This is a genomic window from Wolbachia endosymbiont of Anurida maritima (assembly GCF_042182995.1).
Lineage (GTDB): Bacteria > Pseudomonadota > Alphaproteobacteria > Rickettsiales > Anaplasmataceae > Wolbachia.
The window spans coordinates 461371-519041 of record NZ_CP102058.1 but is presented as its reverse complement, the minus strand read 5'-3'; the positions used below and the strand labels follow the sequence as shown (position 1 = coordinate 519041).

Below are 57671 nucleotides of genomic sequence, written 5' to 3'. Positions count from 1 at the left end.
TTGATAGGTATTGCACTTTTTATGGTTGTACAGGTATTAACTATACATTCCTACAGCAAGACGCTGAAAGATCCAAAAGTGGAAGGACGAGGTGAATCAAGAAATGCAGGTAGTTCTGACCGTAGTTATAAAGAAGAAGGGCCGGCTATTGCCTAAGAGCATGTCTTCAAACTAAGTAGAAAGGAGTTAAGAAGTGTGTTATAAGATATATTTTAAATGTACCCAAGCGATATAAGTGACAAAGAATGGAAGATGATAGAGCAATATTTTGAACCTAAAAAGACCGGCAGACCAAGAAAACACAGTATCAGAACGATTATCGATGCAATAAGGTATGTGATGAGAACAGGCTGTCAATGGAGACAACTACCTAAGAATTTTCCACCATGGAAAACCGTGTATAGTTGTAATTCGCGTTTAAAAAAAAGTGGAATATGGCAAGAAATTCATGATTTTCTAGTTAAAAAACTAAGAAAGATAATTGGTAAGAATGAAACTCCATCAGTAGGAATAATTGACAGTCAATCAGTAAAAACCACTCAAAAAGGGGATNCCAGAGGATATGATGCTGGCAAGAAAGTAAAGGGTAGAAAACGCCACATCGTTGTAGATACTCTAGGTCTTGTAATTGCTGCTGAAGTACACAGTGCAAGCATTCAAGATCGTGATGGTGCACTAAATCTTTTTGTTCAAGCCAAATGCAAAGCTCCAACATTACGTAAGTTTTTTGCTGATCAAGGATATACAGGTAAATTGCAAAACCGCTGTTTATTGGAAACTGGATGTTTGTTGACGATTACCAAGAAAGTAGTTGATACAGGATTTCAGGTTATTCCTAAACGTTGGATTGTTGAGAGAACCTTTGCTTGGCTCTCCAATTTTAGACGTATGAGTAAGGATTATGAGCATTCTCCTCTCACTTCAAAAAATAACATCTTTTTTAATATGATCACTATTATGCTTCACAAATTAGCTCATTCTTGAGTTTGAAGACATGCTCTAAGAAATTTGTTTATTTAGATAATATTTAGTCTATACTTTATTTTGATCGAAAAAAATCTTATGTATAAGACTTTAATCACGTGCTTTATTTTCCTAATTTGCTCCTTTACGCAATCGTATGCGAATGATCTTGAAAAAACTGAAACTGAACTATATGAAGAAGCAGTTGAACTTTTTGACCAGAAAAAATATAAACAAGCTATTAGGGCATTTCATAAGATAGAGGATTTGTATCCTTTGTCTTATTGTGCAATGAAAGCGAAATTATTATCTGGAGTTTCTCACTATAATATGGGTAACTATAGCAGTGCTGCAAGTGATATGGATGATTATATATATGTTTATTCAAATGGTGAAGATTTACCACATGTATACTACTTAAGAGTATTATCTTATTACATGCAAGTTAACAAAGTGCGGCTTGGGCAACAAGTTGCATATAAAACTTTAGAGCTAGCTACTGAATACATTAATCTTTTCCCAGATAGCGAATATGTAGACGAGATAAAGGAAAAAGCAAAGCTAATCACAGAGCATATATCAACAAAAGAGTATTCTATCGGTAAATTTTACCTGAGGCGTGGTGAATATTTGGCAGCAATTAAGCGTTTCCAGAATATGGCAAGCTATAAGGATTCTAAATATTTTTCTAAAGCTATTAACTATTTAATAGCAGCCCATTCAGCTATTGGCCTTGACTTAGAAGCTAAGCAGTATGAAAGTATGTTATTGGCAGAAAACCTGCAAGATGCCAAGCCGGAGGCTTGAAAATTTGCTTTAGTTTTTTCTATGCTTTGATATATAATTAGGTTTTTAACTATTTGAATATGGCTGGTCATTCACAATTTTCAAATATAAAACATCGGAAAGGCGCTCAAGATGCAAAGCGCTCTCAAAAATTTACGAAGCTGATTAGAGAAATAACAGTTGCTGCAAAGCAAGGGCTGCCCGATCCCGAACTCAACCCGCGCCTTCGCTCTGCTATATTTGCTGCACGCAAGGAAAATCTACCAAAAGATAAAATAGAAACAGCAATAAAAAATGCAACTGGTAACGTTGCTGGAGAAAATTACGAAGAAATCCAATATGAAGGTCATGGGCCTTCTGGCACTGCACTCATTGTCTATGCTTTGACTAATAATCGCAACCGCACTGCTTCTGAGGTGCGTTATATTTTTTCTCGCAAAGGTGGAAATTTAGGAGAAACAGGAAGCGTTAGTTACCTTTTTGATGATGTAGGTTTAATTGTCTATAAAGCAGAGGGTGCGAATTTTGACGATTTATTCAGTCATGGAATCGAATTAGAAGTATTGAACGTTGAGGAAAATGACAAAGAAGGATTACACGTTATAACTTGTGAAATAAAAGATTTTGGTAAAGTACGCGATGCCTTTTATGCAAAATTCGGAGAACCAGAACTTGCTCGTCTTTCATGGCAGCCAAAAGATCTGATTGAAATTAGCGATAAAGAGTTGATTGATAAATTATCTACATTGGTTGAAGAACTAGAAGATAATGACGATGTACAGTACGTGGAAGGTAATTTTACTTTTGTTGATGCTGTTTAAATGATGAAGCTGATTGTATTTATGCTGCTCTTTATCTTACCGTTATATACCGCTGAAACATCAACAGATCTTGCGCAGTATGGAGCCAGTGCCTCTTTTTCTTGTCATCCCAGTGCCCAGACACTAGGATCCAGCAAAATTGATTGTAAACAGCACACTATACAACATTTTCGATTAAAAAACTGGATTCCAGTGTCAGCTACTTGCATGACAGAAAGCAACCTGACCCACTCTCCAGTGTCACTTCAGNNCAAGGAATCAGGAAAAAAAAAGATATTACTTTGATGGAGGGAAGCAACGTAGGAAACTTAGTACATGATAGAAGATTATTATTCATATCCAGCACCACAAAATCTTCCTTTTTTGCCACGGAAGGGTTGGCGCCAGATACAGTGGTAAAATTGATCAACATATATAAAGATTTTGGTGTTGATTTTAAAAAAGACATTGTGCCAGAGAGTAAATTAGAGGTTCTTTTTGAGAGATTGCCTAATAATCAGAAGACTGAAGAAAAGATTTTATATGCTTCACTGACAATAAACAAGAAAGCTATTAGTTTATATCATTATAAATCGCAAGACGGCAAAGAAAGGTATTTTAATAAAGAAGGAATAAGCTTAAAAGATGGCGAAATTTTTGCAAATCCTTTAAATGGAGATTATCGTATATCTTCAAAATTTGGCAATAGAAAGCACCCTATTCGCGGTAAAATTGTTTTTCACAAAGGAGTGGATTATGCAGCTAAACTTGGCACTCCCATATACGCTGCTGCAGAGGGTGTAGTAGAATATATAGGAAAGAACGGTGGCTATGGAAATTATATCAAAATAAAACACAAAAATGAATATTCAACCTGTTACGCGCATATAAGTAGATTTAGTGGCGATATAAAGTTAGGCTTTAAAGTAAAGCAGGGGCAGGTCATTGCTTATGTTGGTAGCACTGGTGTTGCAACAGGACCCCATTTACATTACGAAGTTATATATAACGGCAAACACATCGATCCGCTTACGATAGCGCATAAAAACGAAGTGAAGTTACTTGACTATGAACTGAAAGAATTTAAGCTACTTATGGGTGAAGTGGATAAAATAGTTCACGACAAAACTTTTAATTAAGGGAAAAATTTAAGACTATTAACTAATTTGCTGGATTAGATAAAAATAACTTGATTGTTGCATGGTCAGATAAATGCTATACAATAGTATCTTATAAAAAGCATTAGAGGTAAAATAGTTATGGTACAAGATAAAAGATTAAGTCAATTAAGTTTGTTTCCTTTCTTGATATTGGGATTAATTATATTTTCATCTTCAATAATTTTAGATTTTTCCATAATTTTAGATTCTTTAATATTTCCCAAGTTTACAGTTCCGGCAGTTATTTTTATTGCTTTAATATTTATAATGTCTATATGTTGCTTTATCAACGAGCCAAATGAAGCAAGAGTGATAGAATTTCTTGGTCATTATATTGGAACTTATTTTAAATCCGGAATGTTTATCACAATCCCATTTGCAAACAAACACGTCATTTCTCTAAAATTTCAAAATATCAACACAGAAAAAATAAAAGTGAATGATGCAAACGGAAGTCCAATAGAGATTTCTGCAGTAATTGTTTGGAGAGTGAGCAGCCCGGCAAAGGCACATTATAGTGTTAATAACTATCATGAATTTGTTTTTGTGCAAAGTGATTCAGTAATAAGAGAATTAGCAAGCAATTATCCGTATGACAGCGAGAGCGATGAGGAATCTTTACGTAAAAATTCTGATAAAATTTCAGATGAATTGCGGTCAATGTTACAACAAAGATTAGATATTGCGGGAATTGAGATTACAGAAGCGAGAATATCGCATCTGGCATATTCATCTGAAATTGCACAAGCAATGTTAAGGCGTCAACAAGCACATGCTATCACTTCGGCAAGAAAGCATATAGTGCAAAATGCAATAGGAATTGTCGAGGAAGTAATAGCTCATTTTGAAAAAAATAAAAGTTTACAATTAGATGGCAAGCAAAAGGTTCAATTGATAAATAATTTGTTGGTTGCTCTAATCTCTGAGCAAGATGCACAACCGACGATTAGTTTGGATAATAATTAGTATATAGGTAAAAATCCGCCATTTTAATGCTTTTCAGCGAAATAACGGATTTTTGCCATGTTTTATTTAACAACGCGGTTATTGTTATGAACAGGAGATGGTTCCACATTTTCCAGGTGACCATGATTGTCTACTTTCAATTGACTTCCTAAGCTATGCTCTATTTTTGTTTCAGACTTGAACCCTAATTTTTCGCAGAATTTTTGAAAATATTCTTTTATAATGTCAAATAAGTTTTTACCCCCTTCTTTATAGTTTTTCAGCTCCTTAGGAACAGTGAGTGATAATGTGCCATCTTTATATACTATACCATCTGTGCTATCTTGAGACTCAAGCGTGAATTTTAGTGAACTCGATATATCACATATTTTTTTTGCGGAATAAGTTACTTCCACTGTTGGAGTTTCACACTCAACTTTCACAGAATTTGAATCGCTGCAGTTGATTTGTATTACTTTGTCAATGTCAAGATCATTATCCAAAAACAATTTTCCTTCATCAAAAGAACTAGATATAAATGGTGAGTACATATTATCATACCACCTGTTATTACAATTAATGGCTAATTCTTCTAAAATAGAATCATTTGGGGTTTCCGCCCATAAGTGTTGAAAGTAACACAAAAAAGACATAAAGAACTATTATTGCAAGAAAATGGAGGCAATAATGGATCAAATAGAAAGAGTACTAAATTTAATAAAAGATGAGGATTTAGAAAGGCTAGGAAAATTAAGTGAAGTAGATAAATGTAATACTAAATTGTTGGGCAAGATTATATTTAAAGGTCTAATGAAGTTAATATTAATGGGGCAAAAAACAAGCCTAAGAGCGCTAGAAATGGTAATAAACAGGTGTATAATGGATAAGAATAGCGATAAAAGTACAGTAACATACAGTGGTTTGTCAAAAAGGTTAAAAGTTATAAATCCAGAATATTTTAAGGGAGTATATATTGATTTGATGAGCAAGATTAAAAAGCTATTACCCCAAAAAACATCAAATAACTTACATAAGTTTGATTCGACGATCATAAATTTATCGGGATATCTCATAAAAGATGGGCTAAAAATAGGCGGTAAAAGTAACGACAGTCAAGTTAAAGTGAGTGTAGGATTAAAGGATCAATTGCCGACAAGTATAAGATTTTGTAAAGGACAAGAAGAAAGTAGTGAAGATATAGCATTAGTGAGAGCAATTAATGAAGCTAAAGTTGAAAAAGAGGATATTTTATTATTTGATAGAGGAATCAGAAAAGTTGGAACTTTTGCCGAATTTGATGAAAAGGAGTACAAATTTATCACAAGAGTTAAAGTGGGAAGAAAACATGATGTTATAAGCAGGAACAAAGTTATAAGAGAACAAAAATCGGATGGATCAGAGATTTTAGAAGATATAATAGTTAATCTTTATCGTGCACGAGGTAAAGTGGCAGAAAAGCATGATCTACGGCTAATAAAAATCAGAAATAAAATTGGAGATGAAATATGGTTTTTGACAAACTTGTTTGAAATGCCAGCTTATGAAGTAACAGAGCTATATAGGCGCAGATGGGATATAGAAGTGTTCTTTAAATTTATAAAGCAAAATCTTGGATATAAGCACTTTTTAAGCCATACTATGAATGGCATGAAGGTGTATATTTACATGATTATTATTACGGCTTTGTTATTTCTTGTTTATAAAATCAAAAATAATCTACATGGGTTCAAAATAGCATTACTGCAATTCACATTGGATCTAAATGACTCTTTTATACGTTCGATTGTTTTACTGTCGGGAGGTAATTTACATGCCGTTGATCATCTCATATCACGTTATTTTTGATACTTTCAACACTTATGGGTTTCCGCCCCAGCATATCTAAACATTTCCTTAAGAGCTCCTTTTACGAATGGACGGTACTCCTTATCCACATCTCCTTTTTCTGGTAATGAGAAACCACATTTTTGGCCTGCATCATAGAGCTTTCTAAGAGTTTCTTTATATGCATCAGTTCTCTGATCATCAGTAACACTGTAGATGTCATCAAAGTGGTCTTGCCAAATCTTGTCAAATTCATCCGAACAGTAACTCTCCCAAGTCTTGTTAAATTCGTCCGATCTTGGTGAATCAAACCAAGCATTCCACAACGACATGTCAAATGGCTGATCTGTTTCTTTTTCTTCTTTTGCTTTTGTTATATAATCGCCCAAAGGTTTGTCAATATCATTCTGAAGAATCATATTAATAGCACGTTCATGTAACGCACCATCAGCTGTTCCCTTTTCAAATGCAGTAAGAAAAGCTTGATCTATTTTTTTCCATTAATGACAAAATTTATTCTCTTAAGGTCTGTATATGTTTCCTGACCAGAATTAACAAAAATAGAGTTTTTGTCACCTCTTAATTTACTAAAATCAAACTCTTTAGCTCTAGCCTTCAATGCAACTACTGGACTTGTTTTTGTCATAGCATTACCTCCATTGATATTTTAATCAAAAACCAAATCAATTATACTATGAATTATTAATAATTCAGTAATATCGCTTGCTATAAACACTTCAGTAATAAATAGATCACTTTTGTTCATTATCTTGGATTGGATATGGTGTTTGTCAGGGCTCAATTTTTGTGATGCTTAGCAATATTGCCGGGTTAGTAATTAGTATAATATCAATTATTCAAAAATGTTACTACGATGCAAAACCTGCACCATGATCATGTGCTGCACTGCAGTACACAACAACAATATCGTTCTATTGTACTTGCCCGCCATGTCATTTCAGCGCGTGACGCACAACTGTACAAACATTTGTTTGCGAAGAAATGTTATAGCCGGTTTTGCCTCAAACATAGAGATATCATCCCAGTGCCTTGACCACTTAGATCCAGCATTTCCATAATTATCAAAACGTTGTATTTTAGCATAAAACGGCTACTTTTATGCTTACCAACTTAGCTGGATCCCAGACTGGGATGACACCATTTGCTGTGCAGTTTACCTTCAAAAATGAATGTTCGTACAGTTATGTAGCTAACACTGGGATGACAAGAAAGGAAGGACTAAACTATATATCGGAAAACCTTAATCGGGTTAACTATAATTCTTAACTACCATGAACATGCCCATTACTATGAACAGGAAGTTCTACATTTTCCAAATGGCTATTTACTTTCAGTGGGTTCCTTAAATTATATTCTATTTGTGTGTTCGCTTCGAACTTAAATCCTAACTTTTCGCAGAATTTTTGGAAATATTCTTTAATAATGTCAAACAAACTCTTTTCACCCTCTTGATAGTTTTTTAGCTCTTCAGGAGCAGTAAGTGATAATTTACCATCTTTATATGTTACACCATCTTTACCATCTTGAGACTCAAGTGTGAATTCTAGTGAGCTGGATAAATCACATATTTTTTCTTCTGGATTGTCAAATGTGGTTATAGGTATTGCCATATCAGACTTAATTTTTATGTGATTGTGGTCAATGTAGTAGATATTTAGTGCTTTTTCAGGATCATGTGGAGTTAAGCTGTAACTGCTGAGCGCAGCGTGATACTCATTAAATATACCAGCTCCATACCCTGCTTGATTACAATTAGTCACTAGCTCTTCTAAAATAGAGTCACTTGGAACTTCTGCTCCAGCATATCCAAACATTTCCTTGAAAATTTCTTTTGCAATTGGGCGGTGATTTTTATCTCCCTTTTTTGGTAGTAGGTGATTATGCTCCTTTCCTATATTGTAAAATCTTTCAAACTCTTTTCTATATGAATCAGTTTTCTGATGATCAGTAATTTCAGGATTATTGAAGTGGTTCTCCCAAATTTTAGGTAATCTATTCTGATTAAGCTCTTTTAACACTGAATCAACAAAAACTCTGCCCTGATCTGTATCTATTTCTCTTTCACCAACCAGAGAATCACTATAAATATCATTCTCACTAAGAAGCTTACTCTCATAGTCTTTCGCTCCTTCTTTCAGCGCAATGATAAAATTTTTATCTATTGCTTTTCCATTAATAACAAAATTCATCCTGTGGAAATCTAAGTACATTGTTTTGCCAGAGTTTGCTTCTTTATTATCCTCTGCAGCTCTTAATTTACTGAAGTCAAATTCTTTAGCTTGAGCGTTTAATGTAACGATTGGATTTTTCTTTGCTTCTGCCATAATCTTGCTCCCCATTAACATTCTGAAATTAATTGTATTACTGAATTATTAATAATCTAGTAATAGTGCCTGCTATGTAGCTAAAATTTTCCTTTAACTTAAGCTATATGTAGCTAAAATAACTTGGGTTTACCGACAACCGTCATCCTGCCGCTTGTTAGCGGGATCTAGAGATACCGCGGCGGTATGACCCTGACTTGCATTAGCCATGTATAATAAAGGGAATCTATGACGAAAGAATCATTGATAAAAACTGATGTAGTGAAAGTTGAAGACAAAAAAGCGGTAAGAAGCTTTTTTAAAATACTAGGTGGAGTGGCAGATGCTGTAAGATCGTGGATTGGTAACATCAGTCCTGATTTAAGCAACAGTCGCGATATCGATAGTTTAGTCTTGAAGATGAATGAGTGCTTAAACCCAAAGGGAGGGGAAGTTTCAGCACGTAAAAACGCTGTATCTCTTGGTAATTTGTACTTAAGCTTATCAGAGAAAGGTAAAATAAAATTTCTACAAACCCTGGCAGAAAAATTCAATCCTAACAAGGCGGAAATAGATGAGAAAATTAAAGAGTATAAGAAAAAAAGATCCCGAGTTAAACTATAAATTTGAGCAGGATTTAATAAAAATTCTTGAATCATCACGTTCTAAAATATTAAAGCAATTTATTTCTTTACCAGAAGGCCTCAAGTTTATTGTTGATATGCGTTCTGATGTGCTTAAGCTAAAGAACCAATATAGAAGCTTGAATCCACTAGAGAACGAATTGAAAAATATACTCTATACTTGGGTTGATGTTGATCTACTCGATCTTCGTCAAATTACCTGGGATTCACCTGCATCATTGTTAGAAAAACTTATAAAATATGAAGCTGTGCATAAAATTTCCTCTTGGGGCGACCTAAAAAACAGACTAGACTCTGATCGTCTCTGTTTTGCTTTTTTTCATTACAAGATACCAAACGAACCTCTAATTTTTGTAGAGGTTGCATTGGTGGATAAGATTGCAGATAGCATTCAACACCTTTTAGATGAGTCGGTACCTTCAAATGATCCAAGTAGTGCGAGCACTGCTATATTCTATTCAATATCAAATACTCAAGCAGGGTTATCTGGAATCAGCCTTGGTAATTTTTTGATCAAAAGGGTTGTAGAAAAGCTATCACAGGAGTTTAAAAGTATAAAAACATACGCAACTCTTTCTCCAATACCTGGCTTTACGAAATGGCTGAAAAACCAAGATGTCACTTTATTGGGCAAACTAAATATAAAACAATCTAGTGCAGAAATTTTAGAAAGTGCAGAGCAATTAAAAACTAACATTGAATGTACAAATGAAACTAAACAATGCATGCTTAAACTATGTGCATATTATTTACTAAAAGTGAATAATAGTAATGGAAATGCTTATGACCCGGTGGCGCATTTCCATTTAAGCAATGGTGCATCGATAAAACAATTAAACTGGATGGCGGATACTTCTGAAAAAGGTATTAGTCAGTCGGCTGGAATGATGGTAAATTATCTGTATGAGTTGCCTAAAATAGATAATAATCATGAAAACTATATGGTTAATAAAGTGATTTCCTGCTCGAAAAAAGTGTCGTCTATGTTGAAGGAGTAATAGAAGATGCATAAATATGTTGAAAATTTCCTAATGTTTATGTATATAATATTAGATAATTTTGTGAGGGAAAGTGTATGATTTTGACAAAACTTCAAGATATTGAGAAAAAAATAGGGCAATCAATACAGAACAAGTCGATAATAAAATTGCCTATGTATGGTAATCTAGTTGAAGATATTAAAGAAAGTCTGGAGCTAATTAGAAAGGGTGACGATCAAAAAGAAGAAATAATAAAAGAGCTTAAGGATATCTACAAAAGGCTTAAAGGAGTATATGAAATTATTCAAAGTGATTGTTGGGATAGCTTTAGACATTCTTTAAGCAATAGTGAGTCTTTGAGTGACAAGTATAATATTAAAACAGCTTATGAAAACTTAAGCGCAGTGGTAGAGGTTTTGGGGCTACTTTATAATGACGATTTGTGTAAACCAATTATTGATAGTGATAAAAATATATCACTTAATGACATTACATCACTTCAGAAGAAAATGAAAGAAGCGCTAGAAAAAATGCAACAGCAACAAAGTGCAACGAACCAAGGTCAAGGTGATGATGTAAACGAATATCACGACAATGCTAATGAAAACGAATACTGTGAATTAGAGAAAAAAGCCAATGCAGAATTCGGTAAATATATAGAAAATGGTGCTATTGATTCAACATCAATAACAAAAACTCAAAGCGGTAATCTTTATGCAGCAATTACACTACAAGATAATAATAATAAAAACACGAGTATTAAAATAAGTGAGTTTTTAAATAGTAAATTCTGTACAGAAAACAACATTGCTGGTTTCTCAATAAATAGTAGTCAGAAAGAAGTTATAAAAGGCTACAGAGATGATAAAGGAGTAAGGTACTATGATTTAGGTACCACAGCTCAATATGGAATAAAGGTTGATTGGTATGTAGGTGAAAGAGAATGTAGCATTACATTAAGTGCTAATAGCGATGGCAGTATTAAAATAGTGGGTGATAAACCAGCTGATGGAGATTTGGAAAAAAATAAAGATGTAAGGATTAAAGTTAATGACGAGTACTTGAGTCTTGCTGATGCAGTAAAGAGATGCAAACAGAATAATGATCTGCAGGAGCATGAAGATTCGAGTAAAGTGAGTAGCAAATTTGACCAATCATTAGTTAGTCAGGTTATGGAACGCATCAGTAGTCGTAAAGCCTAATGCATTATTTTCTTATAGAAGAAAGAAGTTCCTATATACATAAATAATTGCCCTCACAACACTTAAAATGTAAAATAGTTTTACTAATTAAGTATAGTAGGCCATAAATGAACAACATAAGGAATTTCGCAATAATAGCGCATATAGACCACGGTAAGTCAACGCTTGCTGACCGTTTAATAGAGGAATGTAACGGCCTTGAAGCAAGAGAAATGATCAATCAAATACTCGATTCAATGGATATAGAGCGTGAACGTGGCATTACAATTAAAGCACAGACGGTAAAACTCAATTATACGGCAAATGACGGTAATCAATATTGCCTAAATCTCATGGACACCCCAGGTCACGTTGACTTTTCTTACGAGGTAAGTCGAAGCTTAGCAGCGTGCGAAGGTTCACTTTTAGTAGTAGATAGTAGCCAGGGCGTTGAAGCACAAACCCTTGCAAATGTATATAAAGCTATTGACAACAACCATGAAATAATAGTTGTGCTCAATAAAGTTGATCTTCCTGCTGCAGATCCAGAAGGGGTAAAACTCCAGGTTGAGGAAATAATTGGTATTGACGCAAGTGAGTCAGTTTTAATATCAGCAAAAACTGGACTTGGAATAAAAGATGTACTTGAAGCAATAGTGGCAAAACTTCCAGCTCCTCAAGGTGATGTAAATGCTCCATTGCAAGCAATTTTAGTTGATAGTTGGTATGACACTTATTTGGGAGTAGTAATTTTAGTACGAATTAAAAATGGAGTGCTAAAAAAAGGCATGAGAATTGTTATGATGTCTAATAATGCTACATATCAGATAGACAATATCGGTATTTTCACCCCTAAAAAAGTTATGAAGAGTGAGCTTTCAGCGGGTGAAGTTGGTTTTATAACTGCTTCAATGAAGGAAGTAGCAGACTGCAAGGTAGGGGACACTATCACTGAGGAAAAGAGACCTTGTAGTGAAGCACTTCCTGGATTTAAAGAAGTGCATCCTGTGGTATTTTGTAGCATTTTCCCTCACAAAACGGATGATTTTAAATATTTAAGGGAAGCTCTAGAAAAGTTACATTTAAATGATGCAAGTTTTACCTTCGAGGCTGAAACTTCAAATGCACTAGGCTATGGATTTCGTTGTGGATTTTTGGGAATGTTGCATCTTGAAGTTATTCAAGAAAGGCTCGAGAGAGAATTTGATTTAGACTTAACAGCAACTGCACCGAGTGTTATATATAGGGTTACAACACGAAGTGGTGAAGTTTTGAATATTCATAACCCAAGTGATATGCCAGATCCAACGAAAATTGAAATTGTGGAAGAACCATGGATTACCGCAACCATAATGGTCCCTGACCAATACTTGGGAGAGATTCTATCTCTATGTGAAGAAAGAAGGGGAGAACAGGAGGATTTATCTTACATTGGTAACACAACAACAGCATTATTAAGATATAAATTACCACTGTCTGAAGTTGTTTTTGACTTTTATGATCGATTAAAATCAATTTCCAAAGGATATGCAAGTTTGGATTGGGAAATTTCCAGTTATCAGGAAAGCCAAATAGATAAATTAAGCTTTTTAATTAATGGAGAGCCCGTAGATGCACTGGCTTGTATTGTTCATAAAAGTAGGGCAGAAAAAAGGGGGCGTGAAATATGTGCACGCTTGAAGGATCTAATACCACGTCAGCAATACAAAATCGCGATTCAAGCGGCAGTGGGCGGAAAAATTATTGCCAGAGAAACGATTAACCCATACAGAAAAGATGTAACAGCTAAACTCTATGGTGGGGATGTAACGCGAAGAATGAAACTACTTGAAAAGCAAAAGAAAGGTAAAAAAAGGTTACATTCTATAGGGAACGTAAATATTCCACAGAATGCTTTTATTCAAGCTTTGAAGATAAGTGATTGATCTTAAAAGACTTCTTGCATAGTTTTTGGCAACAACCGTTAGAAACGAAAAAACTTGCTTGACAAACTCCGCCAGCTCCCTTATCATGAAACTGAAGCTATTGTATTTGCTTTCGCCAATCTGCAGATTAAAAGGTAAGGATTACTTAATGTATCGGCGTCTTATGTTCAATTTTTTGCAGTATATAGATACTGTATGTCTTTACAAAACTTCATCTACATCTAGGTTTTTATCTAAATAAGCTGAACGCGCTTATAAAGCGTTACAAGACATCAAAAAATGCCAATACTCGACAGAGATAGTAAAAGACTAGCTAACTCGGGGATTCTTTGTCTTTTTTTCTGCTTAGTAAATTTCTTAAACATTTGCAGCGTAAGTTAGTTGCAATTAAAAGCGGCTGAATCTCGCTTGTCAAGCGTTTAAAACATAAAAAACGCCAATATTTTAAAGCAGATAATAACCCCAGGGCTTCTTTTGCCTTTTTTTTCGTTTGGTAAATTTTTTAATATTTATACGGAAGGTAGTGCGTGACACTTCTGGGCACTGGGATGACACCGAAGGGGCTACTTGCATGACACCCTTTCCCGGTCTATCAAATCACATAAGAGAAAACTAAGAGCATGTCTTCAAACTAAGTAGAAAGGAGTTAAGAAGTGTGTTATAAGATATATTTTAAATGTACCCAAGCGATATAAGTGACAAAGAATGGAAGATGATAGAGCAATATTTTGAACCTAAAAAGACCGGCAGACCAAGAAAACACAGTATCAGAACGATTATCGATGCAATAAGGTATGTGATGAGAACAGGCTGTCAATGGAGACAACTACCTAAGAATTTTCCACCATGGAAAACCGTGTATAGTTGTAATTCGCGTTTAAAAAAAAGTGGAATATGGCAAGAAATTCATGATTTTCTAGTTAAAAAACTAAGAAAGATAATTGGTAAGAATGAAACTCCATCAGTAGGAATAATTGACAGTCAATCAGTAAAAACCACTCAAAAAGGGGATCCAGAGGATATGATGCTGGCAAGAAAGTAAAGGGTAGAAAACGCCACATCGTTGTAGATACTCTAGGTCTTGTAATTGCTGCTGAAGTACACAGTGCAAGCATTCAAGATCGTGATGGTGCACTAAATCTTTTTGTTCAAGCCAAATGCAAAGCTCCAACATTACGTAAGTTTTTTGCTGATCAAGGATATACAGGTAAATTGCAAAACCGCTGTTTATTGGAAACTGGATGTTTGTTGACGATTACCAAGAAAGTAGTTGATACAGGATTTCAGGTTATTCCTAAACGTTGGATTGTTGAGAGAACCTTTGCTTGGCTCTCCAATTTTAGACGTATGAGTAAGGATTATGAGCATTCTCCTCTCACTTCAAAAAATAACATCTTTTTTAATATGATCACTATTATGCTTCACAAATTAGCTCATTCTTGAGTTTGAAGACATGCTCTAAGACCAATCAAATTTTTTATCTTGCGGCTTTATTTGCAATATTGCTACCACACTGATCAATAAGCAAAAGACTACATAAAGCCCAGCGGCAAAGTTTACTTGAGGAAATGTTATAGTAAACCAAGTGCATATCATAGGAGTAAATCCTCCATGTAACGCATAAGAGATGTTACGTGATAAACTCACTCCACTAAATCTAACATTGGTAGGAAAAAGTTCAGCAGCAACTATTCCTATAGGATTTATACCCCTTTCTATTATAGAAAGAGCCATTACACTCAGCATAATTATAAGATAACTTTTATAGTAGTATGCAATAGATAACATAGGACAACATATTACCATTGTGATCACTATAAATAAGATTGCAGTGCGTTCTCTTCCTACTTTATCAGCTAAAATTCCAAGCGCTATTGAAAATATCGGCATTAATATACTGGTTATAATGAGCACAATTTCATTGACATATGTTGTTACATATGTCTCAACCGACACTATTTCTTTTGCAATTGTTCGAAGAAATATGGTAAATCCAACAGCAACATTAACAGGTATAGATATTAAAATAGCAAGTATCAGGGCTCTCTTGTAGCGTTTTATAAGCTCTATTATTGGCAAATCAGATAAATTCCTTTGTTTTCGATTTTCTTCATATGCTGGAGTTTCTCCTAATGTGTATACACTATATGCGCTGATTAACCCCAAAACAAATGAAAAAGTAAACGGCAGCCTCCAACCCCAAGTGTTAAAGTCAGTGTTTTTTTTGCAGATGATCACTGCAATCACAGAGAGCAAGATGCCAATGGAGCGACCAAAACTTATTATTCCAAAAAACATTCCTAGTTTTTTCTGATTAGGTAAATGTTCTATGAGATAAACAGAACTGCCTCCTTGTTCAGCGCCAAGCGCAATCCCTTGTGTCACATGGATTGCAAGAAGCAATATAGTAGAAGTTATACCTATTTTACTATAATTTGGAATAAACGCAACGAGACTAGACGGAATCGATATTAGCAAGATAGCGATTGTTAATGCCATTCTCCTTCCATACCTGTCACCAATGTGACCAAATATGAATGCGCCAAGTGGCCTTACTATAGCACCCAGTCCTGCAATTCCAAACAATTGCAGTATGCTGTAGTAAACATCTTTTGCATAACAAAACTCTCTACTAATTATGTTAACCAGATCGATAAAGAGCATATGGTCATACCATATTGCGATTCTGCAGAGAATAGCTGATATCAACACCCTTGTTTGCACTAAATTTTATTTGTAAATGTTTGCTTATTTCATTGTGGCTGCTTTTTGGGATTTTGCAACCTAAGGTGTGGGGTTAACTTTTTTATTATGGTGTGTGATAATTGCAGTGTTATTAAGTTTAGTGGTAAAGTTATAATAGATATAGCCTATTTAGCAGCACTTATAGCAACAGCTATAATAAAAATAGCAGAGTAATACTTTGTGCTATAACGTGTATAAGCATTTTCTTTATGTTATTTAAGGGAATTAAAAAACTCTGAGAGCATGTCTTCAAACTAAGTAGAAAGGAGTTAAGAAGTGTGTTATAAGATATATTTTAAATGTACCCAAGCGATATAAGTGACAAAGAATGGAAGATGATAGAGCAATATTTTGAACCTAAAAAGACCGGCAGACCAAGAAAACACAGTATCAGAACGATTATCGATGCAATAAGGTATGTGATGAGAACAGGCTGTCAATGGAGACAACTACCTAAGAATTTTCCACCATGGAAAACCGTGTATAGTTGTAATTCGCGTTTAAAAAAAGTGGAATATGGCAAGAAATTCATGATTTTCTAGTTAAAAAACTAAGAAAGATAATTGGTAAGAATGAAACTCCATCAGTAGGAATAATTGACAGTCAATCAGTAAAAACCACTCAAAAAGGGGATCCAGAGGATATGATGCTGGCAAGAAAGTAAAGGGTAGAAAACGCCACATCGTTGTAGATACTCTAGGTCTTGTAATTGCTGCTGAAGTACACAGTGCAAGCATTCAAGATCGTGATGGTGCACTAAATCTTTTTGTTCAAGCCAAATGCAAAGCTCCAACATTACGTAAGTTTTTTGCTGATCAAGGATATACAGGTAAATTGCAAAACCGCTGTTTATTGGAAACTGGATGTTTGTTGACGATTACCAAGAAAGTAGTTGATACAGGATTTCAGGTTATTCCTAAACGTTGGATTGTTGAGAGAACCTTTGCTTGGCTCTCCAATTTTAGACGTATGAGTAAGGATTATGAGCATTCTCCTCTCACTTCAAAAAATAACATCTTTTTTAATATGATCACTATTATGCTTCACAAATTAGCTCATTCTTGAGTTTGAAGACATGCTCTAAAAGGTTTACCACATTTTTACTCTATGATTATCTTTTTAGATCACCTTGTCTACCTTATTCTGCCACTCCGCTGAACGATACTAGATCCCAGTGTCACGCACTGGGATGACATGGTGAGGCGTCATCCAAGTAACTGACACTGGTTCCTTTATGACGGCAGTGCCCAGACACTGGTTTCCATCCAAGAGGGCAGTGCCCCTCTTGTCATCCCAGTACTCCTTTTTTGTCATCCCAGTGCGTGACACTGGTTCACTTTATGATGGTGTCATCCCAGTACTGATTAGCTATAAAATTTAAGAAAATATTTAAGAAATTTACCAAATAAAAAAAAGGCAAAAGAAGCCCTAGTCATTGTCTATTTTCAGTATTGGCGTTTTTTAAGTCTTAAATACTGCAATTTAGCTGCTTTTAAATGCAACTAACCTAAATTATAAACGTTAAGAAATTTACTGAGCGAAAAAAAAGACAAAAAAACCCCAGGGTAGCTAGTATTCAAGCTCTCCCTTGTCTGTCTTTTACTGTCTTAAACAGCGCATTTCGGCTTGTATAGCTAAATGAGGTGCACATAGTGCAAAAAATTAAGCATGATTTACGCCAAATACATTAAGTTTTTTTGTCATTAATCCACTGCAGAGATTGCGAAGATAAATAAATAGCTTCAGTTTCATGATAAGGGAACTGGCAAAATGTGTCAAGTAAGTTTTTCATTTCTCCTTAAGACTTCAACGTCTTAACGCACCTGACTCCACCAGCATATAAATTTGCGTGACTCTTTCCAGTATTAAGCAATGCAAGTCCAATGTTGTCTACACTAGAGCGCAGTTCCCCTATTTCCTCATTGTTTTCATTTGTCATTTTAGTGCCAATATCTGGAAGTGCGTTATCTCCCTCAACAAGGTAAAGTTTTCTTCTGAATATTTCTTGTCTGCTCATTCGATTTACGACTTCCTGACCTATATAACACCCCTTATTAAAGCTTATGCCGTTGATTAAAAATTGCAGCGGAAATGATGAATTCTGCACCATATCTTTCGCTCCATCTGGAACGAGATTTTGAATTCTAACTTTTTCATACTGAGTAAAATCCCCAACCGGCTCTTTCATTTCATCTTTATGTATGATCCTCATTCCTAGCAGCTTGTGCCTTGGATCTTGAAAAATAACTTGTGACTTACTACTACACTCCGCCAACTTAGTATTAAATAAAACCCCAACCTTATACAGTGCGCTAACGTCTTTAATTTTCACCCTCAAATAAGTTTTAAGTAAATCTAGTCTCTCCATTATTTGCTGCAAGTGTATGTTTTCGCATTCCAAGAAGGTGTATTTACCATATTCAATAAGAAAAAAATCATATAGATATTTCCCTTGAGGGCTAAGTAATAAAGAGTAAATGGCTTTTTGGCTATCCAACTTATTAATATCATTGGTTATAATACCCTGCAGAAAATCTCTAGTGTCAGGCCCATATAGCACTATCACACCACGACTTAAGAATGGTATATAACTCATAAAATCTCTATAAATAAATCTAAATTCTATTATATAACATTAGGCTCTTTATAGAAACTGCTTTTGGCGTACATATTTTATATGGTGTGCATATTTTACAAACTCCAGCTCTTGAAATCTAACTTACGAGTATATATATAAAGTTATAGGTTAATTTATTGGAAGGAAAAGCAAATGTCAAATGTAAATTTAAATGTATTAGATGATAGCGTGCTGATCAAGCCTATTAGCGAGGAAAAGCAAAGTGCAATTATGCTTCCATCAAGTGCTGAAAAGAAACCTACTAAAGGTGAAGTTATAGTAACTGGTGAAGGTTCACGCAACTCAAACGGTGAACGCGTAGCTTTAACTGTAAAGGTTGGTGATAAAGTGTTCTATCGTCAATGGGCTGGCACAGAAATAGAACATAATGACGAAAAGCTTATCGTGATGAAGGAGTCCGATATACTTGCTGTCATTAAGTAGCAGTCTTTATTTTACTAAACTAAAACAAAGCACGATACAGTGCATTGTAAGTGATTTTATTGTAGTTTTCTAAATTTTTTATTAATAAGGGGTGATAAAAATGACTAATGTAGTAGTATCAGGTGAGCAGTTGCAAGAAGCTTTTCGTGAAGTTGCAGCAATAGTGGATTCAACGGTGGCAATAACTGCGGGACCTAGGGGAAAAACAGTAGGGATTAATAAACCCTATGGTGCACCGGAAATCACAAAAGACGGTTATAAGGTAATGAAGGGTATCAAGCCTGAAAAACCACTAAATGCTGCAATAGCAAGCATCTTTGCCCAAAGTTGTTCTCAATGTAACGACAAAGTTGGTGATGGTACAACAACGTGCTCAATACTAACTAGCAATATGATAATGGAAGCTTCAAAGTCAATTGTTGCTGGAACCGATCGTGTTGGTATTAAAAACGGAATACAGAAGGCAAAAGATGTAATATTAAAGGAAATTACGTCAATGTCTCGTACAATTTCTCTGGAGAAAATGGATGAAGTAGCGCAAGTTGCGATAATCTCTGCAAATGGTGATAAGGATATAGGTAACAGTATTGCTGATTCCGTGAAAAAAGTTGGAAAAGAGGGTGTAATAACTGTTGAAGAAAGTAAAGGTTCAAAAGAGTTAGAAGTTGAGCTGACTACTGGCATGCAATTTGATCGCGGTTATCTCTCTCCGTATTTTATTACAAATAATGAAAAAATGATCGTGGAGCTTGATAATCCTTATTTATTAATTACAGAGAAAAAATTAAATATTATTCAACCTTTACTTCCTATTCTTGAAGCTGTTGTTAAATCTGGTAAACCTTTAGTTATTATTGCAGAGGATATCGAAGGTGAAGCATTAAGCACTTTAGTTATCAATAAATTGCGTGGTGGTTTAAAAGTTGCTGCAGTAAAAGCTCCAGGTTTTGGTGACAGAAGAAAGGAGATGCTCGAAGACATAGCACCTTTGACTGGTGCTAAGTACGTCATAAAAGATGAACTTGGAATCAAGATGGAAGATCTGACACTTGATGATCTTGGTACTGCTAAAAATGTTAAAATTACTAAAGATAATACCACAGTTATCAGCGAAAATAGCGATTCTGACAGTGTGAAAGCTAGAATCGAGCAGATCAAATCTCAAATTGAAACTTCAACTTCTGATTATGATAAAGAAAAGCTAAGAGAACGTTTAGCGAAATTATCAGGTGGTGTTGCTGTGCTAAAAGTTGGTGGAGCAACTGAAGTGGAAGTTAAAGAACGTAGAGATAGAGTTGAAGATGCGCTGCATGCAACAAGAGCTGCAATTGAAGAAGGCATAGTTCCAGGTGGTGGAGTTGCACTTCTTTATGCTTCATCTGTTCTCGACAAATTAAAAGGTGCAAGTGACGAAGAGCAAATAGGCATAAACATTATCAAGAAAGTTCTCAGTGCTCCAATTAGAAGGTTAGTTAAAAATGCTGGTCTTGAGTCTGCTGTTATAATTGACCATTTGATTAAGCAGAATGATAAAGAGCTTATATACAACGTTGAGGCTATGAATTATGCTAATGCATTTACAGCTGGTGTGATCGATCCAGCAAAAGTGGTGCGCATTGCTTTTGAAACAGCGATATCTGTTGCGAGTGTACTGATTACTACTGAATCTATGATAGTTGATGTACCAAGCAAAGAAAATGCTTCATCTCCTATGGGCGCAGGAGAAATGAGTGGCATGGGTGGATTCTAAGTAGAGTGAAACCGTGGAGCAATTGCTCCACGGTAGTTCCAAAAAATCTCACATTTTACTATTCGTTAAAGGTAATACGTTTGGTGCAGAAAGGCACTACTGGTCTTATTCTCCGCATCCGTTTCACTCCTTTATATTGTGGTTGCCTATAGCTAACCCAAGAAAACGTCATACCGCCGCGATATCTCGGCATAGATTCTGCTAACTAGTAGCGGAATGACGGTTTTTCAAATTGTTGGTAAATCTAAGTCAGTTTAGCTATATGTGTTTTCCACAATGACTTATTCTTTTCACCCATTTATATTACAGTTGTATATATTAGAATAATGCTATGTTAATAAATAATCTATATAATACTATTAAATATAATAATTAAAATCTAAATCACTTTCTCTATAAAAGGAGAAATTTACCTTAATGAAAATATATATATATTTAATATTGTTTTTATTTTTTTCTTGCGCTCAACTATATGCTGACGAGGAAATTGCAAAATTTGATTTGCTTGTTGGCGAGATAAATGAAGCAAGCCTCACTCTTAAAGGTGCAATAAAGGTTACAGTAGAACCAGGATGGCACATATATTATAAAGATTCTGGAGATTTTGGCCTTCCCACGTCTATTAGTTACAAAGGTAATGCATCAGATATAAATATTCACTGGCCTATTCCAAAGGAGCATAAAGATAAAGTAGGGAGAGAGACGTTTGTAAGTAACGTATATGAGGATATGGTATTATTTCCCTTTAAGATGAATATATTTTTAAATCAAGGGTATATTGACCTTAACTTTCATATAAAGTATGCGATATGTAAAGATAGGTGTATCCCTAAAAATGCTGAGATAAAAACCAGGCAACCACTAAAGGATTTTATAGATTCTGATATCAGTAACCTCATAAATGAGTGGTATGAAAAATAGAGTTCTCATGGGGTAAGTGTCATTCCAGTGCGTGACACTGGAATCTCATTTACTTTTTTGTTCACTATACGAGGAACTTGGGCCTACAAGTATAATGGTTTCGCATAAAAAATTTAGATCCCAGTGTCACGCACTGGGATGACAAGAAAGGGGTGCTAGGATGACAGAAAGGGGTGCTAGAATGACAGAAAGGGGTGCTAGAATGACGGAAACGAAGTCATACATAGAAAATAGGTTAGGTATTTTCAACTTTTGTATGTATACTTAAATCAAAACACTCACTTTTAGTATGTAAATGGATATAGTAAAGTTTGTTTTATTACTGCCAACAATATTACTCATGCTAGTTGCTGGTGTTTACCTATCGATTAAACTAAAATGGCTACAGGTATTGAGATTACCATACGCCCTTTCACTCCTTGGAGCTAAAAAAGGAGAAAATAAATTTTCTTCTATAGCCGCTCTGTTTACAATTTTAGGGGGAAATTTAGGAGTAGGAAATATTTCAGGAACTGCTGTTGCTCTAAAAACCGGGGGACCGGGCTCTATTTTATGGATGGCAATAATTATTGTTATCACTTCTGTGATAAAATATGTCACTTGTTATCTAAGTATAAAAACCAGAAAGGAAAAGAACGAACGGTTTATAGGTGGCCCTGTAGCCTACATGGCTGATGCGTTTAACTCTAGAAAGGCCACAATTGTCTTTCTAGTTATCATGATGATGGTTTCAATAACAGTTGGTAACCTTGTTCAGGTAAATTCTCTATCAATACCACTTAATATGATAGATGTACCTGTAGTTGTTGGTGGCATTGTAATGGCCATAATATTTTTTGTTGTTGCAGCTCTCAGCTTAAAAAAATTAAAATTTTTATATCGGCTATGATACCGATAATGACGGTAAGTTACCTCATACTTTGCGGTATCATATTATTTAAATTTAGTGAAAATATTCTTCCTTCTCTAAAACTAATAACAAGCAATTTTTTTACAACTAGTAGCTTTAACTCTGGTTTATCTTTAGGTTTGATTTTAGAAATGTTGACTATTATTCAAGTCGGAACTTTGCGAGGTATTTTTGCAACAGATATAGGGCTTGGTCTTGAAGGAATCGTACATTCTTCAATTGTTCCTAAGAAAAATAATAATAAATTTATTATTGAGCAGAGTCTAATTACGATAATATCGCCTTTTATAGTTGCGTTTATAGTGTTTATTACAACAATGGTACTGCTTGTCACAGATTCTTGGAGGACTGATTTAGAGAGCACTAACATGTGCATATTTGCTTTTAGACAGGCAATGAATTGGCCTTATATTGACTATTTAATTATGGCCATAATGTTTTGTTTTGCTTTTACTACTATTTTTACTTGGTTTTTTTGCTCAAAACAGACAATACGCTATGTGTCTATGGATAATAAATACACTAAAATCTGGATTGTAATTTTTACCTTGATTATTCCGCTTGGTGCGATAGGTAAAGTTCAATTGCTATGGGATGTTGCTGATATTTCGATCGCCGCTTTGTTGTTTATCAACATACTCGCCATACTCAAACTAACTTCTCAAGATCCAGAAGTGTTTACTATGAGTGATAGATATTTGAAATTAGGTGCCAACTAAAAGTTGCCATTTGAGTAACAACACAACCTCCTTAATAAAAATTCAACCAATGCTCGTGATAATTATATTAGCTAGTATTAGCTAGAACTAAAGGCAGAGGGTTATTAGTGAGGGGTATATGAACACTAACGATACACAACAAGAACACATTTATAACGAGCGCATTCAAGAAATTTTTCCTTTATTTGATAAAATAAAAAAGGAAGACGACCCAATTTATAATGCTAGAGTTGATTTTAACACAGTAAAGTTTTTAACAAAACACGCCAACTGGAATTGGGACGAAGAAGAAAACAAAAATAAAGCATATGGAGTTATTCTTCAGGAATGCGACAAGACAAAGAAAGCTGGACAAGACCTTGAAAGTGAAGTTAAAGAAAGGTTGAAAGAGTATGTTGATGATGTTGCAGGAGTTTCAATATACGGTAATCACGCAATTATTACGCTGGGAGACAACAAAAAAGAGTTTAAAATCAGCGAATTTTTAAATAGTGATTTTTGTGAGAAGAATGGAATCTCGGGATTTTCAACATTGCATAGTGATGGAAAGAGCGGAATGCATGGTTTTGTTGCCGAGGAAGAAGGGAAAAAATAAGACATTATGTCGTAACCGATGGTTCATATGAAATGACTCTGAAATGGTATGCGAAAGGGGAAGAATGCAAGATCAAAATTAAGATTGATGCTAACGGTGTAGAACTTGTTAAAGGTGATGATTTTTCTCTAGAACGGTTAGAAGCGAATCAAGATGTAAAAATAGGTGGTTTATTCTTGCATGAAATAGAATTCAGGGAAAAAGGAAAAGTGAATGAGGTGCAACATAATAAAGACAGTAACGAGCTATCATCTGAAACTACAACAAGAATTGATGTTAATAGAGATGTTAGCGTTCAAGCTGCTCATATGAATCGAGAAGTTGGGTCTAAAGAGCATGTCTTCAAACTAAGTAGAAAGGAGTTAAGAAGTGTGTTATAAGATATATTTTAAATGTACCCAAGCGATATAAGTGACAAAGAATGGAAGATGATAGAGCAATATTTTGAACCTAAAAAGACCGGCAGACCAAGAAAACACAGTATCAGAACGATTATCGATGCAATAAGGTATGTGATGAGAACAGGCTGTCAATGGAGACAACTACCTAAGAATTTTCCACCATGGAAAACCGTGTATAGTTGTAATTCGCGTTTAAAAAAAAGTGGAATATGGCAAGAAATTCATGATTTTCTAGTTAAAAAACTAAGAAAGATAATTGGTAAGAATGAAACTCCATCAGTAGGAATAATTGACAGTCAATCAGTAAAAACCACTCAAAAAGGGGATCCANGAGGATATGATGCTGGCAAGAAAGTAAAGGGTAGAAAACGCCACATCGTTGTAGATACTCTAGGTCTTGTAATTGCTGCTGAAGTACACAGTGCAAGCATTCAAGATCGTGATGGTGCACTAAATCTTTTTGTTCAAGCCAAATGCAAAGCTCCAACATTACGTAAGTTTTTTGCTGATCAAGGATATACAGGTAAATTGCAAAACCGCTGTTTATTGGAAACTGGATGTTTGTTGACGATTACCAAGAAAGTAGTTGATACAGGATTTCAGGTTATTCCTAAACGTTGGATTGTTGAGAGAACCTTTGCTTGGCTCTCCAATTTTAGACGTATGAGTAAGGATTATGAGCATTCTCCTCTCACTTCAAAAAATAACATCTTTTTTAATATGATCACTATTATGCTTCACAAATTAGCTCATTCTTGAGTTTGAAGACATGCTCTGAAAGAATGATGTGGAATTTTTTAGATGACCCAGCCGCTGACAAACAACCATGCTGAACGGCAAATTCGGCATTATGTCGTTTACCGCAAAAATTCGTATTTTACACAATCAGAACTAGGAAACACATTCCTCGAACGGATAATTTCATTATACTTAACTTGGAAACAAAAGGCCTTTCCAAAACCTCTTATCTATTGTCTCTTAAACCACTCTGCTGAACGGATACCTTTTTTGAACATTCCCACGACAGATACAGCATACGGATACATTTTTTAAGGTAGCCAAGCTATTTTGATTGCAGAAACCTAATGATCCAGGATATACTCCTTTGTTAAGGGAGATTGAGCATTTTCGAATATTTCTTGAGTGCTTCCAGACTCAACAATTCTGCCATTATGAAAGAAAATTACACTATCAGATAACTTTTTAGCTTGCTTCATTGAATGAGTCACCATAATTATAGTAAATCTTAATTTCAGCTCTTGTATAAGATTTTCGATTGCATTGGTTGCCTTTGGATCAAGAGCAGAGCACGGTTCATCCATTAATAAAATAGTTGGCTTCACTGCAATTGCGCGAGCGATGCATAGCCTCTGTTGTTGGCCACCGGATAAATTGAGTGCGCTATCCTGCAATCTGTCCTTCAATTCTTCCCATAAACCAACCTTGGTTAAACTATTTTCCACCATCTCATTCAATTTTTGCTTATCCTTCGCCATACCATGCAATTTTGGCCCATAAGCAACATTATTATATATTGATTTTGGAAAAGGATTTGGCTTTTGAAATACCATGCCAACTTTTGCTCTGAGTAGCACAACATCCATATCGCGTGAATATATATCACCCAGCCCATCGATATCTAATTCACCAACAATTTTGCATCCAGGTACATAATCATTCATACGATTAAAACAACGCAAAAATGTTGATTTACCGCACCCGGATGGTCCGATAAAAGTAGTAACTTTTCTTTTATAAATATTCAAATTTATATCGAATAAAACTTGCTTAGAGCCGTACCAGAGATTTAAATCTTTAACAGAGGCACGTGTATCGCTCATATCACATCCTGCATTGAATAGAGCCCCGGAATTTCTCTTTTATTTTCGTATAGCCATACTGCTGCTTGAACAGCTCCTCTAGCAAATGTTGTGCGATCAATTGCTTTGTGGTTTAGTTCTATCCGTTCATCAGAATTAACAAACATCACGCTGTGATCTCCTATTACTCCACCTCCACGAGATACTGCAAAACCTATTCCCCCCTTTTTCCTTATGTTTGAACCACTATGTAAATATTGATTGGACTGAAAATCCACTTTTGAAGCGTTAGCAATTGTTTTACCAAGTTCTATAGCTGTTCCAGATGGTGAATCCTTTTTTAAGTTATGGTGCATTTCCAAAATTTCAGCGTCATATTCATTACCTAAAAGCTCAGCAGCTTTTTTTACCAGTTTCAGCAACACATTAACTCCAACACTCATATTTGCTGACCATAATATTGGAACTTCAGCAGTATATTCTTTCAAATCGACACCTTCTATTCCAGTTGTGCCACTAACCAGCGGTGTTTTAAATTTTACAGCTGCTTTAAGGCAGTCTAACATACATTCTTTAGTTGTAAAATCTATTACAACGTCAGATGACTCAAATATGCCACTAATAGAACTTGTAACTTTAGTTTCTAGATTGGAACTGTAGCCTATAATTGGTCCAATATCTAAGCCTATGTACTTACTGCCCGAACGGGCAACAGCACCTGCTATTTCCACTTTGGTATTTGTAATTAATTCATTGAGTATTTTCTTGCCCATTCTGCCTAAGCAGCCTATTACTCCAATTCTGATCTTCATAAAGCTTTTTGTATTATATTAGGCCCTTTTTTAGGCTTTGTCACTTCTGATCCATATTCTACAGCTAAGGTTTACCTATAATTCAAAATGAATACACATCTTATTGAGCTCTATATTACGTCAGTAAGGTACAAATTTTCCTCAAAAAACTCACCTCAACCTGGTCAAAATTTTCCTTAAAAGACAAATACAGAAAAACAAGAATATAAACTTTGAGTGCACTAAATTTGCTCATTTTCCCTTAACTTGACGCACATGCTTTTTTGAACATTCCCAATTGAGGTTAAAATAATTGCTTAGCAAATAATAGGTTTCATGTAATGGTAACCCTATAACGGAAGAGTAGGAGCCGCGTAAGAACAATACGAACATTCCAGCAAGGCCTTGTATATTGCATCCCCCTGCCCTATTTTTCCACTCTTCTGATGCTAAATAATACTTAATTTCTTGTTCACTGAGACGTTTAAATTTCACTATTGTAACCACAGTTCTAATATGCTGTTTAGATTGATCGGGAGTTAATAGACACACACTGGTGTATACTCTATGCCTTCTTCCTGATAACAAGCGGATGCATTTTTCTGCTTGCTCAACGTTTTCAGCTTTAAGCAATACTCTTCTACCACAAGCAACAACTGTATCAACACCAAGCACAAAGTAATTTGGATTTGAACTTTGTATTTTCTCAGCTTTACTTTTTGCCATACGGATTGAGTAATCCTTCGGAAGTTCCTTTTTTAAAGGAGTTTCGTCTATATCTGCTGGCAAAACTAAGCCTGGCTCAATATTTATTTGTTTTAGTAAAGCTATACGCCTTTTCGATGATGAAGCAAGAATAAGATTATTTAGAGATCGTTCTGTCACTTGTACCCTTAAGCCTTCTAGTGATCCGACCTTTTNNCGCATTTCTATCGTAAATGCTCATCTCAACTAACACCCTATCCCCTATAATGATGCGTATTTTACTTCTTCTCACTTTCCCTGATACATGACAGATAATCTCATGTTCATTGTCTAGTTTTACTCTAAATTCTGCTGCAGGTAGTAAAGCAGTTACTGCCCCTTCCACTTCAAAAATTGTTTTCGATTTCTCGTCTTTTATCATATGTTATATTATAATTTAATAATCTTTTTCAGTCTACTATAGATTTTAAATTATTATCAACACAAAAGACCTTTTGCGCCCCACTTAAGTTGCAACTTAACCCCAATCATCTTCACAATAATGCTTTTGAACCTGCATTTTTCACTTTCTCCAACCTAACCGAGCTTTATGGCAATCAATTTCTAACAGAGAGAAGGCGAGTTACTTCCTTTCTGTCCTCGGTAGGACTTACGGACTTTATAACTAGAACTGAACTACAATCACCACAGTTCTCCTCATTGTTATCAAATCCACTATCAACGCTTAAAGATCTGGATAATTTTCTCTTCTTTGGTGGAACATTATCAGGTTCATTAGAAACATTCCCCGTCAGCTTATGCTTCATTGAAGTCAATTTGTTTACAATAAGCTCTTTCGTTTCTACTCGACTTAAGTGTTCTGTTATATTACTGCACGGTTTATCTACCGTTTCACCTATTATTTTTGACAATTTATCAAGCATTTCTACCAATTCATCACCCCCTTCATTTTCTTTTTCTAATAATAAATAATATTGTTTGTACGCTTCCTTCTCACGCTTTAGCTCGTTTTTTAACTCTTCAACTTCCCATTTTAGTCCGCTTATCTCTTGTTCATAAGATTCCTGCCGTACCTCATATCCCTGATCTAATTTTCTTAGCTGATCCTTCAAGCACTTTTCCCTTTGGTATTTTTCAACCATTATCTGTTCCACATATTCTCGTGCTTGATTTAGCTCTTTTTCCAAACTCTCCTTTTCTGCATTAACAATTTTCAGCTTTGCCTCTAGCTCTCTTTTTTCTTCATACACACTTTTAAATTCTTCCTCCTTTCTCTCCAGGTTTTCTTTGAACTCCTTGCACATTGCATTTATTTCTACCTCGAATCCTCGCTCCTTTTTTTCAAGTTTATCTTTTAACTCACTAGTCTGTTTTTCTAATGCTTCAATTCTTTGCTCAGCTTCTGTAAGTTCCTGATTCACTTCTTTTTTTCTACTTCAGCACTTTTTAACTTATTGGTTAATTCTTGGATTGCCTCTTCCGAGCATGATAATTCTTTTTGCAGATCTAATACTTGTTTTGAAAGCTGTTCTTGGTTTCCATTCATCTTCTTATTCAATTGTTCTAAAGAGTCACGCTTGTCCTCTAAATTAGAATTTTCTTCCCGCACATGATTTAGTTCTTTTTTCGATTCCGTTAATTCACTTTTTAACTCTTCCTCCTCTGCATTGACAACTTTCAGCTCGTGCACTTTCTCTCGCAGCTCTGCTAACGCGCTTGTTGACTCTTCATCTTTTTGTGCCAGTTCAGTTTGTAATCTCGTGTTTTTTTGCTCTTCTTTTTCAAACCTGTTCCGTAAATCGCTATTCTGCCTCTCTAACTTTTCAATTGTCTGCTTAGCTTTTTCAGACTCACTTTGTAAATCGCTATTTTGTTTCTCCAACTCTACAATTGTCTGCTTAGCTCTTCCAAGCTCGTTTTGTAAATCGGTTATTTGTTGTGAGTTAATTTCTGTTTGGATTCCAATGTGTTGTGAAGCAACTTCTGGTTGAGTTTCAGTGTGCTGTAAATTGACTTCTGTTTGAATTAATGCATTGCTATTAATAGAAGGAGGAGGAGGAAGGCTATTGTCAGCATCAACTTTAGGATCTAATTTCTCCTCTGGTTCTTTGTCTTGATAGGCCACTATAGATTCATTTTGCAAATTATTATTAGCAGCAGGTATAACATCAAGCGGTGCCATAGCCTTACCCTTTTCTAGTACAGCATCATATAAGGAAAGACCTTGAATGTATAATTCATCATTTTGCTTTATTAATTCTAAGATCTCCTCCGATAGCACAAAATCTTTATCATTAAANNTTTTAGTATTTCAGTTATGCCATTGCTACTTATATTCATAATCATAGTACAAATTGAAACATTCCCGAACTCATCCTTTACAGGCCAAGTGCTTGTCATTTCATAATCTGCGCCCTCTTTAAATTTATAATGTCTTTTCTTACCTTCTCGATGAGCGTGTATTTCATGTTTTTTATTGCAATAGATATTCAGCTCTTTAATATCTTTCTCTTGCTGTAAAATATCACTAATCCTGATTGGTTCACTCTTATCGTAATGAATAAGGTTAATATTCAAAACTCTATCAGCGTTGTTAATTTTTGTATAGTAAGCTTGAAGCTTTACTCCCTTCTTAAAATACTTACTTGCAGTTTTTTTCCCNTGCTCTGCCAACTCTATACATTTATCTATATCTTCCTTAAAGCTCTTACCGGCAGATTCTGTTGCTGCTTTATCTATACAAATTTGTTTAAAATCCTCGTCATCTGTTAAGAGACTTAACAGATGACGAAATTCCCACTCATCTTGATCTCTTAGAGCAGCGAAGTTGCTTTTCTCTTTCAGCTTTGCTAAGAACAACTCTTTTTTCTGCGTCAAAACATCCACTAGCATAACACACCTCCTTCACTACATTCATATTATACTAATTAGTATAATATATTTTTTAAAAACAATCAGGCTATTAAAGTTCGTTCTACACCAACTTTTATGATTAACTTAGCTGTGTTAAAAATAACTGCAAATGTTGAGCTTGATTTTTTGCCTCTCATTGTACACTACTCACTATAAGTTTACAATAATATCTTATATGATATACTTAGTATTCGAAGTTATGCAAGTATTTTTTTTATTGGATAAAAGTTAATAAGATACAAAGACGTTTTCAGAAATCTTTAAGCTTNNAATAACATCCTCTCTCTTTGGACTAGTTGAGATTAGATGAATTGGTACACCTATTAATTTTTCTAACCTGTCTATATATTTTATTAAATTGATAGGTAATGCTTCAATCGACCTTTTCCCTTGAGTGTTTTCTTTCCAGCCAGGAAACTCTTCATATATTGGCTCTAATTCCTCTTGTATTGAATGTGATGCGGGTAAATAATCATACATTTTTCCGCTATACTTGTAACCAGTGCATATTTTAATTGTATCAAAAGAATCAAGAACATCTAATTTGGTTAATACAACACTTGAAACTCCAGAGAGTTGAATAGCCTGGCACACTAAAACTGCATCAAACCATCCGCAGCGCCTTCTTCTATTGCTCACTGTTCCAAGTTCCTTGCCTATAGTAAATAAGCTATCCCCCACTTCGTTCTTTTGCTCAGTAGGGAATGGACCATTGCCCACTCTGGTTGTATAAGCTTTTGCCACACCAATAATGTGAGCATTGGAGGCTAATCCTGAGCCTGTTATTGCTTGCGACGCTACAGTATTACTTGAAGTAACAAAAGGGTAAGTTCCGTGGTCAATATCTAAAAATGTGCCTTGGGCGCCTTCAAATATTATTTTCTTACCTTCTTTCATAAAGTCATTTAATATCTTCCACACAGGTTTTTTATATGAAAGAATTTTTTCTGAAATCTCTTGAATTTCCTTTAATATTTCTTCTTTTTTAACCACCTGGTAGTTAAGGCCTTTCCTGATAGCATTATGGTAATTCAAAAGAGTATCCACCCTTTTATTGAGCTCATCTGCGTTTTCTAAGTCACAAAGGCGTATAGCTCTCCTTCCAACTTTATCTTCATAACATGGTCCTATCCCTTTATTTGTTGTACCAATTTTGCGATTTCCGTTTAAGTCTTCAAATAGCTTTTCCTTGTCCTTATGTACGCTAAGTATTAATGGACAGCTCTCGGATACCATCAAGTTGTTATAGTTTATGTCCACTCCTTTAACTTTCAATGACTCTATTTCTGAGACTAGAGCATGCGAATCAAGAGCAACACCGTTTCCTATAATAGATATTTTGCCTGGCCTCAAAACAGCAGAGGGCAGTAAATTTAATTTATAAACCTCATCATCTATTACTATAGTGTGCCCTGCATTGTTTCCTCCCTGAAATCTCACAACTGCATCTGCATTTTCAGAAAGATAATCTACCATTTTACCCTTGCCTTCGTCACCCCATTGCAGACCAACAATTACAATATTATTCATCATTATTTTCTAGATTAATACATAAATATTAATGCAGTACGCTACAAATGGAAAGAGAAATCTACGCCTTTCCTACACCTCTTAAATAAAGAAATATACTATCGATTTTTTTAATATATTATCAAATTATTCATCATTATATGATACAACTTACAGCATATTTATAGTAAGGTGTTAATTATGAAAGAGGCAAAGAAGAGTCCAGTAGTTAGATTAAAGACCACAGCTAAAGAATTCAATTTTAGTAAATTAAGAGCAAATCAAGATAATAAATTAGCGAATTCCGGTGAAACAATGTTCTTAGATTTTCAAAGGATGAATTTTATTATTAACGGAAAAGAAATAGATAAAAATCTTCTTGTTACACTGAGAGAAGGAGCTCAGGATTACAAAAGCGAGCTTTTCAGTAAAAAAGACGACATCTATAATCCTGAGAGCGAAAAAAAGAGAGAAATAGATACAGATCAGGGCAGAGCCTTTGTTGACTCAGTGTTGAAAGAGCTTAATCAGAATAGATTACCTGAAATTTGGGAAAACCACTGCAATAATCCCGACATTGCTGATCATCAAAAAACCGATACATACAAAAAAGAATTTGAGAGATTTTACAATGTAGGAAAGGAACATAATTACTTACTACTAAAGAAGGGAGAAAAAAATTATCGTCCATTTGTAAAGGAAGTTTTTAAAGAAATGTTTAAATATGCTGAAGCAGAAGTTCCAAGTGATGCTATTTTAGAAGAGCTAGTCACCAATTGTAATCAAGCAGGGTATGAGGCTGCTCCATTTATACAAACCCAACTTGCACTTGGACAGTCGTTCATAGTAGAAAATCCTAAAAAAGTAATAAACATTGATTGTGCTAACCAAAATAATGTGAGAATTAGATCTGATATGAGGCTACCAATACTCTCTGTTAAAAATCAAGTTATGCATGGCGATAAGATATGTAATCTGTCTAGTTCATTGGAATTTACAATTGAATCTCACAATGGTGAAGACTTTGTAACATACAGAGATGGTAAATTGTCACTTACTATTCCTGAAGAGTTGAAAAACTATAAAGATAATGGCAAGAGCTTGTTTGACATTATTAAAGAATATTTTCAGAAATTCTGTGCAAAATTAGGATTTAAATCTGAGACAAGAATACAAATAGAGCGTAACTTCGGTGCTCAAAGTAATTATTTAGATGGTACAATATCAACCACAGGATCAGATGCAAATGAAGAATTTATCAATCTTTTAAGCGAAAATCTCAGAGAGAGGTTCTTGGGGTTAAGACTTGCTCTAGAAGATGGATGTTAATGATCTTGTTGAGGTCAGATTATCTACAGTTATGGATCTATTGAGTGATTATGCTAAATTGGAAGATAATAAAGAAAACAGAGAGTTATTAATAAGTGAAGTAGCAGATAATTTATGGCTTTCCTTTCAAGGTAAAACAGCATCAGAAGTATTGAAAGAGTTTGATGATGAAATGTTAATGCATACAGAAGGCATAGATAATAACATAGGTCAACATGTAATGGAATTAGGCTCTTTACCTTCTTTGATAAAAGGTCAGGTTAATCATAATCAAGTGCAGTTTGTTGTAAATATTTTTACCAATTTAATCATTGAAGGAAAAAGAGAAGTATACGNNAAAAAAAGTGCGATTAATGCAATTGATGCAATTCATCAGAAGGTAGATAAGGCAATTGTTGAGCAAGAAAAAAGAGCAACCAACAAACAAGATATAGAAAATGATAAATGGACAGATAAAATAAAAGAACAGAGATTATCTGTGGAATCACATGAACACTTACATTAAAGATACTAGTAGGCTCTTTAAATATTTTAGAGTTCATGGTTACAACAGTTGCTATTTTACAGTGCATCTCACAACACTTTCTTCAAAAACATGCATGTCGCTCCATCAACATACCCTGAACGTACAAGATCACACTCATACCCAAGTTTTTCATAAAATGCTCTTGCTCTTTGAAAATTCATGGTTGCAACAGTTGCTATTTTGCAGTGCACTTTTCGACCATAATCATGAACTTCTTCCATTAGCTGCTTTCCCATACCTTTTCTTCTATAATCAGAATGTACCCAAAGTAGATCAGTATAAATTGATCCATATATCACAGAACCACTACAGCCTGCAATAATTTGTTCAGTATCATCGCGAATAAAAAAAGCAAATGGGTTACACGTACCTTTATCAGCGGTTTCTTCATTGATTTTTCTAGACAAATATTCAATGTCTTTACTATTTGGAGATATAGTGTGGTCAATTTTCACCTTTAGCTCCTCCATTCAAAGCACTCAAATTGACCAAATGTAAGAAATCCCAAGCGTTCATAGATTCGATATCCTGAGTCACTTGATGCAGAGAGAGTTGCGTACCTTGTACCGATTTTTCTAGCAGTATCCATAAGGTGGATCATCATTTCAGTGCCNACATACCCAAGCCCTCTTTTATTTTCCTCTGTTACCAAGCTAAAAATACTGGCTGTGTCACCAGAAATGAAAAGAATAGCAATTACAACGGGAATATCGTTTTCATATCCAACAAACAATTTTTCTTGTTGATTTAGTAGTGGTTCTGTGAGCTTTTCGTAAAAGCTACGTGCCGTTGTATCATATGTTTCAAGAACTTTGATAAAATGCTCAAGTCGATCTCGATTCAATACCTGATCTATTTTGATGAGTTGATTGGCGCTACTTTCAAAATTAGTTAGATCACATAACATAGCACGTTCTTCAGTTTCGGTGATGAAGCCGTGCTCCAGCAATTTTCTGCTTAATATTTTTGACTCAATCATCCACCATGCAAAGGGCTGACCTTCAAATTCGTTTACAATATTTTGAACTTTTTCTGTATAGCAGTTACCACAAACGATATTAAACATTGAAGATCCAAGTCCACAGTTAATTATCGTAAGATTCTGGTCTGTTTTTACATTAAAACCTGCAGCTTCAGGCAGGTATCTGAAGTGAACGAAGGTATTTTGCTTAATTTTCTCTAGCATATTCTTCTATAAAATTGCAAGATCATCTAATACCGCACACTAATTTCTCTCTTTATCTTATATAAATTAATTAAGTAAAGCGAATACAGTATCCACACTACTAAAAAAAATGTGGCATAAAACATAAACATTACAATGAGTGGCAGCAGTAAAGAACTTTCTATTGCTATTCCACCTTTTCTCAAAATGCTTGCAGGCTGGTGGAGAGTAGACCATAAATTCACAGAAAATTTTACTACGGGAATATTTATAGCACTAAAAATGGCAAATACTGCTGCTGATTTTTCTGCTCTCGCTTCATTATCAAAAGCGCTCCACAATGAAAGGTAGCCAACATATAGGAAAAATAAAATCAGCATTGAAGTAAGCCTTGCATCCCATACCCACCAAGTGCCCCAGGTTCCTTTTCCCCAGATGCTACCTGTGATTAAGCATATTGCAGAAAAGACTGTTCCTGCAGGAGCAGCAGCATGTGCCAAGACACTAGCAACGCTATTGTTCCACACTAATGAAATGAAACTGAGTGATGCAATGAGTCCATATATTCCAAGAGCAAGCCATGCAGAAGGCACATGAATGTACATAATTCGTACAATTTCTCCTTGTTTATAATCCTCTGGGGAGAAGAATAATGCCAAAAACATTCCAACTAAAAAACATGCGAAACAAATAACCCCAAGCCAAGGTAGAGCTTTCTTAGAAAAAGAAGAGAAATTTGTAGGCTTTAATAAAAACATTCGTTTTGAGAATAATTGTGTTAAGAATTTACCAATTAGTTTGAGTTTTATCAACTGAGTAATTTTCAATGGACGAAAGACTTGTTAAAGTATATAATATTATTTTAAGTGTGATGTGAAAAATGTTAACTCAGCAAACAAAACAACTATTTGATGCTACCACTAACTTCGATTTAGAAAAATTTCAGCAAGCTTTAAGTGATGGTGCAGACGTTAATGCATTTAATGATCAAGGTTATACACCGCTGATGCACGTTGTTAATACTGCAGAACTAGCAGTAAGGAGTGATGATGAAATGGTGCATGAGTATCTCTATGGTAGTAAAGGTGTCATAATTAGAAAAATGGCTAAATTGCTTGTGTGGCATAAAGATATTGATATTAATGCTCGAAGTAAAGTTCCATTAACTAAAGAAGAGAAAAAATCTTATGAGAGTAAAATTTATTCAGATGCATTGAAGCAAGTAAACCGACAATATAATCCTAATTATTTTACCACTCGTCGGGATGATGCAAAAGAAAAAGGAGTGCTTGAAGAACGTTTAAAAGAAATTAATCGTATAATTTCTTTGTCCCCAATTCCTATTGATAGAGGTGATACGGCTCTACATCTCTATGATACCAAAGATGATAAGTATTATATTGGGATAGTAGATATTTTACATGCACACCCAAATGTAAATTTTGATCTAAAAAATAATATTGGAGATGCTTATAGTGATTTTTTAGACATAGAAGAAGCACGATCAGGAAGAGCTCTGTTAAGTGCTATTTCAAGAAAAGATGAAGGGCAAGCAAAAAGATTCTTAAATTTTAGAATTAATATTAATTGCTTTGATAAAGATAGAAACACAGCTTTGCATCTTGCTATAATAAATCAACTTACATCGTTAATACCATTACTTTTAAAATACAAAATAGGTGAGTTAGGAATAGCTAATGTAGAGAATAACGAAGGAAAAACCTTTTTAGATTTAGCACAAGGTAATCAAGAAATTGAGGAAGCGTTTAATGAATTATTATTTACTGCTATTTATCATAGAGATCTTGAACAAGTTAAATTTGTAATAGAAAATTTGAATCTAGATGTTAATGTATTGAAACATGGGATAAAGGCCATAGATCATGCTCTTCATATAGGTGCTGATTCCATTTGCGAATATCTAATAGAAAAAGGTGCAATAGAAAGTGGCACTCTTAATGACAAAGACAAGGAGATTTTAGGTTTAGAAAAAGGTCTTCAAGCTCAGAATAAAACTATTTTAGATTTGGAAAACAATCTCCAAGACGAAAAAACAAAAATCTCACATTTAGAAAAAAACTCTCAAGATAAAAATAAAAGAATTTCAGATTTGGAAAAACATCTTCAAGATGAAAAAACAAACGTTTCAAGTCTGCGTAATTTTCGAAATGAATTAGAAGAAAAACTTAAGTCTGAGAAGAATAAAGTTACAAACTTAAAAGAAAGAAATGAAACAAATATCACTAAAGCAAAAAAAAGCTGTTGCTTCAAGTATAGTAGGGTCTGTTACTTTAGTTCTTGGTATAATAATGCTTTCCTCTTATGGGTTTACATTACCTTATATGACCTCAACATTATTTATAATATCTGTATTATCATTTGTATGTTGTGTTTACAATATGTATACAATGTGCAATGAAAAAGGTCTTAGTGATGATTCTCCTAGTAATTTATTAAATGTAAGTGAAGTTAATTCAATAGGTAATAATGTAAGAGAAATCCCGAGCAATGTGTAATTGATAAGTTAGCAATAGCTGATTGCTTAAATGTACACTATTATTTTTAGTATATGACTCTTAAAAAGCTTAATCTACACTTAGTATCAGATTCAAGTGGTGAAACTGTTATATCAGTTGCAAAATCAGCTCTGAAACACTTTCGTTCTATAGAAACAATCGAATATGTTTGGTCTTTTGTAAAAGGAGAAGAGCAGATTGACAAAATTCTGGAGGAAATTAATAGGAAAAGTGATGAGCATAATTTTGTTATATGCACTATTACTGATGATGAGCTAAGAAAATATCTAAAAGATAACTGTATAAAGTTGAAAATTCCCTATAGAGCAATATTATCACATATTATTAGAGAAATTTCATCCTATCTTGAAATTGAAAAAGACGAAAAGCTTGACTTGCATACTGAGATAAATAACGAATATTTTCAGCGCATTGAGGCAATAAACTACACTATTAATCATGATGATGGACAAAATATTCAAGATATTGATAAAGCAGATATAATTTTGGTTGGAGTTTCACGCACATCAAAATCTCCCACCAGTATGTATTTAGCTTACCGAGGCTATAAGGTTGCAAATATTCCTTTTGTTAGTGAGGTACCCTCTTATGTCGACTTAGCAAAATTAGAAAATAAACTGACAATAGGGGTAACAATAGACGTAAGTAGGCTAATAGAAATACGGAAAAATAGACTTACTTCAATTAACAACGAAGATAATAGTATATATGCTGATCCTGAAAAAGTAGAAAAGGAAATTAAAGAAGCAGAGGAACTATTTAAGCAGAATAACTGGCCAATTATTGATGTTACGCAAAAGTCAATCGAAGAAGTATCAGCAACAATTATACAATATTTTAATAAAATGTGAAAAATTTATCAATTGACTAACTCTCTGTAAGTGATCATAATGTAAGGTAATTTAATTCTTACTATAGATATGAAAGTCAAAAGTTCGCTAAAATCTCATCGCAACAGAGATAAAAATTGTAAAGTTGTGAAAAGGGGTGGTAAGATTTACATTATAAATAAGGTAAAGCCAAGGTGTAAAGCGCGTCAAGGTTCTTAGCTTTCTGCTCACCTTTTCATGTTATATATTTCTTGTATGTGAAAGTACGGTGCTTATATCTAAAAAGAAGCAAAAGTTACTGTGTTTAAGCGCAGCCTTACTCATTTCTTCTCTTACATTATATTTCAGCATTAGCACAATTACAGGTAAACGTGGCTTATTGACGCTAATAGACTTAAAAAAAGAAATCGAGTACAATAAACTTTTGCTAAAGGATGTCTCTTCTGAAAAGAAAAAGTTGGACAACAAAGTATTCGGCTTATATGAAAAAAGCTTAGATTTAGATCTGCTTGATGAGCAAGCAAAAAATGCTTTAGGTTATGTGAACCCTAATGAACTTATGGTTGTTCTTGACGTGGAATAGCAGTAGACTTCTTGCGTTACCTCCGTCATCCCAGTAATTGATACTGCCCTCCTTTGTCATTCGAGTAGCTCCTTTCTCGTCATTCCAGTTCCCCTATGATGTCATTCCAGCGCCTCCTTCTCCTGTCATCCCAGTGCCCAGACACTGGGATCCAGAAAACTTAACTTTACACCAGGTAATAAGAACTAGATCCCAGCGTCACGCGCTGGAATGACAAAAAAGAGTGGGCTTTCATGTGGTTATGCAAGCAGTCTAGTGTAAATCCAAGTTTTATCTACCACTTGAATTTTTGATCAAAAAGGAACAAGTTTAGTAAAAAATAATGATATTATTAATGGAACATAAAACAGTCCCACTGCAGTACTGATTAGAAGCAACAGAGTAGCTTTATCTGGTTGATAATTCAAAATATTAGCAAGTATTATACTGGACCCAGAAACTGGAATAATAGCCAGCAACATCAGTGCTTTATATATGCTCTCATCGTATATACCTATAACATGCTTGTCTAAAAGGACAATTCCTAAAACAAACAGTGGCCAGAATACGTACTTTGCTGTAATAGTGATCAAAGCAAGCTTCCAATCTATTTTAAAGCTTGTAATATTCGCAATGCTCACTCCAAGTAGCACCATTCCTAATGTGACAAATGTACTTCTAATATTCATCATAACATCTGTTAAAAAAGTAGGTATTTGTATATCGTATATACTTAAAAAGAAGCCCAGAACCATCGCATAAAGCGAAGGAAGTTTGAACAACTTTAATATGCATTCTTTTGCGGTATAAATACCATTTGCAGCTATGTAAAATCCTAAGCTGTTTTCAAATAGCGCCATTCCTATATAACAAACAACATATACAGATACTGAATCTTCATCAAATAAAGCCATGGCAATCGGCAGACCAAAATAACCCATACTTGTGCTGCCCGAGCTAAATGCTAATATGTTTCTCGTGTTATCCTTAAATAAAAAAGAAGAAAGATAATACACTGATAAGGACATAGTGCTACCTATAAACCATACCAAAATCGGCAGAGAAATTACTTTTAAATTAACTTCTGTATGAGAGACTCCATATAAAATCACTATTGGATTAGCTATATAAAAGAGTATTTGAGATATAGTGTTTCTATCAATTTTAAGACATTTTCCTGCTAAATAACCAATAAACATTGTAATATAAATAGGTAATATTTTTAGAAAAAGAGTAAAGAACATATTAGCCTATTGTGATATTTTTGATTGATAAAATGATATTAGATCTTAGGATATTGTAAAAGTAAACAAAATTTATTTTCCAATTTATCCAGCTCATAGTTAATTAAAAAAGATTCACTTAGAGCATGTCTTCAAACTCAAGAATGAGCTAATTTGTGAAGCATAATAGTGATCATATTAAAAAAGATGTTATTTTTTGAAGTGAGAGGAGAATGCTCATAATCCTTACTCATACGTCTAAAATTGGAGAGCCAAGCAAAGGTTCTCTCAACAATCCAACGTTTAGGAATAACCTGAAATCCTGTATCAACTACTTTCTTGGTAATCGTCAACAAACATCCAGTTTCCAATAAACAGCGGTTTTGCAATTTACCTGTATATCCTTGATCAGCAAAAAACTTACGTAATGTTGGAGCTTTGCATTTGGCTTGAACAAAAAGATTTAGTGCACCATCACGATCTTGAATGCTTGCACTGTGTACTTCAGCAGCAATTACAAGACCTAGAGTATCTACAACGATGTGGCGTTTTCTACCCTTTACTTTCTTGCCAGCATCATATCCTCTGGATCCCCTTTTTGAGTGGTTTTTACTGATTGACTGTCAATTATTCCTACTGATGGAGTTTCATTCTTACCAATTATCTTTCTTAGTTTTTTAACTAGAAAATCATGAATTTCTTGCCATATTCCACTTTTTTTAAACGCGAATTACAACTATACACGGTTTTCCATGGTGGAAAATTCTTAGGTAGTTGTCTCCATTGACAGCCTGTTCTCATCACATACCTTATTGCATCGATAATCGTTCTGATACTGTGTTTTCTTGGTCTGCCGGTCTTTTTAGGTTCAAAATATTGCTCTATCATCTTCCATTCTTTGTCACTTATATCGCTTGGGTACATTTAAAATATATCTTATAACACACTTCTTAACTCCTTTCTACTTAGTTTGAAGACATGCTCTTAAGAATGACATTTTTATGATAAAATTATGTTAAGTTTCTATAAAGCTTCTTGCATATTTTTGAATAATGACATATTTACTAAAAATTAAACTGCTTGTAGCAATTTAGACGGACTGTTGAAAAAACACTCATCTTGAGTGGTTCTCAGGAATTCTTGCCTTGATCATTAAGATTGTACCATTGCTTTCCCTAATTTTTTTAAATCCAACTTTTTCGTAAACACGGATTGCACGAACATTTGCTGTATCTGGGTCAACAAAAGCATTTTCAGAAACTTTAAAGACAAATTCGTTTAAAAATATATTCAAAGCTTGTGGACCAATGCCTTTGCCCACATAATCCAGCTCTCCGATATACCAGTCTATAGCAGCACAGCTTTCTGGAAGCTCAGAAGTATCGTAGCCCTGCTCAGGTGGAAAATCATGTTTGTTATAGTATTGAATATAACCAATATCAACTCCGTCACAATTAATAATGAATGCATGCATTGGTTTTTCAATAATTTGTGTCTTAAGTTTTAAACGTTTGAATCCTTTGACATAATTGCTATATTTTTTCTCAATTAACTCTGGTGTCCAATTTATATCCGCATCCCACCATAGCTTTACGTGAGGTGTTTCTAACCATTTTAATAACAGTAAAAAATGTTCTTCTTTCAACGCTTTAAATGTGATATTTTTATTCATTAATTGAAAATCTCAAATGTTACTACCATTTCTGTTAATCCTATCTCTAATTGCTAAGTTCATTGAAATTGACATTTCCGTACCTAGTTTTCCTGATATGGTGCACTATTTTAACGTATCAGAAGGCACAATTCAATTAACTATTGCTTATAATTTCCTAGGCTTGTGCATAGGAGGGTTGTTTTTTGGTCCATTGTCTGAATGCTATGGCAGAAGAAGGATGATGATCATAGGTAACACTTTGCTACTCGTCGGCGCTGCTGGTTGTGTTTTTGCACCGTCGATTTTTTGGCTTTTAATTTCTCGCTTTGTTCAGGGCATTGGTGTCAGCACGTCTGTAGTTGTGTTTGCAATCATTGCAGACAGCTACAAAGGCGACGAAGCGGTAAAATTTATTGGAATCATGAATTCTGTTTTAACAGTTGTCATGGCAATTGCACCTATTTTAGGAAGCTTTATTAACGAAGCTGTAGGGTGGCGTGGTAATTATGCAACTGTTGCAGTAATTTGTTTGATCTCTTGGATTTTACTACTTTTAGCGTTACCAGAAACAAAGAAGGACCGCGATATTTTCAGTTTGAAAAAAATGATGAAAGATTACAGAAAATTATTGTCGAGTTCAAGATTTGTGGCGCTGTCTTTGGTGTCAAGCCTCTTTTCTGCTGCATATATGTCATTCATCACTTGTGGACCTTTCTTGTATATGGAAACTTTTGGTTTATCTAGCACTATTTATGCACTACATCAAGGTGCAATAGTTGGGTGTTTCTCACTCGTCAGTCTATTTATTGGCAAAATCTTGCAGAAGCTTGGAGAGNCGATATGGTGTGTAATTTCTGGTACAGGCGTGATTGCTATTGGATCTCTGTTGCTTGTAATATTCAGTGTAATTATGCCCCACTCTTACTACTTAGTAACACTATCTATGGTCATTTTTTGTATTGGTTGTGCAATGTGCCAGCCAGTAGTTTTTAACGCATCAATAAATGTTTTCCCTGAAATTAAAGGCACAGCTTCTTCTACAGTTGCGTTCATTAGATCTTTTATTATAGCTATTTTTATTGGCTTAACAAGCTACGTTTACAATGGTCAAACAATTAGTGTAGCTGTTCTTGTTTTATCCGCGATAGTACTAGAACTTGTTTTTACTGTCTATCTATTGCGTTTAAAAGATCCTATGTAATTAATAAAGATATTCCATTGTAGGCTGCTAACTTTCCCCGGCCAATCTTTCTGCTTCATTACGTGAGATTAGTGCCTCAATAAATTCATCTAGTTCACCTTCTTTTATAATCTGCTCTAGCCGATGTGAAGTTAGATTAATTCTGTGGTCTGTTATTCTTGATTGTGGAAAATTATATGTTCTTATGCGCTCGGAACGATCACCAGAGCCAATCTGACTTTTCCTCATTGTTGACCTTTCCATTTCTTTTTTTTGTCTTTCAATTTCGTATAGCCTTGCCCTCAATACTTTGAGCGCTTTAGCTTTATTTTTGTGCTGCGATTTTTCATCTTGCTGTATCACAACTATCCCTGTTGGCAAGTGGGTGACCCTTACTGCGCTGTCAGTTGTATTCACTGATTGCCCTCCAGGACCACTGGATCTATAAACATCTATTCGTAAGTCTTTTTCTTCTATTTTAAAGTCAACTTCTTCTACTTCAGGTAATATCGCAACAGTAGCGGCAGAGGTATGCAACCTTCCTGAGGATTCAGTTTCTGGCACTCTCTGTACTCTGTGCACCCCTGATTCAAATTTCAACCTTGCAAAAACTTCTGTTCCATTAATGAGTGCAGAAGCTTCCTTATAGCCACCTATACCTGTATTAGAAATGCTTATTGGCTCGAACTTCCAATTTCTTCTTTCTGCATATTTTTGATACATACGAAATAACATTGCTGCAAATAATGCTGCTTCTTCTCCGCCTGTGCCTGCTCTAATTTCTAATATTGCATTTCTTGAGTCATCTTCATCTTTGGGCAATAATGCTAACTTTAATTTTGCTTTTATTTTTGGTAATAATACCTTCTGCTTTTCGAAGAATTCTTCTTTTGCTAACTCTTTTATATCACCTTCGCTGTTTTCATCTTTCATGATTTCTTCTAAGTCTGAAATTTCCTCTTTCAGCGTGTTATATTCATCAATTATCTTGATTATTGGCCTGAGCTCAGAGTATTCCTTTGAAAGGGTAATGAATTCTTTTTGACTTAAATTGGTAGGGTTTTCCAAGTTCCTTTCTATATCACTAAATTTTTTCTTTAAGTCTTGTAAATTATTTTCCATATCCATATAGCACAGATCTAGCTAAGTAATATATACTGAAATAAAAAATTTCTTATATCAAGCAATAACACTATAATATACCTACTACCTTCTAGTTGAATATAATGGCAAAACAGATAACATCAAACTGCAATTTCATATTTGGAGCTTTAGACATAAAATCATTACCAGATGAATCGGCTCCAGAGATTGCGTTTGCTGGTAGATCAAATGTAGGAAAATCCAGTCTGATTAACTTACTGATAAACAGCAAAAAAGCTGCCAGAGTTTCCTCTAAACCTGGATGCACTAGACAAATAAATTTTTACTCTATGTACAATGATAAGTTCAGGCTTGTTGACCTGCCAGGGTATGGTTATTCTCATGCAGGTAAGGAGGAAATTATACAATATTTAAACTTAATTGAGTATTATCTAATTCAAAGAAGAAATCTAAGAAGAGTGTTTGTGTTGATAGATAGCAAGGTAGGATTAAAAGAAATAGACAAAGACTTCATTTATTGGTTAATATATAATAACATTAACTTTAACGTTGTGCTAACAAAAATAGATAAAGTAAGTGAAAAAAGCTTAGGTGCTGTTATAGAAGATATTCAAAAATGGATTAATAATGAGAATGTGTCAATTCATCAAATGAGCATCCGTGTTAAGCATAAAATAACCAAGGTAAGAGATGAGTTTTTCAAGTTTACAAGATAAAAAAATGAAGAGTAGTGAATTTTTAAAGGGTGAGGTATCATTTGAACAAAAAGCAGAAATATTACTTGAAGTGCTATCTAACATACCTAGCTTTGTAGGCGAGACTTTTGTCATTAAATGCGGTGGTACAATAATCTTAAATGAAACACTATTTAATACTTTTGTGCATAATGTTGTCTTGTTGAAGCAGCTTGGTATAAATCCGGTAATAATTCATGACGGAGAATATGAAATTAACTCGGTGTTAAAAATGCTGGGTATGGACAGTAAGTTTGTGAATGGTATCAGACTTACAGACAAAGACACTATGAAAATCATTGAAATGGCACTGTGTGGTTCAGTTAATAAAAAAATTGTTCAGCATATAAATTCTGCTGGTGGTTCAGCTATTGGATTATGTGGAAAAGATGGTAACTTAATTAAAGCCGAAAAAATAACCGCTACGCTTAGAGAAGATAGATCAAATAATATCGAAAAGATATTAGACATGGGGTTCATCGGTAGACCCACTGAAATCAATCCTGATATATTATTTTTTATTGAAGAATCAGATTTTATACCAGTTATTGCACCAATTGGTCATGGAAAAGATGGGGAAACATATCATATCGATGCCGATAGCACTGCAAGCGCAATTGCAATTGCAGTTTCTGCATCTAAAATGATAATCTTGAGTGACACAGATGAAGAAATAGATAAAATTGGTAGCAGGAAGATATCTGTTAAAAATTTAAATGCATCAATTGATTGTGGGAAAATTAAAGGGGAAAAATTTATTGAAAGGCTTATGGCATACGTTAAAATGACGGAGGAATGTGCTGGAGTTGTTCACATAGTTGATGGTAGAATACCTAACATTATGCTTGATTTATTTACTGAAAATAATTCAAGCATATCAATTGTGAGTGATTTATAGCTATACTGCTTACAACTGTACGAATAGCAAGAGGGTGTCATCCAAGTAGCTGACACTGGTTCCTTTATGACGGTCATGAAAGTAGCCTCCCTCCCCTGCCATCCGAGTAGCCGACTACTTGGACTCAGGAAAAAGGGTGTTATCCCAGTGCCCAGACACTGGTTTCTATCCAAAAGGGTGTCATCCCAGTGCGTGACACTGGTTTACTTTATGATGATGTCATGAAAGTAGTTGACACTGAGATCCAGAAGACTTAATTTCAACCAAATAATAAAGGCTAGATCCCAGTGTCACGCACTGGGATGACAAAAAAAGGAGCACTGGAATGACAAGAGGAGGGTACTTGGATGACAGGAGGCAATGCAACCTTATTAAAGACTTAATTTCAACCCAGCCAAGAGCACGTAACCGGAGTTGTTATTTTCTATTTTAGGCTCTTTTGTACTAAACTTTACAATATCGAAATAGTATGAAGTACCTAAAAAAAGAGAATTTTCAAGACTTAAAGCATATGATGTTAACTCGTTTGTACCTATGCCTACAATATTCCTGCCACTATTGAAATATGTTAAGCTCGATTTGTAAGAATCGGAATGGTAAGCGATACCTGCATTCATATAATACGTATTATTTATTTCATGATTACGCTTCTCGCCTGATTTACCACCATTACCATATGAAAAAATGCAATCAAGATCGAACAATTTTAGCTTCAAACCAAAATTCCAGTGCAGTAATTGATTATGACATCCATAACCTTCAGGAGTTCCATCTAAGCAACCAGTTAAATTTTCTCTTGCAAATTCACCAGTTAAGGCAGTAGTAAAATTTATATCGTCTGATAGGCCATTTTTATAAGAAAGGCCAGCAGCAATTAGATTGCTATATTGTAAGTTATTTTTTCCTGGGACATAACTGAACCCGAGTTGAAAGTTATAGATTTCAGGGGAGATATAGTTAATTGATGGTTGTTTTAACCCTAATTCGAGTCCATTATACTCACTGTAAATGTTGGGTTTTACCCAACATACCTTGTCTTTATCATATCCAGGGTCACCATCTTTTTTATGATCACCGCGCAAATTTGCATAGTTTGTCCAATGACCATTTACTCCTCCAGCAGCTGCATAAATTTTTGAAGTGTTAATTAACATGCTCTGACTAACTAAACTTCTTTTACCATATTCAATTGATCCAAGTCCCTGATTTTTAATGATGAAATACCCTTCCTCCATGTCTAACTTTTCTCTGTCTAACGCTTTTAGGTTTGCAATACCAGAAACCCCTGCCTTAACATTAACCCCCATTTGAGTATTTGGATAAACTTGCTGTAAATAAAGAAAGCGCAAGTATGAATAACTTGCAGTTTTATCCTTAGAGCATGTCTTCAAACTCAAGAATGAGCTAATTTGTGAAGCATAATAGTGATCATATTAAAAAAGATGTTATTTTTTGAAGTGAGAGGAGAATGCTCATAATCCTTACTCATACGTCTAAAATTGGAGAGCCAAGCAAAGGTTCTCTCAACAATCCAACGTTTAGGAATAACCTGAAATCCTGTATCAACTACTTTCTTGGTAATCGTCAACAAACATCCAGTTTCCAATAAACAGCGGTTTTGCAATTTACCTGTATATCCTTGATCAGCAAAAAACTTACGTAATGTTGGAGCTTTGCATTTGGCTTGAACAAAAAGATTTAGTGCACCATCACGATCTTGAATGCTTGCACTGTGTACTTCAGCAGCAATTACAAGACCTAGAGTATCTACAACGATGTGGCGTTTTCTACCCTTTACTTTCTTGCCAGCATCATATCCTCTGGATCCCCTTTTTGAGTGGTTTTTACTGATTGACTGTCAATTATTCCTACTGATGGAGTTTCATTCTTACCAATTATCTTTCTTAGTTTTTTAACTAGAAAATCATGAATTTCTTGCCATATTCCACTTTTTTTTAAACGCGAATTACAACTATACACGGTTTTCCATGGTGGAAAATTCTTAGGTAGTTGTCTCCATTGACAGCCTGTTCTCATCACATACCTTATTGCATCGATAATCGTTCTGATACTGTGTTTTCTTGGTCTGCCGGTCTTTTTAGGTTCAAAATATTGCTCTATCATCTTCCATTCTTTGTCACTTATATCGCTTGGGTACATTTAAAATATATCTTATAACACACTTCTTAACTCCTTTCTACTTAGTTTGAAGACATGCTCTTAGGCTTAGCATTGAAAGAATCTCTGTTGAAGGCGTAGCCGAATCTCAAATCTATTTTTCCGTCTAGTTCTGCATAAAATATTTCCTTATCCAAAATTGTTTTAGAGCTAGCACTATTCTGCAAAAACAATGATGAAAGCAGTGCTACCAGGTAGTACTTTAACTTCATAAATAAACTTAAATCTTTATAAAAATTTAAGTTTAAACTCAATATAAATAAAAAACAACTTTTCAGAAGGCACCGCTGGTAGATTTTGCTGCCTGTTTTTGAGCTATATTCCCATAAATTATTGATACACTTGGTAATTTTTGCATTAATAACTGCTTATTAATGGCAGAATGTATACGATTAATTATTTTAGATGTACTTTTTACATCGCAGTTAATCAAAACAAAAAGCACTTTATTCTCATCAATATACCCTAGAAAATCATCACTACGGCAATTTTTATAAAAATGTTCTATGATAACTTTCAGTGCATTATTTGTCTCACTACAGCTACTATTTAAGCCAATCACTCCTATAGCTGCATTAATTTGATGTTGAAAGGCAAAATTTAATATAACGTATAACTCTAGAATAGTGGACTCATTGCCCGGTATATCGAATAAGTCATGGTTTTTATATTTTTTACCCATTAGATATTTATCTCTAAAGATTCCTAGTTTATGGGACAAACTGATATCACGTATTAATAGCTCATAATTTATTTTATTACTGGCAAATTGTGCAGTGCGGAAAACTTTTACTTTTGTCCTGATATCTTCTCCTTTAGCATCAGTTAAGGAAAAATCTATCACTTTAGGTAATATATCAAGTAAATCGTGCCCATTTTCGGTATACTCTAAATAATTCTTCATGTCGTCAGCTGCTCTTGCACTTAAAATATTGATTAACGGCTTATTAAGTAAATTCCCTTCCTCGTATTTTAACAAATTCCTTGCGGCTTGATTGAGCCCTAAAATTAACACGTTTTTTTTCTTATTATCCTGACAAACAGATACCACAGCATCATCTTTTCTTCTTGCAGTTATGAAATCATCCATATTTTCATTTTATATGATACATCTGTAAGTATAATAAAATTACATTAAAATTTACTTACTTATTAATATGCTTAATTAGATATAGCTAAAGTAGCTTAACGTCATGTTGTTGTATAGCTAGCTACTTTTGGTGGTGATAAAGGTGGAAAAGATGGATAGCTAAGCAAAATTACATTTGTAATTTTGCTTGCCGTTATCTACACACCTATTTCCTGTCCTTTTCCTATGACTATACCTCTCAATAATTGTACATTGCTTTCTCTTACTTGTGTTACACCAGACAGAGTAGAATCAACGTTACTGTTTGGTTGTTCTGAAAGATCTACTAAAAGATCCATACCCGATTCTGACTGCTCAGATGATATCGAAGGTTGTACTTCTTTATGATCACCAGAAAGACCTATTAACTCGCCTTCTTTTGTTTCTTTTTGTTCTGATTCTTTCACATCTTCAGTATTAGTTGCTTTATCTACATATTTTGGTCCTTCTATAAAGTCTTGCATTTCTTTTGCAAAACTTTTCTCATAGTGCCTATTTGCTAAGTGAACCACACCTGCTATTGTAAGTGATATAGCAGCAACTGAGAGCATAATCGCTATTGTATATAAGTAGTATGTCTCAGCCAAAGATTCTTCATGATACCTACCACCTGCAATTGTACTAATCAAAAATCCGACAAAAGGAGCAGACACAAAAAACTCCATAGAAGCTACTGCTGCTAATAGTTCTGCACCTCTTAACATCTTGATCTTTTCTGCTTTATTATTAAGACTTGAATATGTTTCCCCAATATCAGTATCACCCTTAACATAAGCTGTTAGTTTTTTTTCCATTATCTCTATAAGCCCACTATTTAGTATAGAGAAATATTGGGGTGGACAAGACCTTAGTTTTACTTTATCACCATTAAGAAGGTTTTTGATGTCTTCTTTGTATAACTCAAGTTTTTTGATCTTAGATGCAGTTTCAGTTATTTTTTCACTCTTTTTAACAAGCACTTCACCCTGTTCAACATCCACTTCTTTACCAGATAACTCAGCTGTCTCTTCACACAATAGCTTCCGCTCGTCCTGTAGCTTTTTTAGCTCCTCATCCATTACACCCATAAGTGTTGAAAGTAACACAAAAAAGACATAAAGAACTATTATTGCAAGAAAATGGAGGCAATAATGGATCAAATAGAAAGAGTACTAAATTTAATAAAAGATGAGGATTTAGAAAGGCTAGGAAAATTAAGTGAAGTAGATAAATGTAATACTAAATTGTTGGGCAAGATTATATTTAAAGGTCTAATGAAGTTAATATTAATGGGGCAAAAAACAAGCCTAAGAGCGCTAGAAATGGTAATAAACAGGTGTATAATGGATAAGAATAGCGATAAAAGTACAGTAACATACAGTGGTTTGTCAAAAAGGTTAAAAGTTATAAATCCAGAATATTTTAAGGGAGTATATATTGATTTGATGAGCAAGATTAAAAAGCTATTACCCCAAAAAACATCAAATAACTTACATAAGTTTGATTCGACGATCATAAATTTATCGGGATATCTCATAAAAGATGGGCTAAAAATAGGCGGTAAAAGTAACGACAGTCAAGTTAAAGTGAGTGTAGGATTAAAGGATCAATTGCCGACAAGTATAAGATTTTGTAAAGGACAAGAAGAAAGTAGTGAAGATATAGCATTAGTGAGAGCAATTAATGAAGCTAAAGTTGAAAAAGAGGATATTTTATTATTTGATAGAGGAATCAGAAAAGTTGGAACTTTTGCCGAATTTGATGAAAAGGAGTACAAATTTATCACAAGAGTTAAAGTGGGAAGAAAACATGATGTTATAAGCAGGAACAAAGTTATAAGAGAACAAAAATCGGATGGATCAGAGATTTTAGAAGATATAATAGTTAATCTTTATCGTGCACGAGGTAAAGTGGCAGAAAAGCATGATCTACGGCTAATAAAAATCAGAAATAAAATTGGAGATGAAATATGGTTTTTGACAAACTTGTTTGAAATGCCAGCTTATGAAGTAACAGAGCTATATAGGCGCAGATGGGATATAGAAGTGTTCTTTAAATTTATAAAGCAAAATCTTGGATATAAGCACTTTTTAAGCCATACTATGAATGGCATGAAGGTGTATATTTACATGATTATTATTACGGCTTTGTTATTTCTTGTTTATAAAATCAAAAATAATCTACATGGGTTCAAAATAGCATTACTGCAATTCACATTGGATCTAAATGACTCTTTTATACGTTCGATTGTTTTACTGTCGGGAGGTAATTTACATGCCGTTGATCATCTCATATCACGTTATTTTTGATACTTTCAACACTTATGGAGCAAGGGGCTAGAGCAGCTTGCATAGTAGCAGAATTCCCCACAGCTTATAAAGCAAGGGAGATAGAGCAGCTTGTGATCAATGAAATGCCCATTGCTGAAGGCATATCAACTACTCAAAAAATACATATTCTCTGCCAGAATAATTATAATCCAGCAATTGCTTTGGTAAAATTGATTGAATTAACTAAGGAGATACTGAAATTAAGCACCAAAATAGGGAATGCAAGCTTGTCAAAGATAAGCAAAAAACATGTCTTAAGTCAGGACGAAATTCTAAATTTTAATTTAGAGAGGACTTTGTTTTCCACACCTGCTTATTTCAACTTTGAACACAGCTACTTCCCAATACCACTAACCGGATTTTTCAAGGAATCAGCATCCAGTTATATTAAAGGTACTATAAAAGGTATGATAGGCAATATCTTATTTTATGAGAATAACTGCGATATTAGATTAAAGGCACTGCAGCCATATATAGGGAGGGCTACAATTAAGTTACAAGCTTAATCGTATCTGTTCAGCCAATGGCGTCAACTTAAGAGCCTCCATTAGCAAACTCTCCTAAAGACATGATTGCGTTTAGCACTTTATCGCGACTGTCCTGGTCGGATCTTATTTGTATGTTTTACCTAAAAAACGCTAACTATGGATTAGAAAAATAGTAAGAGGTTGTCCGGAAACTAATAAAAGGGTATAATATCTGAAATTTTAGTATGTGGTAAAGATGAGAAAAAAGTATCCAACAGATTTAAGTGAAAGGGAATGGGCAAGAATAGAAAAATACTTTAGAGTATCGTACAAGAAAGGAGGAAGGCCACCAAAGTATAGCAAAAGAGAAATATTAGAAGCGATTTTCTATGTACTGCGTACAGGGTGTCAATGGCGGTATTTACCGAATGATTTTCCGCTATGGAAGACTGTATATGAGCAGTTCAGGCAATGGAAGAAGCAGGGGATTTTTGAGAAAATGAATTATGAAATTACGAAATATAGTAGACGAAAAATAGGAAGAAATGAGCAGCCGAGTGCCTGTATAGTAATCTGTGAAGACTACAGAAAAAGGGGGATCAAGGGTTATGATGGAGGTAAAAAGGTAAAGGGTAGAAAAAGGCATATAATTACAGACACTCAAGCTTAGCTGCTATGTTGGAGCTGCTAGTGAAAATGATAGAGATGGTATTAAAATAGCATTAAACAATATGAGAAAAAAATACACTAACGTTAAGAAAATGTGGGCTGATATGGGATATCAAGGAGGGAATCTAAAGAATCACATCAAAGAAGAATACGGCATAGATATTGAAATCGTTAAAAGGCCTCCCTGTAGATTTTGGGTACACCAAGACATACCACCAGTGACCTTACCCAGAAAAAGTAGAGAGGAAGTTAAACCATTTTTATTATGAAAATAAATTTCTCAGAGCATGTCTTCAAACTCAAGAATGAGCTAATTTGTGAAGCATAATAGTGATCATATTAAAAAAGATGTTATTTTTTGAAGTGAGAGGAGAATGCTCATAATCCTTACTCATACGTCTAAAATTGGAGAGCCAAGCAAAGGTTCTCTCAACAATCCAACGTTTAGGAATAACCTGAAATCCTGTATCAACTACTTTCTTGGTAATCGTCAACAAACATCCAGTTTCCAATAAACAGCGGTTTTGCAATTTACCTGTATATCCTTGATCAGCAAAAAACTTACGTAATGTTGGAGCTTTGCATTTGGCTTGAACAAAAAGATTTAGTGCACCATCACGATCTTGAATGCTTGCACTGTGTACTTCAGCAGCAATTACAAGACCTAGAGTATCTACAACGATGTGGCGTTTTCTACCCTTTACTTTCTTGCCAGCATCATATCCTCTGGATCCCCTTTTTGAGTGGTTTTTACTGATTGACTGTCAATTATTCCTACTGATGGAGTTTCATTCTTACCAATTATCTTTCTTAGTTTTTTAACTAGAAAATCATGAATTTCTTGCCATATTCCACTTTTTTTAAACGCGAATTACAACTATACACGGTTTTCCATGGTGGAAAATTCTTAGGTAGTTGTCTCCATTGACAGCCTGTTCTCATCACATACCTTATTGCATCGATAATCGTTCTGATACTGTGTTTTCTTGGTCTGCCGGTCTTTTTAGGTTCAAAATATTGCTCTATCATCTTCCATTCTTTGTCACTTATATCGCTTGGGTACATTTAAAATATATCTTATAACACACTTCTTAACTCCTTTCTACTTAGTTTGAAGACATGCTCTAAGGAAATGCTTGCTGATAAAATGGATATTAATACTATTGCCAAATTTACTGGATTGCCAGTCAGTGAAATTGAAAAGCTTCAAAAATAAAACACTATTCATGATCTTGAGACCTTGTTTTTGCTGGTTGTTCAATTGCTGTACATCTAAATATGTGATTAAAATAACTCTTGAGGAGTAGTATGAAGAGTTACATTGTCATCTTCTACAAAACAAAATTCGCTATTTTCATCTGTCCATGTGTATATTTCTTTTAGACTAATCTCAGAAGAATCATAAGTATCACATTGCGTTTTTTTATGATAATCACAATACTGAAACTTACCCTCTTTATTGAAAGAGCTAGATTCATCAATTAATGTAGCCATTTTCCTACCTTTTTTACCACTTATGAATTCGAACACGGCAACTGAATAGTGACCTGGAGAGCCTGGTTCAGGAGATTCTTCTGTAATAAAAAATGATGGCCGATGGCTAAGTAACTCGCCAAGATTTGGGTTATATTCTTTTTTCATACAACTTAAACTTATGAATTTATATTCGTCTGAAACGTTTGAATACTGTGGATCGTATCTTTTATATTCAAAGAATTCATTACCTAAAAAATTACAAAACGTTAATTTATAATCATCATTACTAAATTTAACAACTTTTAAATAGTGAAAATCCCTTGGGATAACTACCTTCTCTTGTGTAACATGATTACGCATGACCAATTGATCATCGAACATATAGTAACCTATTTTTGGTAAAGTAGCTATGGGCTTACCATTTAAAGCAATATTTGCTTCATAGATATCATCCGATAACTCTTTCCCTTTTTGCAAAGTGAATTTCTGCTTTTTGTTGTTAGTCTCGGTTAAGCTGTCCATTATTGTTGATACATCACTTATTGTTAATACATCACATTCATTTTTTGTGTATTGATACTTATAGCAACTACCATCCTCACATACTGGAAGACAGTCTCTATCTCTATCTCTATCTATCTCTATCTCCATCTGATATATAGATATAATCACCTTCTATTGCAAAATAAAGTCCACCTGTTTTTTCTTTAATCTTTTGTAGTACTGGATCATTTTCATCGTAAAAATTGATAAAATTTAGCATTCCAATGAAATTATTTCCGTCATCATCACTCATTATGAGTTCAATACCGAAATTATTACTGTCTTTTATGTACTTACGTGAAATTAAAGCTTCTTTTCCTGATTTAAGCTGTTTTATAATATTTTCCTGGTTCTCACCTATGATAGCTTTTTGTGCTATAATAAAGTCCGTGCCATTTAATTTTAGAGGTGAGTCGTTTGTAAATAAAACTATCTCATCACCCTGCTCCTTTAACTTTAAATCACTAATATTCCCTACTTCAACTGTACCAATATGTGAAGAAACAGTATTAACATTACCATTTTCCTTTACTATGTAATATGCAGTGGGAAGTTTAATCAATTTTTTATGAAGCGGATTTTTATCGTTTATTTCAAATATATGTTCTTGTTTTTCCATGATATTACCTTAAATAACCAACAACTTGCTGATTAATGGCACTGAGGCTACTAGGAGGAGCAACATCACTAATAAAACTCCTTGGCTGCTCATTATCTGCCACTATTTTTTCAGTATTAACGAAAGCGCTTTGCTGTTCATTTAATCTTTTTTCCACATGATCTTTAAAAGTAGACAAACATTTACTAGTTTGTTTGTAACTAGGGAGTGATTTTTTCGCAGTTACACACAAGAACTTCAACAATTCGTTATGATTTTCATCATTAAGTAATGACTTATTGATAATGGTTGACTTCAGTTCTACTGGATCAAAATTTAGACTTTTCTTTGAAATGCCACATTTCACAGCTGTTGCTCCTAATACTTCTTCAAATTTTGTTACAATATCTGCTGCATTCATTATTTTTGCTACTTCCTGTATTTCATTTTTTACTTTATATTCATCCTGTCCTACCGCAGGGTAAAAGAAATTTATTACTTGAGATATAAATGAAGTTGGTCTGCTTGCTCCGCTTGCCACTGATGATTTTTTAGTTTCCCTCCTTCTTCTACGTGCACCACAAATTCGATCTGCTGGATTTGTTGTACAAAATATATTTTTTGTAGCTTTATACAAACTCTCTGTGTCCATTTGCGATCGCAAAGCTCGAGTGTTAAAATTGTTAGCATTTTTTGTTAAACTAGCTGTTTTATTGTGCAGTTCTTCAACTTTGTTTGCAAAACCTTCTGAAGCATTTTTAGCTACCTCTGCTGCCTTTTTAGCATCCAGAGTTTCATTTTTTGCTTTTTTTATCTCATGCAAAAATTGATTAGCCACTGCAGCACCTACCCAATCTTTTCCCTTTGGACCTATTGGGCCTATATCTCCTTTCGGGCCTACTAAACCCTGTGGACCAGGCATACCTGGCAATCCATCTTCTCCCTTTGGACCTGGCCCACCTTGCAATCCTGGCAAGACCGAAATGATTTGAGTACCATTAAAGCCCCTCAAACCTGGCTCACCTTTTATACCTGGTAGTCCGTCTTCTCCTTTTGTACCTTGCACACCTGGCAACCCATTTGTACCTGTCGCTCCATCAATTCCTTTATCACCTTTAGGACCAAAATCACCTTTTTCTCCTTGCAAACCTTGCGTACCATTAAAGCCTTTTGGACCTTGTATTCCTTGATCACCCTTTGGACCTACTGGACCTTGTACACCTTGCGTACCATTAAAGCCTTGAGGACCTTGTATTCCTTTGTCACCTTTGTTTCCTTGATGGCCTATTGGACCTATGTCTCCTTTATCACCTTTAGGACCTACTGGACCTTGCGCACCCTCATCACCTTTTGTACCAGCTTGACCAAGATCACCTTTCTCCCCTTGCGTACCATTAAAGCCTTGTAGCCCTTGAATACCTTGTAGACCTACTGGACCTTTATCACCTACTGGACCTTGCGCACCTTCATCACCTTTTGTACCAGCTTGACCAAGATCACCTTTCTCCCCTTGCGTACCATTAAAGCCTTGTAGCCCTTGAATACCTTGTAGACCTACTGGACCTTGATCACCTTTAGGACCTACTGGACCTTGCGCACCCTCATCACCTTTNTGTACCAGCTTGACCAAGATCACCTTTCTCCCCTTGTGTACCTGGAATGCCTATTGAACCTTGTTTTCCTTCAGGACCAGTCGGACCTGGGTCACCTTNTTCCCCTTGCGTACCATTAAAACCTTGTGTACCTGGTATTCCTTGTTCACCTTTCAGACCAGGCATTCCTAGTGTTCCATCTTTACCAGGAGTTCCATTTGTTCCTTTTGCACCCATATCACCTTTCGGACCAGCATCACCTTTTTCTCCCCTTGCTCCTGGCAATCCACCTTTACCAGAAGTTCCATTTGTACCCATATCTCCTTTATCACCTTTTGGACCACTAGGACCAGGTAAACCGTTTGCTCCATCTTTACCAGCTTGACCACTAGGACCAGGTAAACCTTGTGCTCCGTTTTCACCAGGTGCTCCTTTATCTCCTCTATCACCTTTTAGTCCAGCCTTACCCGGCGCTCCGGTTTTACCTTGTGAACCAGGTGGACCTTTCCAACCTCTTGTACCTCGATCACCTTTCTCCCCTTGCGTACCATTAAAGCCTTTTGGACCTAGCGCTCCAATTTCACCCTTATTACCCA

At 34.7% G+C, this 57671-nt stretch carries 61 protein-coding genes and 5 pseudogenes (1 of these 66 running past the window's edge); 35 read left to right on the top strand and 31 right to left on the bottom strand.

Annotation, left to right across the window (positions count from 1 at the left end; all coding sequences use genetic code 11):
* The 6 genes and pseudogenes from NOX90_RS02900 to NOX90_RS02875 form a co-directional block, all read left to right on the top strand.
* On the top strand, positions 1–156 hold the 3' portion of the coding sequence (locus NOX90_RS02900; protein WP_375604445.1) for a hypothetical protein. The gene continues 840 nt to the left of window position 1, outside the view; the window shows 156 of its 996 coding nt (coding positions 841–996); its start codon lies beyond the left edge, outside the window; its stop codon occupies positions 154–156.
* A gap of 60 nt (positions 157–216) precedes the next feature.
* The gene (locus NOX90_RS02895) at positions 217–984 is read left to right on the top strand and encodes an IS5 family transposase (protein WP_375603836.1); all 768 of its coding nucleotides are present in this window, start codon (positions 217–219) and stop codon (positions 982–984) included.
* 78 nt (positions 985–1062) lie between these two features.
* Positions 1063–1770, top strand: a complete 708-nt coding sequence (locus NOX90_RS02890) for an outer membrane protein assembly factor BamD (RefSeq protein ID WP_375604444.1) — start codon at positions 1063–1065, stop codon at positions 1768–1770.
* A 59-nt stretch (positions 1771–1829) separates the two neighbouring features.
* The gene (locus tag NOX90_RS02885; RefSeq protein WP_375604443.1) at positions 1830–2570 is read left to right on the top strand and encodes a YebC/PmpR family DNA-binding transcriptional regulator; all 741 of its coding nucleotides are present in this window, start codon (positions 1830–1832) and stop codon (positions 2568–2570) included.
* 59 nt (positions 2571–2629) lie between these two features.
* Positions 2630–3688: pseudogene (locus NOX90_RS02880) on the top strand (peptidoglycan DD-metalloendopeptidase family protein); the annotation flags it as partial.
* A gap of 120 nt (positions 3689–3808) precedes the next feature.
* A complete protein-coding gene (locus NOX90_RS02875) occupies positions 3809–4675 on the top strand; it encodes an SPFH domain-containing protein (protein ID WP_375604442.1) in 867 nt (288 codons plus the stop codon).
* 62 nt (positions 4676–4737) lie between these two features.
* On the opposite strand, the gene NOX90_RS02870 is transcribed toward NOX90_RS02875, so the two are convergent.
* On the bottom strand, positions 4738–5205 hold the full coding sequence (locus NOX90_RS02870; RefSeq protein ID WP_375604441.1) for a hypothetical protein: 468 nt from the start codon (positions 5203–5205) through the stop codon (positions 4738–4740).
* Positions 5206–5329: 124 nt separating this feature from the next.
* Here NOX90_RS02870 and NOX90_RS02865 point away from each other — a divergent pair, with 124 nt between their 5' ends.
* Positions 5330–6499, top strand: a complete 1170-nt coding sequence (locus NOX90_RS02865) for an IS4 family transposase (RefSeq protein ID WP_253303197.1) — start codon at positions 5330–5332, stop codon at positions 6497–6499.
* A 5-nt stretch (positions 6500–6504) separates the two neighbouring features.
* Here the strand turns inward: NOX90_RS02865 and NOX90_RS02860 are convergent, their stop codons facing one another.
* Together NOX90_RS02860 and NOX90_RS02855 are read right to left on the bottom strand one after the other, a co-directional pair.
* On the bottom strand, positions 6505–6897 hold the full coding sequence (locus NOX90_RS02860) for a hypothetical protein (RefSeq protein ID WP_375604440.1): 393 nt from the start codon (positions 6895–6897) through the stop codon (positions 6505–6507).
* A gap of 68 nt (positions 6898–6965) precedes the next feature.
* On the bottom strand, positions 6966–7124 hold the full coding sequence (locus NOX90_RS02855) for a hypothetical protein (protein WP_375604439.1): 159 nt from the start codon (positions 7122–7124) through the stop codon (positions 6966–6968).
* A 164-nt stretch (positions 7125–7288) separates the two neighbouring features.
* Between NOX90_RS02855 and NOX90_RS02850 the strand changes: the two genes are divergently transcribed.
* Positions 7289–7372 carry a hypothetical protein gene (locus tag NOX90_RS02850; protein ID WP_375604586.1) on the top strand — a complete coding sequence of 28 codons (84 nt, stop codon included), beginning with the start codon at positions 7289–7291 and terminating at the stop codon, positions 7370–7372.
* Positions 7373–7761: 389 nt separating this feature from the next.
* Here the strand turns inward: NOX90_RS02850 and NOX90_RS02845 are convergent, their stop codons facing one another.
* Positions 7762–8823: a hypothetical protein gene (locus NOX90_RS02845; protein ID WP_375604438.1), complete on the bottom strand. Its 1062-nt coding sequence runs from the start codon at positions 8821–8823 to the stop codon at positions 7762–7764.
* Positions 8824–9051: 228 nt separating this feature from the next.
* On the opposite strand from NOX90_RS02845, the pseudogene NOX90_RS02840 reads away from it, so the two are divergent.
* The 5 genes and pseudogenes from NOX90_RS02840 (at position 9052) to NOX90_RS02820 (ending at position 14975) form a co-directional block, all read left to right on the top strand.
* Positions 9052–10444: pseudogene (locus NOX90_RS02840) on the top strand (malonyl-CoA decarboxylase domain-containing protein).
* A 77-nt stretch (positions 10445–10521) separates the two neighbouring features.
* Positions 10522–11628: a hypothetical protein gene (locus NOX90_RS02835; RefSeq protein WP_375604437.1), complete on the top strand. Its 1107-nt coding sequence runs from the start codon at positions 10522–10524 to the stop codon at positions 11626–11628.
* A 107-nt stretch (positions 11629–11735) separates the two neighbouring features.
* The gene (gene lepA / locus NOX90_RS02830) at positions 11736–13532 is read left to right on the top strand and encodes a translation elongation factor 4 (RefSeq protein WP_375604436.1); all 1797 of its coding nucleotides are present in this window, start codon (positions 11736–11738) and stop codon (positions 13530–13532) included.
* A 676-nt stretch (positions 13533–14208) separates the two neighbouring features.
* Positions 14209–14574, top strand: coding sequence for a transposase (locus tag NOX90_RS02825; protein ID WP_375603639.1), 366 nt, complete (start codon positions 14209–14211; stop codon positions 14572–14574).
* Positions 14517–14975: a transposase gene (locus NOX90_RS02820; RefSeq protein ID WP_375604575.1), complete on the top strand. Its 459-nt coding sequence runs from the start codon at positions 14517–14519 to the stop codon at positions 14973–14975. Before NOX90_RS02825 ends, NOX90_RS02820 begins: the two co-directional genes overlap by 58 nt.
* 15 nt (positions 14976–14990) lie before the next feature.
* Here the strand turns inward: NOX90_RS02820 and NOX90_RS02815 are convergent, their stop codons facing one another.
* On the bottom strand, positions 14991–16256 hold the full coding sequence (locus NOX90_RS02815) for an MFS transporter (RefSeq protein ID WP_375604435.1): 1266 nt from the start codon (positions 16254–16256) through the stop codon (positions 14991–14993).
* Positions 16257–16576: 320 nt separating this feature from the next.
* Between NOX90_RS02815 and NOX90_RS02810 the strand changes: the two genes are divergently transcribed.
* Both NOX90_RS02810 and NOX90_RS02805 read left to right on the top strand, forming a co-directional pair.
* Positions 16577–16819: a transposase gene (locus NOX90_RS02810; protein ID WP_375603621.1), complete on the top strand. Its 243-nt coding sequence runs from the start codon at positions 16577–16579 to the stop codon at positions 16817–16819.
* 64 nt (positions 16820–16883) lie between these two features.
* A complete protein-coding gene (locus NOX90_RS02805) occupies positions 16884–17342 on the top strand; it encodes a transposase (protein ID WP_375604575.1) in 459 nt (152 codons plus the stop codon).
* A 733-nt stretch (positions 17343–18075) separates the two neighbouring features.
* Here NOX90_RS02805 and NOX90_RS02800 read toward each other — a convergent pair.
* Positions 18076–18873, bottom strand: a complete 798-nt coding sequence (locus tag NOX90_RS02800; RefSeq protein ID WP_375603745.1) for a YgfZ/GcvT domain-containing protein — start codon at positions 18871–18873, stop codon at positions 18076–18078.
* A gap of 174 nt (positions 18874–19047) precedes the next feature.
* On the opposite strand from NOX90_RS02800, the gene NOX90_RS02795 reads away from it, so the two are divergent.
* The 8 genes and pseudogenes from NOX90_RS02795 to NOX90_RS02760 form a co-directional block, all read left to right on the top strand.
* Entirely contained in the window at positions 19048–19338 is a 291-nt protein-coding gene (locus NOX90_RS02795; RefSeq protein ID WP_375603746.1) for a co-chaperone GroES, read from the top strand.
* 100 nt (positions 19339–19438) lie between these two features.
* Positions 19439–21088, top strand: coding sequence for a chaperonin GroEL (groL, locus tag NOX90_RS02790; RefSeq protein ID WP_375603747.1), 1650 nt, complete (start codon positions 19439–19441; stop codon positions 21086–21088).
* A 417-nt stretch (positions 21089–21505) separates the two neighbouring features.
* Positions 21506–22009 carry a protein-disulfide reductase DsbD domain-containing protein gene (locus NOX90_RS02785; RefSeq protein ID WP_375603748.1) on the top strand — a complete coding sequence of 168 codons (504 nt, stop codon included), beginning with the start codon at positions 21506–21508 and terminating at the stop codon, positions 22007–22009.
* 295 nt (positions 22010–22304) lie between these two features.
* Positions 22305–23638, top strand: a pseudogene (locus NOX90_RS02780) (alanine/glycine:cation symporter family protein).
* A gap of 118 nt (positions 23639–23756) precedes the next feature.
* Entirely contained in the window at positions 23757–24233 is a 477-nt protein-coding gene (locus NOX90_RS02775) for a hypothetical protein (RefSeq protein WP_375604434.1), read from the top strand.
* Between the two features lie 32 nt (positions 24234–24265).
* Entirely contained in the window at positions 24266–24613 is a 348-nt protein-coding gene (locus NOX90_RS02770; RefSeq protein WP_375604433.1) for a hypothetical protein, read from the top strand.
* A 12-nt stretch (positions 24614–24625) separates the two neighbouring features.
* Positions 24626–25393 (top strand): IS5 family transposase, encoded by a 768-nt coding sequence (locus tag NOX90_RS02765; RefSeq protein ID WP_375604432.1) that lies wholly within the window; start codon positions 24626–24628, stop codon positions 25391–25393.
* 14 nt (positions 25394–25407) lie between these two features.
* Positions 25408–25616 (top strand): annotated as a pseudogene (locus NOX90_RS02760) (IS66 family transposase); the annotation flags it as partial.
* Between the two features lie 100 nt (positions 25617–25716).
* On the opposite strand, the gene pstB reads toward NOX90_RS02760, so the two are convergent.
* From pstB to NOX90_RS02725, 7 genes are all read right to left on the bottom strand, one after another.
* Positions 25717–26475 (bottom strand): phosphate ABC transporter ATP-binding protein PstB, encoded by a 759-nt coding sequence (gene pstB, locus NOX90_RS02755; RefSeq protein ID WP_375604431.1) that lies wholly within the window; start codon positions 26473–26475, stop codon positions 25717–25719.
* The gene (dapB, locus tag NOX90_RS02750; protein ID WP_375604430.1) at positions 26472–27266 is read right to left on the bottom strand and encodes a 4-hydroxy-tetrahydrodipicolinate reductase; all 795 of its coding nucleotides are present in this window, start codon (positions 27264–27266) and stop codon (positions 26472–26474) included. Before dapB ends, pstB begins: the two co-directional genes overlap by 4 nt.
* Before the next feature lie 231 nt (positions 27267–27497).
* Positions 27498–28130 carry a Maf family nucleotide pyrophosphatase gene (locus NOX90_RS02745; protein WP_375604429.1) on the bottom strand — a complete coding sequence of 211 codons (633 nt, stop codon included), beginning with the start codon at positions 28128–28130 and terminating at the stop codon, positions 27498–27500.
* Complete coding sequence (infA, locus tag NOX90_RS02740) at positions 28108–28371, bottom strand: translation initiation factor IF-1 (protein ID WP_375604428.1); 264 nt, start codon at positions 28369–28371, stop codon at positions 28108–28110. Before infA ends, NOX90_RS02745 begins: the two co-directional genes overlap by 23 nt.
* A 175-nt stretch (positions 28372–28546) precedes the next feature.
* Positions 28547–29371 carry a hypothetical protein gene (locus tag NOX90_RS02735; protein ID WP_375604427.1) on the bottom strand — a complete coding sequence of 275 codons (825 nt, stop codon included), beginning with the start codon at positions 29369–29371 and terminating at the stop codon, positions 28547–28549.
* Complete coding sequence (locus tag NOX90_RS02730; RefSeq protein ID WP_375604426.1) at positions 29368–30231, bottom strand: hypothetical protein; 864 nt, start codon at positions 30229–30231, stop codon at positions 29368–29370. Before NOX90_RS02730 ends, NOX90_RS02735 begins: the two co-directional genes overlap by 4 nt.
* A gap of 860 nt (positions 30232–31091) precedes the next feature.
* Positions 31092–32393: an adenylosuccinate synthase gene (locus tag NOX90_RS02725; protein ID WP_375604425.1), complete on the bottom strand. Its 1302-nt coding sequence runs from the start codon at positions 32391–32393 to the stop codon at positions 31092–31094.
* A 180-nt stretch (positions 32394–32573) separates the two neighbouring features.
* Between NOX90_RS02725 and NOX90_RS02720 the strand changes: the two genes are divergently transcribed.
* On the top strand, positions 32574–33701 hold the full coding sequence (locus tag NOX90_RS02720) for a hypothetical protein (protein ID WP_375604424.1): 1128 nt from the start codon (positions 32574–32576) through the stop codon (positions 33699–33701).
* Between the two features lie 573 nt (positions 33702–34274).
* Here NOX90_RS02720 and NOX90_RS02715 read toward each other — a convergent pair.
* The 3 genes from NOX90_RS02715 to ccmC form a co-directional block, all read right to left on the bottom strand.
* A complete protein-coding gene (locus NOX90_RS02715) occupies positions 34275–34697 on the bottom strand; it encodes a GNAT family N-acetyltransferase (protein ID WP_375604423.1) in 423 nt (140 codons plus the stop codon).
* Positions 34685–35413 carry a GNAT family N-acetyltransferase gene (locus NOX90_RS02710; RefSeq protein WP_375604422.1) on the bottom strand — a complete coding sequence of 243 codons (729 nt, stop codon included), beginning with the start codon at positions 35411–35413 and terminating at the stop codon, positions 34685–34687. The genes NOX90_RS02715 and NOX90_RS02710 overlap by 13 nt, the downstream gene beginning before the upstream one ends.
* A gap of 26 nt (positions 35414–35439) precedes the next feature.
* Positions 35440–36150 carry a heme ABC transporter permease CcmC gene (gene ccmC, locus NOX90_RS02705; RefSeq protein WP_375604421.1) on the bottom strand — a complete coding sequence of 237 codons (711 nt, stop codon included), beginning with the start codon at positions 36148–36150 and terminating at the stop codon, positions 35440–35442.
* A gap of 122 nt (positions 36151–36272) precedes the next feature.
* Between ccmC and NOX90_RS02700 the strand changes: the two genes are divergently transcribed.
* The 4 genes from NOX90_RS02700 (at position 36273) to NOX90_RS02685 (ending at position 39342) form a co-directional block, all read left to right on the top strand.
* A complete protein-coding gene (locus NOX90_RS02700) occupies positions 36273–37811 on the top strand; it encodes a hypothetical protein (protein ID WP_375604420.1) in 1539 nt (512 codons plus the stop codon).
* A gap of 150 nt (positions 37812–37961) precedes the next feature.
* Positions 37962–38780 (top strand): pyruvate, water dikinase regulatory protein, encoded by an 819-nt coding sequence (locus NOX90_RS02695; RefSeq protein WP_375604419.1) that lies wholly within the window; start codon positions 37962–37964, stop codon positions 38778–38780.
* A 69-nt stretch (positions 38781–38849) separates the two neighbouring features.
* Positions 38850–38978, top strand: a complete 129-nt coding sequence (gene ykgO / locus NOX90_RS02690) for a type B 50S ribosomal protein L36 (RefSeq protein WP_250296744.1) — start codon at positions 38850–38852, stop codon at positions 38976–38978.
* A gap of 49 nt (positions 38979–39027) precedes the next feature.
* Entirely contained in the window at positions 39028–39342 is a 315-nt protein-coding gene (locus NOX90_RS02685; RefSeq protein ID WP_064125499.1) for an FtsB family cell division protein, read from the top strand.
* Positions 39343–39635: 293 nt separating this feature from the next.
* Here the strand turns inward: NOX90_RS02685 and NOX90_RS02675 are convergent, their stop codons facing one another.
* The 4 genes from NOX90_RS02675 to NOX90_RS02660 form a co-directional block, all read right to left on the bottom strand.
* Complete coding sequence (locus tag NOX90_RS02675; RefSeq protein ID WP_375604417.1) at positions 39636–40565, bottom strand: AEC family transporter; 930 nt, start codon at positions 40563–40565, stop codon at positions 39636–39638.
* Between the two features lie 137 nt (positions 40566–40702).
* Positions 40703–41161: a transposase gene (locus NOX90_RS02670; RefSeq protein ID WP_375604575.1), complete on the bottom strand. Its 459-nt coding sequence runs from the start codon at positions 41159–41161 to the stop codon at positions 40703–40705.
* Between the two features lie 64 nt (positions 41162–41225).
* Positions 41226–41468: a transposase gene (locus tag NOX90_RS02665; RefSeq protein WP_375603621.1), complete on the bottom strand. Its 243-nt coding sequence runs from the start codon at positions 41466–41468 to the stop codon at positions 41226–41228.
* A 190-nt stretch (positions 41469–41658) separates the two neighbouring features.
* Positions 41659–42216 carry a GNAT family N-acetyltransferase gene (locus tag NOX90_RS02660; protein ID WP_375604416.1) on the bottom strand — a complete coding sequence of 186 codons (558 nt, stop codon included), beginning with the start codon at positions 42214–42216 and terminating at the stop codon, positions 41659–41661.
* A gap of 16 nt (positions 42217–42232) precedes the next feature.
* Here NOX90_RS02660 and NOX90_RS02655 point away from each other — a divergent pair, with 16 nt between their 5' ends.
* Positions 42233–43399, top strand: coding sequence for a multidrug effflux MFS transporter (locus tag NOX90_RS02655; protein ID WP_375604415.1), 1167 nt, complete (start codon positions 42233–42235; stop codon positions 43397–43399).
* A 27-nt stretch (positions 43400–43426) separates the two neighbouring features.
* Here the strand turns inward: NOX90_RS02655 and prfA are convergent, their stop codons facing one another.
* Positions 43427–44506 (bottom strand): peptide chain release factor 1, encoded by a 1080-nt coding sequence (prfA, locus tag NOX90_RS02650; protein WP_375604414.1) that lies wholly within the window; start codon positions 44504–44506, stop codon positions 43427–43429.
* 98 nt (positions 44507–44604) lie between these two features.
* Here prfA and yihA point away from each other — a divergent pair, with 98 nt between their 5' ends.
* Together yihA and argB are read left to right on the top strand one after the other, a co-directional pair.
* Entirely contained in the window at positions 44605–45198 is a 594-nt protein-coding gene (gene yihA / locus NOX90_RS02645) for a ribosome biogenesis GTP-binding protein YihA/YsxC (RefSeq protein WP_375604413.1), read from the top strand.
* A 4-nt stretch (positions 45199–45202) separates the two neighbouring features.
* Entirely contained in the window at positions 45203–46114 is a 912-nt protein-coding gene (gene argB, locus NOX90_RS02640) for an acetylglutamate kinase (RefSeq protein ID WP_375604585.1), read from the top strand.
* 371 nt (positions 46115–46485) lie between these two features.
* On the opposite strand, the gene NOX90_RS02635 is transcribed toward argB, so the two are convergent.
* From NOX90_RS02635 to NOX90_RS02615, 6 genes and pseudogenes are all read right to left on the bottom strand, one after another.
* Positions 46486–47505, bottom strand: a complete 1020-nt coding sequence (locus tag NOX90_RS02635) for a porin (RefSeq protein ID WP_375604412.1) — start codon at positions 47503–47505, stop codon at positions 46486–46488.
* 2 nt (positions 47506–47507) lie between these two features.
* Positions 47508–47891 carry a transposase gene (locus NOX90_RS02630; RefSeq protein WP_375604573.1) on the bottom strand — a complete coding sequence of 128 codons (384 nt, stop codon included), beginning with the start codon at positions 47889–47891 and terminating at the stop codon, positions 47508–47510.
* Positions 47892–47908: 17 nt separating this feature from the next.
* Positions 47909–48274, bottom strand: coding sequence for a transposase (locus NOX90_RS02625; protein ID WP_375603639.1), 366 nt, complete (start codon positions 48272–48274; stop codon positions 47909–47911).
* A 44-nt stretch (positions 48275–48318) separates the two neighbouring features.
* Positions 48319–48504, bottom strand: a pseudogene (locus NOX90_RS07380) (hypothetical protein); the annotation flags it as partial.
* Between the two features lie 62 nt (positions 48505–48566).
* Positions 48567–49382, bottom strand: coding sequence for a hypothetical protein (locus NOX90_RS02620; protein ID WP_065095129.1), 816 nt, complete (start codon positions 49380–49382; stop codon positions 48567–48569).
* 197 nt (positions 49383–49579) lie between these two features.
* The gene (locus tag NOX90_RS02615; RefSeq protein ID WP_375604411.1) at positions 49580–50479 is read right to left on the bottom strand and encodes a hypothetical protein; all 900 of its coding nucleotides are present in this window, start codon (positions 50477–50479) and stop codon (positions 49580–49582) included.
* A 60-nt stretch (positions 50480–50539) separates the two neighbouring features.
* Here NOX90_RS02615 and NOX90_RS02610 point away from each other — a divergent pair, with 60 nt between their 5' ends.
* The 4 genes from NOX90_RS02610 to NOX90_RS02595 all read left to right on the top strand — a co-directional run bounded on the left by NOX90_RS02610 (position 50540) and on the right by NOX90_RS02595 (position 53135).
* Positions 50540–51709: an IS4 family transposase gene (locus NOX90_RS02610; protein WP_253303197.1), complete on the top strand. Its 1170-nt coding sequence runs from the start codon at positions 50540–50542 to the stop codon at positions 51707–51709.
* Positions 51706–52236 (top strand): hypothetical protein, encoded by a 531-nt coding sequence (locus NOX90_RS02605; protein ID WP_375604410.1) that lies wholly within the window; start codon positions 51706–51708, stop codon positions 52234–52236. Before NOX90_RS02610 ends, NOX90_RS02605 begins: the two co-directional genes overlap by 4 nt.
* Before the next feature lie 217 nt (positions 52237–52453).
* Positions 52454–52867, top strand: coding sequence for an IS5 family transposase (locus tag NOX90_RS02600; RefSeq protein WP_375604409.1), 414 nt, complete (start codon positions 52454–52456; stop codon positions 52865–52867).
* 61 nt (positions 52868–52928) lie between these two features.
* Complete coding sequence (locus NOX90_RS02595; protein ID WP_375604408.1) at positions 52929–53135, top strand: hypothetical protein; 207 nt, start codon at positions 52929–52931, stop codon at positions 53133–53135.
* A gap of 30 nt (positions 53136–53165) precedes the next feature.
* Here NOX90_RS02595 and NOX90_RS02590 read toward each other — a convergent pair whose 3' ends face one another.
* The 4 genes from NOX90_RS02590 to NOX90_RS02575 all read right to left on the bottom strand — a co-directional run bounded on the left by NOX90_RS02590 (position 53166) and on the right by NOX90_RS02575 (position 55504).
* Positions 53166–53624, bottom strand: coding sequence for a transposase (locus tag NOX90_RS02590; RefSeq protein ID WP_375604575.1), 459 nt, complete (start codon positions 53622–53624; stop codon positions 53166–53168).
* A 64-nt stretch (positions 53625–53688) separates the two neighbouring features.
* A complete protein-coding gene (locus NOX90_RS02585; protein WP_375603621.1) occupies positions 53689–53931 on the bottom strand; it encodes a transposase in 243 nt (80 codons plus the stop codon).
* Positions 53932–54150: 219 nt separating this feature from the next.
* Complete coding sequence (locus NOX90_RS02580) at positions 54151–54993, bottom strand: hypothetical protein (protein WP_375604407.1); 843 nt, start codon at positions 54991–54993, stop codon at positions 54151–54153.
* Complete coding sequence (locus NOX90_RS02575) at positions 54974–55504, bottom strand: hypothetical protein (RefSeq protein ID WP_375604406.1); 531 nt, start codon at positions 55502–55504, stop codon at positions 54974–54976. Before NOX90_RS02575 ends, NOX90_RS02580 begins: the two co-directional genes overlap by 20 nt.
* Between the last annotated feature and the right edge of the window lie 2167 nt (positions 55505–57671).

Excerpts from the sequence above, each read along its gene's own strand:
- NOX90_RS02890 (WP_375604444.1), top strand. The coding sequence starts at position 1,063 with ATGTATAAGACTTTAATCACGTGCTTTATTTTCCTAATTTGCTCCTTT.
- NOX90_RS02885 (WP_375604443.1), top strand. The coding sequence starts at position 1,830 with ATGGCTGGTCATTCACAATTTTCAAATATAAAACATCGGAAAGGCGCT.
- NOX90_RS02875 (WP_375604442.1), top strand. The coding sequence starts at position 3,809 with ATGGTACAAGATAAAAGATTAAGTCAATTAAGTTTGTTTCCTTTCTTG.
- NOX90_RS02870 (WP_375604441.1), bottom strand. The coding sequence starts at position 5,205 with ATGTACTCACCATTTATATCTAGTTCTTTTGATGAAGGAAAATTGTTT.
- NOX90_RS02865 (WP_253303197.1), top strand. The coding sequence starts at position 5,330 with ATGGAGGCAATAATGGATCAAATAGAAAGAGTACTAAATTTAATAAAA.
- NOX90_RS02860 (WP_375604440.1), bottom strand. The coding sequence starts at position 6,897 with ATGATTCTTCAGAATGATATTGACAAACCTTTGGGCGATTATATAACA.
- NOX90_RS02855 (WP_375604439.1), bottom strand. The coding sequence starts at position 7,124 with ATGACAAAAACAAGTCCAGTAGTTGCATTGAAGGCTAGAGCTAAAGAG.
- NOX90_RS02850 (WP_375604586.1), top strand. The coding sequence starts at position 7,289 with ATGCTTAGCAATATTGCCGGGTTAGTAATTAGTATAATATCAATTATT.
- NOX90_RS02845 (WP_375604438.1), bottom strand. The coding sequence starts at position 8,823 with ATGGCAGAAGCAAAGAAAAATCCAATCGTTACATTAAACGCTCAAGCT.
- NOX90_RS02835 (WP_375604437.1), top strand. The coding sequence starts at position 10,522 with ATGATTTTGACAAAACTTCAAGATATTGAGAAAAAAATAGGGCAATCA.
- lepA (WP_375604436.1), top strand. The coding sequence starts at position 11,736 with ATGAACAACATAAGGAATTTCGCAATAATAGCGCATATAGACCACGGT.
- NOX90_RS02825 (WP_375603639.1), top strand. The coding sequence starts at position 14,209 with ATGTACCCAAGCGATATAAGTGACAAAGAATGGAAGATGATAGAGCAA.
- NOX90_RS02810 (WP_375603621.1), top strand. The coding sequence starts at position 16,577 with ATGTACCCAAGCGATATAAGTGACAAAGAATGGAAGATGATAGAGCAA.
- NOX90_RS02800 (WP_375603745.1), bottom strand. The coding sequence starts at position 18,873 with ATGAGTTATATACCATTCTTAAGTCGTGGTGTGATAGTGCTATATGGG.
- NOX90_RS02795 (WP_375603746.1), top strand. The coding sequence starts at position 19,048 with ATGTCAAATGTAAATTTAAATGTATTAGATGATAGCGTGCTGATCAAG.
- groL (WP_375603747.1), top strand. The coding sequence starts at position 19,439 with ATGACTAATGTAGTAGTATCAGGTGAGCAGTTGCAAGAAGCTTTTCGT.
- NOX90_RS02785 (WP_375603748.1), top strand. The coding sequence starts at position 21,506 with ATGAAAATATATATATATTTAATATTGTTTTTATTTTTTTCTTGCGCT.
- NOX90_RS02775 (WP_375604434.1), top strand. The coding sequence starts at position 23,757 with ATGAACACTAACGATACACAACAAGAACACATTTATAACGAGCGCATT.
- NOX90_RS02770 (WP_375604433.1), top strand. The coding sequence starts at position 24,266 with ATGACTCTGAAATGGTATGCGAAAGGGGAAGAATGCAAGATCAAAATT.
- pstB (WP_375604431.1), bottom strand. The coding sequence starts at position 26,475 with ATGAGCGATACACGTGCCTCTGTTAAAGATTTAAATCTCTGGTACGGC.
- dapB (WP_375604430.1), bottom strand. The coding sequence starts at position 27,266 with ATGAAGATCAGAATTGGAGTAATAGGCTGCTTAGGCAGAATGGGCAAG.
- NOX90_RS02720 (WP_375604424.1), top strand. The coding sequence starts at position 32,574 with ATGAAAGAGGCAAAGAAGAGTCCAGTAGTTAGATTAAAGACCACAGCT.
- NOX90_RS02715 (WP_375604423.1), bottom strand. The coding sequence starts at position 34,697 with ATGGAGGAGCTAAAGGTGAAAATTGACCACACTATATCTCCAAATAGT.
- ccmC (WP_375604421.1), bottom strand. The coding sequence starts at position 36,150 with ATGTTTTTATTAAAGCCTACAAATTTCTCTTCTTTTTCTAAGAAAGCT.
- NOX90_RS02700 (WP_375604420.1), top strand. The coding sequence starts at position 36,273 with ATGTTAACTCAGCAAACAAAACAACTATTTGATGCTACCACTAACTTC.
- NOX90_RS02695 (WP_375604419.1), top strand. The coding sequence starts at position 37,962 with ATGACTCTTAAAAAGCTTAATCTACACTTAGTATCAGATTCAAGTGGT.
- ykgO (WP_250296744.1), top strand. The coding sequence starts at position 38,850 with ATGAAAGTCAAAAGTTCGCTAAAATCTCATCGCAACAGAGATAAAAAT.
- NOX90_RS02675 (WP_375604417.1), bottom strand. The coding sequence starts at position 40,565 with ATGTTCTTTACTCTTTTTCTAAAAATATTACCTATTTATATTACAATG.
- NOX90_RS02665 (WP_375603621.1), bottom strand. The coding sequence starts at position 41,468 with ATGTACCCAAGCGATATAAGTGACAAAGAATGGAAGATGATAGAGCAA.
- NOX90_RS02660 (WP_375604416.1), bottom strand. The coding sequence starts at position 42,216 with ATGAATAAAAATATCACATTTAAAGCGTTGAAAGAAGAACATTTTTTA.
- prfA (WP_375604414.1), bottom strand. The coding sequence starts at position 44,506 with ATGGATATGGAAAATAATTTACAAGACTTAAAGAAAAAATTTAGTGAT.
- yihA (WP_375604413.1), top strand. The coding sequence starts at position 44,605 with ATGGCAAAACAGATAACATCAAACTGCAATTTCATATTTGGAGCTTTA.
- argB (WP_375604585.1), top strand. The coding sequence starts at position 45,203 with ATGAAGAGTAGTGAATTTTTAAAGGGTGAGGTATCATTTGAACAAAAA.
- NOX90_RS02625 (WP_375603639.1), bottom strand. The coding sequence starts at position 48,274 with ATGTACCCAAGCGATATAAGTGACAAAGAATGGAAGATGATAGAGCAA.
- NOX90_RS02620 (WP_065095129.1), bottom strand. The coding sequence starts at position 49,382 with ATGGATGATTTCATAACTGCAAGAAGAAAAGATGATGCTGTGGTATCT.
- NOX90_RS02615 (WP_375604411.1), bottom strand. The coding sequence starts at position 50,479 with ATGGATGAGGAGCTAAAAAAGCTACAGGACGAGCGGAAGCTATTGTGT.
- NOX90_RS02610 (WP_253303197.1), top strand. The coding sequence starts at position 50,540 with ATGGAGGCAATAATGGATCAAATAGAAAGAGTACTAAATTTAATAAAA.
- NOX90_RS02600 (WP_375604409.1), top strand. The coding sequence starts at position 52,454 with ATGAGAAAAAAGTATCCAACAGATTTAAGTGAAAGGGAATGGGCAAGA.
- NOX90_RS02595 (WP_375604408.1), top strand. The coding sequence starts at position 52,929 with ATGAGAAAAAAATACACTAACGTTAAGAAAATGTGGGCTGATATGGGA.
- NOX90_RS02585 (WP_375603621.1), bottom strand. The coding sequence starts at position 53,931 with ATGTACCCAAGCGATATAAGTGACAAAGAATGGAAGATGATAGAGCAA.
- NOX90_RS02580 (WP_375604407.1), bottom strand. The coding sequence starts at position 54,993 with ATGGAGATAGAGATAGATAGAGATAGAGATAGAGACTGTCTTCCAGTA.
- NOX90_RS02575 (WP_375604406.1), bottom strand. The coding sequence starts at position 55,504 with ATGGAAAAACAAGAACATATATTTGAAATAAACGATAAAAATCCGCTT.